Here is a 57,671-nt window from a genome sequence, read left to right on the forward strand (position 1 = left end):
TACCAACTTTTCAACGAATGAATCATAGACCGAATGATGAACCAAAATGCGGCTTCCCGCCTGACACACTTGCCCGGAATTATAAAAAACTCCAAACAGCGCACTTTTCGCTGCATCTTCGATATCGGCATCGTCGAATATAATGTTCGGTGACTTGCCGCCAAGTTCTAAAGATACGCGCTTAATATACGGAGCGGCCGCTTGTAAAATATGCCGGCCGGTCGCTGTTTCTCCGGTAAAGGCAATTTTCGGAATCCTCGGATGTTTGACGATCGCCTTTCCCGCCTCATCCTTCCCCGGGAGGACGTTCAGCACCCCTTCGGGAACGCCTGCTTTCTGACACAACTCGGCCAGTTTTAATGCCGTTAACGGGGTTTCCGGCGCCGGCTTCAAAATCATCGTACACCCTGCCGCAAGGGCTGGTGCCACCTTCCATGTTGGCATGAGCAGCGGGAAATTCCATGGGGTAATTAACCCGGCAACACCAATCGGTTCTTTCATCGTCCATGCCATATAATTCGGTGGTGCTCCGTTTAACGAAAACGGCAGCACGTCTCCTTGGGGCTGAATGACAAGTGAAGCAAAAAAGTCGAAACAATCGGCGGCCATCGGAATTTCCACGAACAACGCCATATTTAGCGGCATTCCGTTTTCGCGTGTCATTATGTGCGCCAACTCCATGTGGTGCTTACGGATTAAGTCAGCCACGTTCCGTAAAATTCTTCCCCGTTCAAGCGGAGGCATGGACAGCCACCTTCTGTCATGAAACGCCGCCTCAGCGCTTTTCACCGCCTCATCGACATCTCTCTCCCCCGCATTGGCGACACGCGCCGTGACTTTTCCTGTTGCCGGATCGATGACATCAAACGTTTCATCGGTCGCGGCCGGCCTCCATTCTCCATTCAAAAACACCCCGGCTTCTGTCGTTTCCATCGAAATCATTGCAATGTTCCACCCCCAATGATTAATTTCGTATGAACGAGCAACGCACTTTTCGCTTCCCATGGGATCAAATTTGTGCAGAGGACCTACCCTCATTTCGTTTTAGGCCAACAAGTCTTCCCGGCCTAATTTCTTTAAATACTCGCGGTATGCCGGATAAATCGCATCCAATTGCGGCAACACTCTCAACGCGTTGGCCAACGGGCCTTGCACTTTAATTTGTTGGCGAGCTAGAGCCTGCTGCAAATCCAACTTTCCTAGCCAAAATTTATGGCCGACATCGGCGGTTTGTTCAAAAACAAGCTCCGGACGTAAATCATGATCCCCGCAAATCACTTTCAATCGGCCGTTTTCTTCCGCCCACGTAATCTTGCCTTCCGGCTGGTGAAACACGTACTGGACAAAGGCGTCGTACCCTTCGGATATTTCGGTAGAGGAAATCATTTCCTTTGATTCTTCCCTTTCAGCAACCTCTTCAAAAAATCCTCCGAGTATGGCATACAATTCTTTTTCATCTTTAAATAACGGCATATGTTCAACCCCCATTTCATAACCGATCATTCAGCAAACCGAATGACGCCGCGGATGTTTTTTCCCGCCTTCAACGCTTCAAATCCTTCATTAATTTGATCCAATGAATAAATTTGGCTCACTAACGGTTCCAGTTGTAATTTTCCGGCCGCATATAAATCGAGCAGTTTTGGATAATCGACCGGAGGATTCCCTTGCCCAAGCCAAGATCCGGTCAATGTTTTCGATTGAGAAGGCAAGGAAAACGCATTGACGGCAACGTTTTCGTTTGGCGCGGCAATGCCGACGATCACCGTTGTTCCGGTTTTTCTCGTGATGTTATACGCTTCAGCCATCGTCTCTGGCCGACCGATGGCTTCAAACGCATAATCCACACCATGGCCATCCGTTAAATCTAGTACGGCGCTGACAACATCTTCTTCACCGGCATTGATCGTATGCGTCGCCCCAAACTTTTTCGTCATGGCTAACTTTTCTGGCACAATGTCAATGGCAATAATTTGCTTAGCCCCGGACAAGGCGGCTCCTTGAATGACATTAAATCCAACGCCGCCGGCACCGATCACCGCCACCGTGCTTCCCGGCTCCACTTTCGCCGTCTTGATGACCGCGCCGACACCAGTCATGACGCTACAGCCGACAAGCGCCGCCAATTCAAACGGAACGTCGGCTCGAATCGGGATCGCTGCTCGTTCAGGAACGACCGTATACTCACTGAACGTTCCTATGGAAAGGAATTGGTAGACCGGCTTCCCACCAAGCGAAAAACGCGTCGTTCCATCAGGCATCGTTCCCATTGCTGTTAATTTAGCCGCTTCATCACACATGTCGGGCCGCCCGATTTGACAATAGTAGCACGTCCCGCACGATGGCACCCAGTTTAGCACAACGTGATCGCCAGCTTTCACACTCATAACTCCTTCACCAACAGCATCGACCACTCCGGCCCCTTCATGGCCGAGAACGATCGGCACCGGCAATGGCAAATGTGCATTAACAACATGCAAATCGCTATGGCAAATGCCGGCCGCTTTCATTTTCACCCGAACTTCGCCTTTGCGGGGCGGTTCAAGTTCGACATGTTCAATTCGCAGTTGTTCACCATAATGGTGTAGGACAGCTGCTTTCAATCCTTTCCCCCCTTTTTTCCGTCATGAAAAACAATCGATTGCTTTCTCGTTGTCATCACGGTTGTTTTACAGTTTTTCTAACTCCTCCACTTTTCGTCTGTCCTCATGGCGCAAGGCGTTCAAATACGCTTCCCACTGTTCTTTCAAAGCCGCTCTCATTCTTAAAAGCCCGATAACAAGCGGCCGTGTCGAATGATCATTCAAAAATACTTCTCTCAACACATCGTTAATGTCTTCTTTCTTTCCCGGAATGCCGTGATCTCTGCCGTATAACAAATGCTCTTCTAAAATCCGTTGAATTTGCGGATTTCCAGGGCCGCCGCTTTGCCGATAAAACGCTGAAATTCGTTGCGACATCGTGGCCATTTTCCGGTCTTCTTTCAATGTCGCTCCACCTCCTTCTATGAAAAGATGGACGTTAAAACAACGATCGATGTTTTCTTGTACGGAACAAGCGCCAAATCAGGAAGATAACGAGAATGATTGAGACGGTCAATCCGACGTTGGCAATCGTTTCCTTACTCATCCATAGAAATGTCCCGTTCGGAATGCTCGAGATAATGAAACCGCTTGCAACAATAATGGCAAACGTGACAAGCGCCAATGCCAACCGATTCGCTATTTGGTTTAATATATTGCGGATCACCGGATCAGGTTGGATTTGCATATTGAGCCGCAATTTATTATCCGCCAAAATTTCCATCACTTTATTGAAGCGGCGTGGGAATGTCGCCACCATTTCAGACGACTCAGCTAACAAACTGGCGTTGGCTCGAAAATTAAATCGCTTGCTAAGTATACTTTTCAAAATAGGGATTTCATAAGCCTCGACGACTTGGCCGTAAGAGATTTCCGGGCAAATCCAGCGCGCTGTTCCTTCTGTCGCGGAAAACCCTTTTGCCCATAGCGCCAAACCATTCGGAATTTTGCAATAGTTTTTGATTCCGATGGATATCGCTTCGAGTACGAGACGGCCATAATTATAACGAGAGCTTCCTTGATGGGCGGAGACGTAATTCAAAACAAGTGTCCTTAATTCGTCTTTTACTTTGACGACATCGGTATAAATCGTCGGGGTCACGAGCTCCATAAACACTTCAGCGGCATCTTCGGCTTGGTTTAACTGGATATGCATAATCACCCGCATCAAAATTTGCGTCATAATGCTGTCTATGCGTCCGGTCATTCCCCAGTCAATGATGACCGCTTTTTTCGTATGTTTATTGATCATGATGTTCGATCCGTGGGCATCGGCATGGTAATGGCCGTCTAGCATCGTTTGAACGTAATGATGGACGAGGTCGATCATAATTTTTACCCGTTCTTCAAAGGTGAAAAAGTCAACCGGGAAATCTTTAATAAGCCATCCATCAATGTATTCCATGATTAGAACGTTTTTCGTCGCCTCATACACTTCAGGAACGTCAACATATTCTGATTTTTTCCCGTATTTTTTCTTCATCTCCCTCATTTTTCGGGCTTCTTCCATCATGTCCAACTCATCCATCGCACTGCTGTAATAGTCTTGAACCAATTCTCTGAAATCGAGCGCCGCTTGCAGTTCGGGCGGTAAACGTTTTTGCAGCCACGACGCCATCTTCTTAATGACAATAATGTCGGTTTGAAACAGTTTCTCTACAGTGGGGCGCACAACTTTCAACGCCACCATTGGCCCGCCTTTCAATTTGGCCTTATACACTTGGGCGAGCGAAGCCGAACCGAGAGGCTCTTCGTCAATCCATTCAAACGTGTTCGCCCCGTCGGGAAGTTCCTTCTCGATGATATATTGAATCTTGGAAAACTCGATTGGCGGCACTTTATCTAATAATTTCTCCAATTCAAGGGTAATCGGTTCGGGCAATAAATCTTGGCGGGTCACTAACACTTGGCCGAGCTTGATAAACGTTGGTCCTAACTCTTCAAAAGCCAACCTCAATCGTTTCCCGATTTTCCACAAGTATTCGTTTTCGTGTTGGCTGAGCTTTCGTTTCCCGGCCAATTTTTTGGCCATTACATCTTTGATGAGCATACCTAAGCCGTTTTTGGCAAAGACGGAAATAATTTTCCGACTCCGCTTTCCTATTGTAATCTCCGCAATTTCCTTCTCAATGGCTTCGCCGACTGCCGATAAGGCCGAGAGACACTCTGGACCTGTCTTTTCGACGGAAGCGTTCAAACCGTATCCCTCCCTTCCTGTCTATTCATGCGTCCTCGACCGTTACAATCTCTCAATGATCGTTGCCGTCGCCATGCCAAAACCGATGCACATCACTTGCAGCCCGTATTTCCCGTCCATATCTTCCAATTGATGAAGTAATGTCGTCTGAATGCGCGCCCCACTCGCGCCGAGCGGATGCCCAAGCGCAATAGCTCCGCCCCGCGGATTGACCTTTCTCATGTCTGGCTCAAGTTCACGTTCCCACGCTTTGACGACGGAAGCGAACGCTTCGTTCACTTCGATGACGTCCATTTGCTCCAAAGTGAGCCCCGCTTTATGTAATACTTTCCGTGTAGCGGGAATAATCCCCGTTAACATCATCACTGGATCTTCGCCGACCACCGCCCGGGCGACGATGCGCGCCCGCGGCTTAAGACCGAGCGCTTTTGCTTTTTCTTCTGACATGAGCAGCAGCCCCGCTGCCCCGTCGCTTACTTGGCTGGAATTTCCTGCTGTCACTACACCGCTGTTCGGCTGGAACGACGGCGTCAGTCCGGCTAATTTCTCCATTGACGTATCTCTGCGAATCCCTTCATCTTTATCAAAAATGAACGGTCCGTCTTCCCCTTTCACCTCGATCGGGATAATTTCCCGTTGAAACCACCCTTTATCGGTCGCCTCTGCCGCTTTTTGATGGCTTTGAAGCGAAAATTCATCCAATTCCTCGCGGGAGAGGTTCCATTTTTTCGCGATCATTTCAGCGGATATCCCTTGTGGGACAATGTTGTACTTACTCGTTAAGTTTTTGCTAAATCTTCCCATATCGCTTCCCATCGGTACTCTTGTCATGCTTTCCACACCGCAAGCGATTGCAATATCGATATCGCCAGCGAGAATGGCTTGTGCCGCTGTATGAATGGCTTGCTGGCTCGAGCCGCACATGCGATTTAGCGAAAAAGACGGCACTTCCACTGGAAACCCGGCTGCAAGTACGGCTTGCCGCCCAATGTTTCCGCCTTGCTCCCCCGTCATCGTGACACATCCGACGACTACATCTTCCACGGAACCCGCTTCAATTCCGTTTCGTTGTACGAGTGCCTGAAGAACTGGAACAAGCAAATCAACCGGATGCATGTTCGATAAGGAGCCTTTGCGGCGGCCGATGGCCGTACGTACAGCGTCGACAATCACGACTTCTGGCATCATATCCTCCTCCTTTCTCCTGTTAAAATGTAAACAGCTCGATGCCCCCAGACACATTCAATCCAATCCCCGTGATATATTTCGCTTTGTCGGAACAGAGGAAGGTGATGGCATTGGCAATATCCTCCGGTTCTCCGGGACGCTTAAACGCCGTCCGTTGAATCATTCGTTCGTTCATTTTTGGATTGCCCATGCGGAACGCTTCTGTATTAATGATCCCGGGGACAATGGCATTGACCGTAATCCCGTAGCGCGCTCCTTCCAACGCCATACTTTTCGTAAAGCTGAGCAACGCACCTTTTGTCGCGGAATAGCTGGCTTGGCCGAATCCGCCAAGCGTTCCGGCGACCGAAGACATATTGATAATCCGGCCCCACCCTTGTTCTTTCATGTACGGCCACACCGCTTTCGTACAGTTATACGCCCCGGTTAAATTTACCTTTAAATCGCGTTCCCATAAATCATCGTTTTGCTTTTCAATTTGGGAAATATGGTCGAGTGTCCCGGCATTGTTAACAAGAATATCAATCGATCCGAACTCTTCTTTCACTCTCGCAAATACTTCTTTCACTTGTTCGCGGTCCGTCACATCCATCTTGATCGCTAAGGAACGGCGGCCCATGGCTTGAATTTCTTTTGCAGTTTTCTCGGCATACACGACTTTCGTGCTGTGCATCACTTGCGACAACGGCCCGTATTTTTGTGCCATGGCTCGGCTTTCCTCATCAGATTCAATAAGTATGTCGGTAATGACGACATCGGCTCCCGCTTCGGCTAGCGCTAAGGCGTCCGCACGGCCGATCCCGCGGGAGGCTCCCGTCACTACCGCGACTTTTCCTTTCAATAACTCAGCCCAAGAAGACATCTTCATCCCACCTCTTTTCAATGATTAGCGGAGAAATTGAGGTTTTTTCTTTTGGAAAAACGCCGCCAGCCCAATAGCGGGTTCTCCCGTCTTGAATGTTTCGGCAAAGGCACGCGCTTCCACGCTAAACCCGTCCTCAGACAGCCCTTCTGCCGCATGAATGGCCCGTTTGGCGAACCCCATGGCTTTGACTGCTCCTTCAGCGAGCTGCTCCGCAAACGCCGTCGTTTCTTCCACGAGCTTCTCTGGAGTTGTCACCTTGTTAATTAATCCGATTTGCAACGCTTCTTCAGGATCCAACCTTTTCGCCGTAAAAATGAGTTCGGTGGCTTTCGCGCGTCCTAACAATCGCGTCATTCGCTGTGTACCACCCGCTCCCGGAATCAAACCGAGCGACACTTCTGTCAGGCCAATTTTCCCTTTTGACATGATGCGGAAATCGCAAGCTAATGCCAGTTCGCAGCCTCCGCCTAACGCATGGCCGTTGATCGCGGCAATAACCGGTTTCGGCAAGGTAGCCAAACGGTCGAAACATCGTTGCATGCGCGCACTTTGCTCGGCAATGCCAGCTTCATTCCCAGCGTATCGGCTACCGCTTTGGATCATCGCTTTTAAGTCCGCCCCAGCCACAAATGTCTTTTCGTGGGCAGATGTAATGACAACCACACGTACAGAAGGGTCCGCCTCAAGCTCATCTGCTGCACGTTCCAAATCGCGCATCAATTGTTCGCTGACGGCATTAGCCGGAGGATTGTCGATGACAACCCAGGCGACTCCTTTCTCTCTTCGATCAATGTGAATCGTTTCGTAAGACAACTTTTTTCCTCCTTTTCAAAATAACAGGTTCGAACAGCAAAAGCCCGGCCATCCTGCTTCAATGAATTGGTTCGCCTGCTCCCTCTACGTTTAAACGTGTACTCCATAAGGAGCATAAAGACGGCGTGCTGTCACTAAACGTTGGATTTGCTGCGTCCCTTCGAAAATATCGAATACTTTGACGTCCCGGTACAATTTTTCCACGAGATGCCCGTCGAGACCGATCGGGCCGAGTAATTCCAGACATTTCGAACAAACATCGAGCGCCATTTTGCCAGCTACCGCCTTGCATATCGCCGCTTCCATGGCGTTCGGCTGGCCGATATCCGCTTTCCAAGCCGCCTCCCAAGTGAGAAGGCGCGCCGCATCAATATCTTGCTCCGCTTCGGCCAACAGTTCCGCCGCTTCGTAATAGAGCCGTCCTTGCTTCGGATATTCTTTTCTGACTAAATCAACGGTATATTCATACGCGGCGCGGGCAATGCCAATCGCCATCGCAGCCACGATTGGACGCGTGCTGTCAAATGTTTTCATGGCCACTTGGAACCCGGACGGCTTATTGCCGCTTGTGCTGTACAGTTCTTCGCCACCGAGCAAGTTTTCCTGAGGGACAAAACAATTTTCAAACAACAATTCCGCCGTCTCATTCGCGCGCAAGCCCATTTTATGAACAAGACGGGTGCAGCTGAATCCAGGTGTGCCTTTTTCGACCACAAAGGCTCTATGTCCGGCACGTCCCATGTTGGGGTCGATCGTCGCAAACACCACGGTCCAAGAGGCACGGGCACCGTTTGTAATAAAAATTTTTTGACCGTTCAACACGTACCCCCCATCCACCTTTCGGGCGGTGGTACGGATCCCCGATACGTCGGAACCGGCTTCGGGTTCCGTCAGTGCGTAAGCTCCCCAGCGCGGCTCGTCTTTCGTAAATATGGACAGAAACCGCTCCTTTTGTTCGGGTGTACCGCTGCTTTGGATCGGGGGACCGCCAAGGCCTGCTCCCGGAAGAGATAATGTAATCGCCGGGCATCCCCACGCCAACTCCTCAGTGGCGATGACCGCCATCCGATTTGCTTCCTTTTCCGATTTCTTGCCGTTTTTTTCTCCCGTTTTCGCCGTTCTTCCCCCGCCGCTAAAGGAAGAAGTGTTGAGATGGATACCCATTTTGTTCACTTTATTCAACCACTCATCGGGCACTTTCCCTAACCGATCCGCTTCCATGGCGATCGGGCGAATTTCATGTTTGGCGAACCAGTGGACCAATTCTTTGATTTGCTTTTGCTGTGGCGACAGTTCGAATGAAATCATTGGGCGACCCTCTCTTTCTGTCTGTTCATGATTTGTTCACCGCGGCGGACTAACAAATCTCTTTCCCTACCATATAAAGCCACTTGCGCTTGTGCGTCCCTCATCCACTTTTCCACCGGATACTCTTGCACATACCCATGCCCGCCGAGCATTTGTACGGCACAATCGGTCACATGCCGAAGAGAACGATGAGCACGAGATAATGCTCGCAAGGCATGGCCTTCCGCGTCGCTTGCTTGTTCATCCACTTTGATCGCCGCCTGCCAGACGAGGTGCTTCGCCGCCTTAAATTCAAAAGCCATTTCGGCAATCGTGAAGGAAACCCCTTGAAATTTGGCAATTTCCTGGCCAAACGCTTGGCGTCCTGCGGTATATTCGATGGCGTAATTTAATGATGCTTCCATTAATCCAACTTCTTTGGCGGCTTCGAGTACACGAAGGCGCTGTTGAACGTTTGCAATCAGTTCGCTTGCTTCCTTTCCGCGAGCAATGACTTGTTCCGCGCCAACATGGACATCAGGAAAGTGCAACCGGCCAAGTCCAGCTGCGAGTAATCCTAAACGAAAGTCTCCTTTTAACACTTCCCAATGTTTATTTTCCAACCATAAAACAACGCATTCACCTTTCGAATCGACAGCAGCAATAAGGACGTATTCAGCGGATGTGGCCAAACGAACCGGCTGCGATGTCCCTTTGACAATGTATCCGCTGCCATTTGCACGAATGTCGAGTTCCGACGCCCAAGTGGCGTTCCTATCCGTTGCATCAATGAAAGCCACGCTCGGCCAACAACCGTTCCGACCGGATGATTTGTACGATTGAAGCAACGGATGATCCGGTTGAAGGCGGATAAATGACGCCGTATCTCCTGGTCCCGACAGTCCTTGAACAATCCCTAAATCCCCGTAACTCAATGCCTGTAAAATTTGCACTTGAGAAATTAACGGCAGTTCAAGTCCTCCCCAGCTTTCCGGAAGTTCAAGGGTCGAAAATCCTAATTCCCCAACCATTTTTATAATAGAAGCGCTTACAGAACGGTTCGCTTCACACTCTCTTGCCGCTGGACGAATATGTTCAACAGCGAAGTTTCTTGCTAAATCATAAAACGCTTGTTCTTCATCGGTAGGATGAAACGAGATCAAATCATTCTCCTCCTTAACTTCCGACGTTCCCGAATAATATTGTTAATATTCAGAAATTATCAGGCCAAAAATGCCTTTTTATGTTTGCGTAGCTGTCTCAAATTCCTTTGCCCATTCGCGAAGTTTCTTTTTATCGATTTTTCCGATTAAATTTTTCGGTAAGTATCCGACGATTTTGATGAATCGCGGACTTTTATGTTTCGCGACTTTCTTTTGGCAAAACTCAATTAATTCTTCTTTTGTCGTTTGTGCACCCTGGCGGAGCACGACATAAGCGGCCACTTCTTCGCCCATTCTAGGAGACGGTACGCCGACAACGCCGGCTTCGACGACGTCAGGATGAACCATGAGCAATTCCTCGAGATCGCGTGGATAAATATTAAATCCGCCGCGAATAATCACATCCTTTTTCCGGTCAACGATAAATACATAGCCTTCCTCGTCGATCCGGGCCATATCGCCGGTGTAAAGCCACCCATCCCGAAGAATTTCCCGGCTTTCTTCTTCCTTGCCGTAGTAACCTTTAAAAACATTCGGGCCGGAAACAATCAATTCCCCAACTTCATTGGGCGGAAGGCGATAGCCGTTTTCATCGACGACGGCGACTTCAATTCCCGGCAACGGCAATCCGACGGAACCTGGCTTTATCGGTTTCGATGGATCGGTGGCTGTAACGATCGGAGCTGCCTCGGACAGCCCGTATCCTTCTAAGATGATACAGCCGAATTTTCGTTGGAAATCGTAAGCCAGCTGTTTCGGAAGAGACGCCGAACCTGAAACACAGACAATAAAGCTCGACGTATCATACTCGTCGGCATCAGGATGATGATACAAGGCGTGAAACATCGCCGGCACCATCGCTGAATGCGTCACTTTATATTTTTCAATGGCTTCTAGCACTTTCACGGGATCAAAATAAGGCAAAAGTACAATTTTATCACCTAATAAAAGCGCGACATTCATCATCGTGAAACCGAAAGCGTGGGAAAACGGCAACACCCCAAGCGCCACACGTTCTTCTCTCAATTGTAAAATTTGCGCTGTTTTCGATGCCGCTTCTGCATTGGAATACAAGTTTTTATGCGTCAACACCACCCCTTTTGGATTCCCTGTTGTCCCTGCTGTATACAGCAAGGCCGCCTCATCTTCTTCACAGATAGGTACATTTGGCGCAGACGTCGAGGCATTTTCCATTCCCTTCCATAAAGAGTAGGGGGAATCGTGCCGATCCAATGTGAAGATTTTTGGCGGTGCCGATAAATTATAAACCGCCTCCTTCACCTTCGCCAAAAGCAGATCGGTGGTCAAAACAATTTTTGGCTGGCAATCTTGCAAAATATAATGAATTTCCTGCGCTTGCAAAAGAGGCATCACGGGAACGACTACGGCGCCTGCCTTAATAATCCCGCTAAACGCGATGACGACTTCAGGACAGTTCGGCATCGTGACAACCACGCGGTCCCCGCGTTCCACCCCTAACTCGATCAACGTATGCGCTAACTGGGAGGAAAGCTCATCGCAGTACGTATTCGTATATTCTTCACCCTCAAAAATGAGAACGGGATACATGCCGAATTTTTCGATATTATTAGACCAAATGTTTCTTAAATTCATTCCACGTCTCTCCTCAATGAGATTCATGTATAAGAAACCAGATGCCGGACATTTAATATGCTTTGAAGCTCAAGCCATCAGCTTCTTCCCGGCTTCTGGTTCTGCCCTTTCACCGTTTACTGTTTGGCGTGGTTGTAGGCTGACAACACTTCTTGAAGCCGTAAAGCAAGGCCCATGTCTCCGTCGATTTTGAGCTTTCCGCTCATAAAGGCTTCAGTCCCGTTCAATTCTCCTTCCACCAATTTTTTAAAATCACTCGAATCGATGGTGAGCGTACAATCGGACGCTTCCTGTTCGCCTTCGACGACAGAACCTGCATCAGGGCGAAGAATCACTTGGTAAACGCCAGCTTCTTCCCCGCTTAAGTTGAACTGATAGACAGCGACAATCCCATCAGCTCGAGAAGGATCCTCCTTGAGCTGCGAATCGATCATTTGAAAAATTTCTTTAACGGTTGTCATTGGATTCCCTCCTAAATTATTTAAATTATTTTCATGTTGGTTATAGTGTAAAATATTTAGAATAATACTAGTATTCCGAAAAAAGTCGGAGTTTTTTTTCGCAAACTCCCGTTTCCCCCCGATATTTATACGTATTTTTCCTTTGTGGCCATGTTATCTCTTCCGCGATGAAAACAAGAGGGAAAGCAGCCGTTGTTCGCCGATAAGTTCCAAGTAGCGGGGATATAAAGCAAAAGCGGGCATAATACTCTGCAGCATTTGTAACGCTTTCTTTTTCGACCCATTCACCTTTATTTTTCCCGTCATTAACGCTAGGGGGACATTTACATTTCCTCCCCAAAATTGATGCGCTATATCTCCCGTTGTTTTGACGGATACATCCAGTGATTTGATCGATTCACCAAGGTAAACCGTATAATTTCCCCCCTTTTTCGGCTGTCTGGCATCAATACAAATAAGAGCATTCGGTTGAGTAATTTCAAATTCAATGGCTATCCTAGATTTTCGAATTTTTTCGCCGATTTGATTCATTTGATCGACCTCATCACCATTTTCGTAATATGCTGGGCTATGTCCCCACCATTGCCTCAATTCCTGAATCGTTCTTGGACGGGAAGGGATCTTCATAAACTCGCCCACTACCCGATAAAAATGTTCCGCATCCTGAAAAACCGGCATGTCTTTTCCAACTCCTTCAATGGATTAAATCGTAATAGACAGTATGAAAGCATCTTTACGTACCTATTAAACTATTTTAAAAATGGTGCCTTTGCAACCCGTGGATTGAAGGGATTATCAAGATCAATTGGGATGATCCCCTCACTTTGGCGTAGTGAGACTGTGCTGCATTTGATATTTCGGTCACCGAAAATGAAGTGAGCACGTTTCGGATTGTAATCGTTTTTCTAATCTGTACGTACATACAATATTAGATTTAGAAAATAAAGCCTTCGTTTTCTTAACCTATTTCCTAAAACAACTAAATACGCAGCAAGGACAGCGGGTAGCTTTCGCTTTTACCCTATTGGCATGTTTTCGCTTTTTTAGTGGCAAAGAAAAAAGCAACCTTTTTTCATGTATTTAGAACATGAAAAAAGGTTGCTTTAAAAATTTAGGTTATCGTTAGATTTAGGTCACGTTTTTTAAATATATTCCATATCAAGAAATATTTGCTAATCTTACAACGTCCCGTGCGATCATGACTTCTTCGTTCGTTGGGATGACTAATACTTTGACCGGGGAGTGCGGATAGCTAATGAACGCTTCCTTGCCGCGCACTTTATTCAACACTGGATCCCAATATACGCCCATAAATTCGAGGCCTCGCAGCACTTTCGCACGGATGACCTCACTGTTTTCACCGATGCCGGCGGTGAAGATGATCGCATCGACGCCGCACATGCGCGCCGCATAAGAGCCGATATATTTATGAATGCGGTTAGCGAACACTTCGAGCGCCAGTTCCGCGCGTTCGTTTCCTTCGGCCGCCGCTTTTTCGAGGTCGCGCAAATCGCTCGACAGTCCGGAAATACCAAGCATGCCGCTCTTCTTATTTAACACTTCAATCACTTCTTCGGCAGTCATTCCTGTTTTTTCCATAATATATGGGATTAGGGCTGGGTCAATATTTCCGGAACGGGTACCCATCGCAACACCGGCAAGCGGCGTAAAGCCCATCGACGTATCGATCGATTTTCCGCCTTCGACCGCCGCGATGCTGGCGCCGTTGCCAAGATGGCAGGAAATGAGACGAAGCTGTTCAATCGGCCGGCCAAGCAATTCAGCGGCTCGTTGTGTTACATATTTATGAGACGTGCCGTGAAATCCATATTTGCGAATACCGAACTTTGTATAGTATTCGTACGGTAGACTATATAAAAATGATTGTTCTGGCATGGTTTGATGGAACGCCGTATCAAACACGGCCACAGCCGGCACATTTGGAAGCACTTCTTGAAACGCTTTAATGCCGACAATGTTTGCCGGATTATGAAGGGGAGCAAGCTCCGATACTTCTTCAATTTGCTTGAGCACTTCATCCGTAATCAGCACTGAATCGCTGAATTTCTCACCGCCGTGAACGACGCGGTGGCCGATTCCATCAATTTCATCAAACGAACGGATAATGCCATAGCGGATGAGCTTATCAAGCAGCATCTTCACCGCTACAGCGTGGTTTGGAATCGCTGTTACTTCCTGAATTTTCTCTCCGTTTACCGTAATCGTAAAAATCGCATCATCAAAGCCGATTCGTTCGACAATTCCTTTCGTTAACACCGTTTCACTCGGCATCTCAAACAATTGAAACTTTAATGACGAACTACCGGCGTTAATTGCTAACACCTTTGCCATTTTTTAACAGCTCCTTTTATACTTAACATGTTGTTACCATTAGTTTATTCGGTTTTGTATTATTTCACTATACCTTTTTCATTGTATGCTTGTTCGCCCTTTCTTTTCAAGCAAGTTCTTTGCTGTAATCGGTTGCAAATTTATGTTTTTATCTTTCGAAAATATAAATAGTTACTATCTTTCGAAAATAAAAACAGTTCCCGTCATGTACCGGGAACTGTTTTTATTTTCCTTTTTCTTCTGTAATCCATTCATCGATTTTTTTCATCATCGCCTGCATCGCCTGTTTATTGGAGAAACGAGGAAGTTCCACTAATAACGCTTTTTTCGGTGCTTTTACGTTTTCTCCTTTCTTTTGCAAAATAAAAATGCTTTTTGCTGCTTGTTCTGTTTTGAACATCGATAGCGGTAGTTGCAACAGCCCTTGAATCACCGCATGCTCTTTAATAAATTCATGCAATTTTGCCGCCTGGTCGCTTGAAAATAATGTATTTGGAATTAAGAAAAATAAGTAACCGCCTTCTTTGGTATAATACAAGCTTTGCTCAATGAACAAATGGTGGGCGTATGAATGCCCTTCTTCTGCTTTTAATACAAAGCGAGAAGAGTTTTCTTTATTCGGATAATAACCAACAGGCAAATCGCACACGACTACATCAGCAAGCTCTACAAATAGCGGCTGCAAACCATCTTGATTAAAAAGCTGAATCGCGTGTTTTTGCAAATTCGCGTTCACATATGCTAGCTTAATTAATACATCATCCACATCCACACCGTAACTTTTCGTTTGCTTTCCTTTAAGGTGGTTAAGCACCGTTGTCAGCAAATTTGCGGTGCCGACGGCAGGATCAAGAATAGTAAGGGCAAGATGTTTGCGGGTAAATTGATTGACTAAATAGCTCATAAATAAACTAACCGCATCCGGGGTCATCTGATGATGCGGTTGTGTATACTCTTTCATTCCTTTTAACACCGCTAGCTGAAAAGCTTTGCGAATTTCTTCATTTGTAAAACGCTCTAACTGTATGTCTGTATATTGTTTTTTTAGACGTTTCGCGTTTACTTCGCTCACTTCTTCTTGAAGAACATCGCCGTGAAACACGTTTTCTCCCGTTTCCGCCACTGCTTCTAAATAAGTGCATTGTAATTCATCTTGCAAGATTTTGGCCGTTTCGTCGAATAATGTAAACAAGCGCTCTACTGGAGTTGCCATTGTTCCTCCACCTTTCCGTAAGTGTCCAATATTTTATTGTACGATGCGCACAATCCAATAGCAAGAAGGATATACAAACATGCGCTGATAAAACACGAAAAGACCTCGAACGAGTCGAGGTCTTTTCTTTATTTTGCTGATTTTGCTGCTTCAATTGCTGCTTCGTAATTTGGATGGTTCGTTACTTCCGGCACATACTCGACGTAAGTGACGATGTCATTGCTGTCAATGACAAATACTGCGCGCGCCAATAAACGCAATTCTTTAATGAGTACGCCGTACGCTTGTCCAAACGAAACATCGCGATGGTCAGAAAGCACTTGCACGTTTTCCACCCCGGCTGCCCCGCACCAGCGTTTTTGCGCAAACGGCAAATCCACGCTAATCGTTAATACTTTTACGTTGTCTAATTTCGCTGCTTCTTCGTTAAACCGGCGTGTTTGCGTATCACAAACTCCTGTATCGAGCGACGGCACCACGCTGATCAAGCGAACATGCCCTTTCGTATCCGCAAGCGTCACTTCGGATAAATTTTGATCCAATACGGTAAAGTCAGGTGCTTTATCTCCCACTTTTACTTCATTGCCGACCAATGTTACCGGTTTTCCTTTAAATGTCACTTGTGCCATTGGCTTTCCCCCTTAAAATATTATGTACTACTGTCATCATAAAGGGGATACCAAAAAATTTCAATGATTTTGATTTATTTAAATGTCAAAATCATTAGTTGGCGATGATCTTTCTGCACCATTTTTATTTTTCTTTAACATTGCTTGAATTTTTTCAATCGCCTGCGGTGCGACATCAAGAATTTTTTCATATAAATGCGTGCTCTCGTCAAGATGAAGCAGCTTGACCCCGGATGAGTTTACCACTAAAAACGCAATCGGAGTAATAGACACACCGCCGCCGCTTCCGCCGCCAAACGGATGTTCATCTGTTTGATTTTGACTTGCTCCTTGTTGCGCTCTAGCGCCATTACTTTTTCCGTCGATCATAAATTCGCTTCCGCCTGCCGCAAATCCAAATCCTACTTTCGAAACGGTTAAAATAACGCTCCCGTCCGGTGTTTCCACAGGGTCGCCGATAATCGTATTGACGTCAATCATTTGTTTTAAGTTTTCCATTGCGGTTGTCATAAGCCCCTGAATCGGATGATTGCTCATGCCAAATTCCTCCTAGTATCCTTCATTTGTTTGCTAGTATCCTTCATTTGTTTGCTGGGTAGCAAACGCTTTTATTTCCGACAAACGGTTGCCACGCCAATGTTTGATCACTCGTATTCCTGCTAATATAGCATGCCCGATTCGAAAATGAATCATACATATAAATTTTGTTTCCGAAACTGCTTGGTGAAAAGATGGAATGATCGTGATCATAGGAGTTGTTTTTAATTTCATATATTTGCTGCATACCGCCAGCACGCTATATTTTAACGACCACCCTAACCCGACCATCATCCCTGTCGTTGCCGCGTCCCCTGTTCCGATTTTCGTCTGCCATTCAAATTTTGTAATCGATACATGACGGAAAAAGTTTTTCATAATGTCATTCAAGTGCACAACTCGTTCTGTAAATTCTCTTGCTTTGCGAAGAATATTCATGATTTCCTTTGGTGTATATTTGCTTCGTTTTTCCTTGCTGTTCGCTGTATTCTCCATACTTTTCTTATGGGCAATAACGATACCTGGAGACGTTGACGTTGTTTCTACTTTTACTAGAGGGATATGGACGGTATAGCGAACGATTCCGAACAATGTGCGAAACGTAATTTTCCATTCATCATCATCTTGAGCATGTTGAAAAAAAATAGTCACCGATAATTTCATCATCGCCAACATAAACAAGAATAATAACAAAACCACAATGGCCGCTGCTACGATTTTCAACCTTCGCACTCCCCTTCAACATACCATTGTCACCATGTACAAAAAAAAATAAACCTGCCGCAAAGGCAGATTTATTCATGAACGACAATCGTATCAGCAAACTGGTCATGCATTCCTTTTTTCTTTTCCGAAAATGCAACAAACAAAAAACCAATAAATAAAATTGTTTTCGCAATAAACTTCCCGATTACTTCGCGAAACAGCACCGTCGACCATGTCAACGGCTTCCCCGACTCATCGGCGACCTTTAGACCAAACACCATTTTTCCCAGCGTCTGCTGAAAAAACTTTGTCATAAGTACAAAATACGTATAAAATACCACTGTCGTCACAATCGTCGCCGGCGCAAACATATTCGTTCTCTCCGTTGGAATGCCGAGCAGATGAAAAAGTGGAAACACCAAGAGCCGATTAAGGCTTCCGACAACGAGCAAATCAAGCAAATACGCCCAGAGGCGCATCCAAAACCCGGCATACCTTATATGGGAATGCGTGTTCGTGCATGCCTCTTTTCTGATTTCTACAGGAACAGGCAAATATTCTCCAGTCATTTTTCCACTTCCTTTACTCCGCATATAAGTACATCAAACGCGGCGAAGACGGCTTTGAAAGCAACCGAATTAATTCACTTGCCTCATGCTTCGGCATCGCATTTCGATTTAGCGCCATTTGAAACAGGGAACCAAATGAAAAATCATCCGTATACTTCACCACTTGCGCATCCTCTAAATGATGGTCTTTTTTCAGCGCAGCGATAGTATCATCCAAATAACCAAACTCGTCAATCAAACGCAGTTGCTTGGCCTGTCTTCCGTCGTAAATACGCCCATCGGCAATTTTCCGCACTTCGCTTTCCGGGAGATGTCGACCTTCGGAAATCACTTTCACAAATCCCTCATAAGAATTTTGAATTAGTCGCTGCAATATTTTCTTTTCTGCTTCCGTCATTTTTCTTGCCGGATTCATTATATCTTTATACGGCCCGCTTTTTATCGTAACGAGCTCGACGCCGTATTTTTTGGCAAGCCCTTCGTAGTTTAAGCTTTGCATAATGACGCCGAGCGATCCGGTAATCGTTTCCGGGCTCGCAAAAATTTTATCTCCTGCCGTTGAAATATAATATCCTCCCGAAGCAGCCATCGCTCCCATGGAAACATAAATCGGCTTTTTTGTTTCTTTTTTCAGCTTTACCAGCTGGTCGTGTATCTCCGCACTTTCGACCACACCGCCGCCCGGAGAATTCACCCTTAGAACAATCGCTTTGACCGTATCATCCTTTTTCGCTTGCTCAATCATTCGCAAAAAAGATGGATGGTTATATCCCGATGCGGAAAATAGCGTTTCGGTATCCCCTGTATCTTGAATCACCCCGTTCACTTCAAGAACGACAATTTTTTGCAATGCATCTCCGTCTTCGATGACTTCTTCGCCAAATTCCTGCTCTGCCAGCGCCAGACAGTTTTCCGACCATTTTTCCGCATCATTGGTTAATAGTGTAGTGATGACATTAACAAGCACAGAAATGACAAATAATGCAGCGGCGATTGCCAGAGCGATCCATCGCTTTCGGTTCATTCTTTTTCCCCCTACGAAAACAACGATATTTTTAGATTGACTGCAAAAGTGTTACACTAAATAATGTATACTCCCTTTATTGTACCATAATTACATATTCACTAAAATACACCAACAGGAGGTCTCCGCCATGGCAGACGGACAAAATCATCTTTATTTTTTTTATAAGCGGGATGAACAGCTAATCAAGCGGGTAGAGCCGCTCATTGCACTCGCCAAACAAGGTCCGTTCATCGTTGTCGACAATCATCAGGAAGCGAATATTATCATCAGCATTGGGGACGACGGCGCGTTTTTGCAGGCGGTGCGGCAGACAGGGTTTCGCAGTGATTGTTTATACGTCGGCATTTCTACGCTTCCTTCACGTGGATTTTACTGCGATTTTCAAATTGATGACATCGATCATATGGTAGAAGCAACGAAAAACTTGCAGCTCGAAGTAAGAAAATATCCGACGATTGAAGTCACCATTGACGATGCGGCCTCGTTTTTCTGTTTAAATGAATGTTCGATCCGTTCGCAAATTATCAAAACAATGGCGATGGAAGTATTTATTGATGATTTGCATTTTGAAACGTTCCGAGGCGACGGAATCATCGTTTCGACTCCGACAGGAAGTACAGCATATAATAAATCGGTAAATGGAGCGGTCGTTGATCCGCTTCTTCCCTGCTTTCAAGTAAGCGAGTTGGCGTCGCTGAACAACAACCGCTACCGGACGCTCGGCTCATCGTTTATTTTAAGTGGGTCGAGAAAGTTAACATTAAAAATTTTGGAAGAAACCAGCCACTTTCCAATTATCGGCCTTGATAACGAAGCATTAAGCATTCAACATATAGAGAAAATCGATATTAAACTAAGCGACCGAGTAATCAAGACCGTCCGCCTGAAAGACAATTCATTCTGGGACAAAGTCAAACGAATGTTTTTATAAGAGATTCATGCTAAGCGCGAAAAATGTGCTGCCTAAATATAAAAAGACTGTTTCGTGCACGAAACAGTCTTTTTTGTTTGATTATTGCTGCGCAAGGCGCAATTCCCGCTCGCGCAGTTCGACGCGGCGGATTTTTCCCGACGGTGTTTTTGGCAAATCGTCGACAAATTCAATTTTACGCGGGTATTTATACGGTGCGGTCAGCTGCTTGACATGCTCCTGCAGCTTTGGAATCAGCGTCGGATCATTTTTGTCGACTCCTTCGCGGAGAACGACAAATGCCTTCACGACGTGACCGCGAATTTCATCTGGGCTCGCTACCACCGCACATTCTTTGACAGCCGGATGCTTGATAAGGGCATCCTCTACTTCAAACGGTCCGATCGTATAGCCGGAGCTGATGATAATATCATCCCCACGCCCTTCAAACCAGAAGTAGCCGTCTTCATCCTTTCTCGCTTTATCCCCTGTAATGTAATAATCTCCGCGGAACTGCATCGCCGTTCTTTCCGGATCTTTATAGTAACACTTAAACAGTGTTGGTGTGTCGACATGGACGGCGATATCGCCAACTTCACCGACCGCACATGGCTCTCCGTTTTCGTTGATAATCTCAACGATGTTTCCTGGCGTCGGTTTGCCCATGGAGCCTGGCTTTATCTTCATTCCTTTCATCACACCGACAAGCAATGTATTTTCCGTTTGTCCATACCCATCGCGGACTTGAATGTTGAAATATTTCTCAAACGTATCAATCACTTCTCGGTTAAGCGGCTCTCCGGCTGATACGGCGCTGCGGAGATGAGGAAGCTGATAATCGCCGATGTTTGGCACTTTTGCCATCAGCCGATACTCCGTCGGCGTGCAGCAAAGCACATTTACTTCGTATTTGCTTAACAGCTGCAAATATTTTTCCGGGTCAAACCGGCCATAATAGACGAATCCCGTGGCACCTGAACCGAGCGTCGATAAAAACGGGCTCCAAATCCATTTTTGCCAGCCTGGGCCGGCAGTCGCCCAAACAAGATCATTTTCTTCAATACATAACCAGTTTTTCGCAGCAATGCGCAAATGCGCATACCCCCACCCGTGCGAATGAACGACCCCTTTCGGATTTCCGGTCGTTCCCGACGTATATGATAAAAACGCCATATCATCGCGGAATGTGTCGGCTGCCGCAAGCACATCGCTTTCCGCCTGCATCGCTTTCTCTAAATTGATCCAGCCGTTTGGCTCTGTTTGTCCCACGACGAATTTCACGATATGATCGATGTTTTCGATCGGTTCAAATTGATCGACATACGGCTCATAAGTGATAATCGCTTTGACCTCGCCGTGAGAAATGCGGTATTGCAAATCTTTGGTGCGAAGCATTTCCGAACTCGGAATGACTACCAGCCCCGCTTTTAACGTTCCTAAATATACTGCATATGCTTCGATTAAGCGCGGCATCATAATGAGCACTTTGTCGCCTTTTTCAAGGCCGCGGTTTAATAAAGCGCTTCCAATTTGATTGGCGCGTTTGATTAAATCGCCATATGTAATTTCTCGTGTTTCCCCTTGCTCATTTTCCCACTTTAAAGCAAGCTTATTCGGATTAGCCACCGCATGTTTTTCGATCTCGGACGTTAAATTATAACGTTCCGGAGCGATGAAATCTTCCCGCTTCATGCGCTTTCCCCACTCCCTTTGCCATAATCGTTCAGCAATGAACAGGCGCCATCTCATTGCTTGCTATTCCAATTATACAAAATAATTATTATATTTTGAATATTTTTTTAAAATAATAAAAGGCGGGGAAAACCCGCCTCTGTAGCCATGATATTCAATTAGAATGTTTGTTGAGTACCGCCTAATTGTTGTTGTGCCATCGCAACAAGGCGTTTTGTAATTTCACCACCAACAGAACCGTTAGCGCGAGAAGTAGTGTCAGCGCCTAATTTGACGCCAAATTCTTGGGCAATTTCATATTTCATTTGTTCAAGAGCTTGTTGCGCACCTGGAACAAGTAATTGATTCGAATTGTTGCTGCGTGCCATATGCTTTCACCTCCTTGTACCTATAGAATGTGTGAAAACATATGGCTTCATGCATCCATCATTTTGGTAAATTTTGAGATTTAGAATAACTGCTCAAACTCGTCTTCCGCTTCGAAATCTTCATCAATGACTATCGTTTCCGTATTGGCAATCGCCTTTTCTATCAATGGATCTAAGTCGACAGCACTTTCATAACGAAGCACTTTCTCTTTTTTCGGTTTGGTTTTTGGCGATTTTGGCGTAAAAATGGTGCAGCAATCTTCATATGGAAGAATGGAAATATCGTGTGTATCAATTTTTTTCGCGATCTCGATAATTTCAACTTTATCCATCGACACAAGCGGGCGGAGAATCGGAGTTGTTGTCACCTCATTGATGACAAACATGCTTTCCAGCGTTTGGCTTGCCACTTGGCCAAGGCTTTCCCCTGTGACAATCGCTAGCGCTCGCTGGCGCCGGCGCAAAGCATCCGTAATTTTTAACATCGCCCTTCTTGTCGAAATAAGTGAATATTCATCTGGCACTTGTTTGTAAATTTCCTGCTGCACTTCGGTAAATGGGACGATATGAAGTTTGATTTTCCCGCCGTACGTCGTTAATTTTTTTACCAAATCAATCACTTTTTGTTTTGCCCGCTCGCTTGTAAACGGAGGGCTGAAAAAGTGAACCGCTTCAATCTCGAGGCCGCGCTTCATCGCCAAGTATCCGGCAACAGGGCTATCAATTCCGCCGGAAAGCATCAGCATCGCCTTGCCGCTTGTCCCGACCGGCAGACCGCCGGCGCCGAAAATATCGCGGCATGTCACATAAGTACCATCTTGGCGAACCTCGACGCGGACGTTAATATCAGGATCATGGACATCAACGGTTAATCCATCTGTATTACGTAAAATATAAGCGCCGATTTCATGATTTAATTCGTCACTTCCATATGGAAATCGTTTGTCTACTCTTCGCGCGCTTACTTTAAACGTTTTTCCTTCGTATGGAAGCTGTTTCACTGCTGCCAGCGCTGTTTCTTTTATTTCGTTTAATTCATTATGGCACTTCATCGCCAAACTAAAGGAATGAATGCCAAATACAGTTTTTAGCTTTTCAATAATTGGTTCGTGCGGTTCTCCGTTTAATAAAATGTACATGCGATCTCGCATGTATTCGATTTGAATATTAGGAAACATATGAAGTTTTTTGGAAACATTATTTTTTAGACGGCGAACAAACACGTTGCGATTTCGGCCTTTTGTCGTCATTTCACCATAGCGGATTAAAATGCGGTCATATTTCATAGCAATTACCTCGTTACCTCACTTAATTTTTCAATAGCTTTTTTCATCGCAGCAACGGCAATCGGAATTTCCTCGAGCGTATTTTCAAAAGAAAGGCTGATGCGAATTCCGCTTTCTGCCCGTTCTTCCCCCACTCCCATCGCCAACAACGTTTTGCTTGGCGCTTTCTTTTTTGAGGAACATGCCGATGTCGTCGAAACAAAAATATCGCTTTTCGCTAACTCATGGACAAACACTTCCGGCTTCATGCCGTGTTTTAATGAAAAATTAATGATATGAGGAGCGGAGTGCTCCACCGGGGTATTGATTTGAATCTCTGGAATTGCTTTTAGTTCATTCAGCCATGCTTGCTTTACTTCATGTAGATAATCGATTTGTTTATCGTATTTTTCCAGCGCGATTCGCAGCGCTTTTGCCATGGCCACGATAGCCGGGACATTTTCCGTTCCAGAGCGGAGCTGCATTTCCTGCCCCCCGCCGGCGAGCAGCGGCGAGAGCCGAATGCCTTGACGAACGTATAAAATGCCTGCCCCACGCAATCCATGAAACTTATGGGCTGACATCGTGCACAGATCAATCCGTGCTTTTTTCATATCAAGCGGCACTTTGCTAATGCCTTGCACACGGTCGACATGGAAAATTGTTTTCGGATAATGCGCCAGCAATGCTCCGATTTCCTCGACAGGCTGAATCGCGCCAACCTCGTTGTTGACATGCATGACGGAAACGAGAATCGTATCTTCGCGAAGCGCCTTTTTCACTTGCTCGGCCGTGACCATCCCATGTTCGTTTACCGGCAAATACGTCACTTCAAATCCTAGTTGTTCCAGCTGCTGACAAGGCTCCGATACGGATGGGTGCTCTATGGCCGTCGTGATAATATGCTTGCCGCGATGGCGATATTGAAACGCCACCCCTTTGATTGCAAAGTTATTCGCTTCTGTTCCTCCAGATGTAAAAACGATTTCACTAGGCTTTACCTTTAAAGCGGCGGCAATTTGTTCGCGCGCCTGCGTTAAGAGACGCTCCGACTTCATCCCTAACTCATGCAGCGAGGACGGATTGCCAAAATATTTTGTTGCGACAGTGACAAACGAATCGATCACCTCAGGAAACGGTTTTGTTGTTGCGCTATTATCTAAATAAATCATCACGTCCATCCTCCGATTATCGTCCACCATGATACATTAGTAAATATAATAAAGAAAGCAATGAAACATCAACCAAAATATATTTTATTTACATTATTCACAAAAAAACCGATAAATATCTATTTGCATACAGCGATATTCATCGGTTCTCTTTACTATTTCTCACTCGAGCGCTCTTCCTGAAACATTTGCTGAACACGTTGAAATGCGCCAGGCTCCACCTTTTCTAAAGTGGCTACCGCTTGCTCTAACGCCTGCTCATAATCGTAATGGCGAAATAAAGATTCTGCTTCCTCCAGCCCCTCCTGCACAGCCGGGTAACGGCGGCGATAACGATTTCCGTACTGAATTACTTTTTCCACGAGCGAAGCTTGCTCAATCATTTCCTCCGTCCATTCGTATAGGCGCTGAACGGTTGTTTTTGCCTCTTCGAGCGCTTCGTTGACAGCAGGCATATTGAGCGGTTTCTCTTCAAGCCGCAACATCACTTCTTCCAAACGGCCTTTTGCCTCGGACAACTGCAGCGTATACGACTCCGGAAGCCCTGGCAATCGGCTTTTTTGCACAAGCCGCAGCGCCTCGGACAATTTTTTCTTCATTTCCTCTAATTTTTCGCGGGCAACCAACTCATCTTTGCGCAACGCTTGCAACGTTTCACGAAACTGTTCATGCTCCTCTTTCATTATTTCTATTTGCGCTACAAGCTGTTCCAGTTCTTCTTTTAAAAGCGAATATGCCGTTTTCGCTTCGAAAATGCGGGTCTGAATGATGTCAAACCGCTTTCTTAACTGGTGTATTTGCTTTTCAATGCTGCGATATTTTTCTATATCTTTTGCAGGTAAACAGTAGCTTTGCTGCACAAATAACGTTTCTTCACTCGTTTCCTTCGCTTCTTCATTCAGCATATGTAACATTTCTTCGATACGGGGCACTTCTGTCTTTATATATTGATGAGCAAGCACTTCTTTTTCCAGCAAATCATATAAAGCATCAATTTCTTCTTTTAATTCAGTAATCCCTTGTTTTGCTTCTTCAATCCGCAAATCGCGAATCATCTGTACGTATTGTTCGATTTTTTCCCGCTTTTCCTTGATTTGTTGCTCCATTTGTAAATGGTCAAGAATATAGCCTCCTTGCTCCATTTCCTGATATCCGTCAAAAAGCTCTTCCAGCTGTGCCGGAATCGTTGTCTGGCACTCTGTCAGCAATTCTGGAATCTCGTTCATCATCGCTTTCATTTCACTTAGCTCTTTTTTTAAGGAATGAACCACTTCCCTTGCAGCCAAATAGTTTCCCGTTGCGGTTAATTCTTCAAATTTTTTAAATAAAGTCTCCGCTTCTTCCAATTTTTCATCGAGCTTTGCTGCTGCAACGCCAAACGTATACCGGTAAGCGAGCAGCGTTTTCTTCGCCTCCCGATACATCGCACGCAATTCTTCTATTTCAACGCGGTTTTGTTCTTTACTGCCAATTAATTCATGTACTTCATCAATCATTAATTGCACTTCTTCTTCGATCTGACGCAGCCATTGGTCGATGTCACGCAGCAGCGCTTTCGCCTGCGTATAGCGGTATTTATCAAGCAGCGTCTCCGCATCGAATAATTTTTCTTCCACATCCGGCAGTTGAACAGCGACAATATCATCCCATTTTTGCCGCCACTGTTCAAACAGACGCTCTGTTTCCCCTGTCATGTTCAACTGCTTCACTTTCGAAAGTTCATCGGGCACCGGCCGGTTCATCAGCGCTATTTTCCATGCGTCCAAGCGGTCAATTTCGCGATACATTTTTTTCCGGTACATATGGTTATATATTATTGCTCCCGCAAGAAAGAGCAAAACAATAACTATAATTTTCATCAAATCACTAGCCTCCTTGCACTCGAGTTACTCATAAACGAAAAATGAGATGAATCGAGCAGGCAAACATATTTACATAATGTTTTTTCAATGTTTTTATGATACCATGTTATCGACATTTTTTTGACCAAAATTTTTATTTTTTTTACAGAAATCCTCATTTTTCTTTCTATTATACAATTTAGGAGGGAGCCGTTGTGCGCGACGGACACATTCATACCCCATTTTGTCCGCATGGAAGCAGCGATCCATTAGAACGCTATGTGGAAAGGGCCATTGCGCTTGGTTACAAAGAAATTTCCTTTACCGAACATGCACCGCTTCCAGAAGGATTTACCGATCCGACGCCATATCAAGATAGCGCGATGCGCCGCGAACAGCTCGATCAATATTTCACAGCACTTGACGATATAAAAGCCCGTTATCGAAATGATATTATCATTCATACCGGACTTGAAGTCGACTTTATCCCTGGATTTGAAGAAAAAACAGCACGGTTTTTAGAAGAGGTCGGTTCTTTCTTAGATGACAGCATTTTGTCTGTCCATTTTCTTTACTGTAAAGGTCAGTATGTCTGCATCGATTACAGTCCGGAAATGTTTGGCGATATCGTCCAGTTATTTAGCACCATCGACAACGTATATAAAACATATTACCATACCGTTTTACAGTCCATCCGCGCCAATCTTGGCCGATATAAGCCGAAACGCATTGGCCATCTTACACTCGTCCGCAAGTTCCAAAGACAGTTTCCATGCCCGGTTTCGATGGACGGGCTAGTGTTGCAGATCCTCGATGAAATAAAAGAACGCGGCTATGAAATCGACTACAACGGTGCGGGAGTCACAAAGCCGCTCTGTTTACAGCCTTATCCGCCAAATGAATTTATTCGTGAGGCAATGAAGCGAAACATCCGCATCATTTATGGTTCAGACGCGCACCGTGCGGATGATTTGCACCAGGGTGCAGACGAGATGATCAAAGAAGCGTTTTCGTTTGACAAGTTTTCATCATCGCCATAAAATTAACTCCATAAAATAAAGGAGGCGGAACAATATTGTTTCACGTTACTGCTTACAACGGAACCCGGGAAGAAAATTATGAGTTGGTTATTCAGCAGCTGCGCTCATTAATCGACGGAGAAACAAACTTCATCGCCAATTTGGCCAATGCTGCGGCCTTATTGAATCATTTTTTGCACGAAATTAATTGGGTCGGCTTTTATTTGACCGAAGGCGACGAGCTTGTGCTAGGACCGTTCCAAGGACTTCCCGCCTGCGTGCGCATTCCGTTCGGCAAAGGTGTATGCGGCACTGCTGCCAAAAACAAAAAAACCATCATCGTTCCAGATGTTCACCTTTTTCCGGGGCATATCGCGTGTGACGCCGCATCCCAGTCAGAGATCGTCGTACCAATGACGAAAGATGGAAACGTCATCGGCGTTCTGGATATTGACAGCCCGATCAAAAACCGCTTTGATGAAACAGATGGGCAATATTTAGAGAAATTCGTTGAGACAATTATTTCCACGTTATAGACGAGGAAACAACAAGTGTGAAGAAAGGAATCCGCCTATTCGGATTCCTTTCTATGCTCTATATTGATGGACATAATCCTTGACGAAGATGCAGTTTTTTCCTGTCCTTTTTGCCATATAAAGCGCCTCATCCGCCCGTTTAAATAAATCGTCTACTTCTTCCAGGCGATTTTTTTTCCAATAGGAAATACCGCACGAAATCGTTACGGGAGGATGTGTCCCCGTCCTTACCTTTTCGGCAAGACGATGGGCGACTGAAATGCCGGTAGCCAATGACACTTTCGGCAAATAAACGGCGAGCTCTTCCCCGCCCCAGCGGGCGCCGATGTCGCTCGAACGAATATTGGTGCGAATAATATTGGCCACTTGCACGAGCACCTCATCTCCCGCTTGATGCCCGTATGTGTCATTAATTTGCTTAAAATTGTCAATATCCACTAAAATAAGCGTGCCAAATGTATGATGGCGCATCGATTGTTTTAGTTGTTCATCTAAGTACCGCCGTGTATATAACTTCGTCAAATAATCGGTGACCACCAGCTTTTCCAGCTCTTCTCTTAAAATCGCATTCATAAATGCAAGGGTAGAATGTTGAATAAGGGACTGCAGCAATTTAAACATTTCAAATGTAAAATGGTACGGTTTATGATGCAACACAATACAAATCCCTTTCATCGCCCCATTTTGCACCATCGGCACAGCCATTAAAGAGCGATAAACAGGAACAGCCGGAGAAGCTTGAACATCCGCATCCCCAACAAAAATAATATCCATTTCTGCTTTCAGTTTTCTTTCGACAAATTCCACATACTTCTTCGCTTGCCGAGACTGAAAAAATGGAGTGCTTCCAGGCAGCAGTTTCCGCTTTTTTCCCTCAAACAAGAAAAAACCGACTTCATCGGCGCAAAAAGACTGCTTAATTTGCTTTACCATAAATTCAATTGCATCTTGCAGACGCAAATTCGTATTAAGCTGATGCATCGATTCGTTAATCAGTTGCAAATCAGCAACAAGACGGCGTGACTGTTCATACAGCCTGGCATTTTCGAGAGCGCTCCCAGCTGTATTCGCTAACAGCGAAATAAAATTAATTTCCTTTTTTGGAAATTTCATAATGTACGGAGCCGTAATTTGAATCACACCGTAAACACCTTGTCCTCCTTTAATTGGTGCATATAAAATGGAGCGACGCAGCGAAATGGAGTCTTCAAGCTGAATTCTTCCTGTCAAAAATGCTTGCAATGCCGCCATATTTTCCGCACTTTCATCAAATTCAAGTGTTTTGATCGGCAAATAATCGCAGTGCTGATTATCGTGCGACAAAAGCAAGCGGTATGTAAAAGATGGATATACTTGCTTAAGCGTATTAACAATTTCTTCTAATACGTTATCAATTTGCATGGAAGAATGAATTTTTGCCGCAAACTGATGCAACCGTTCATAACGTTTTTCATTACTAAGCCCTTGGGAGATGATGCGAAGTTTTTGGAACAGCATAGAAAAATCTTGCCTGATTTTCTTTAATAGTTGCTCGCTTATAGGTAAGTGGCGAGGATACACAAATTGCAACATTCCGATTGTTTCTTCCGAAAGGTGAAGAAAAATGCGCGCGGTGGTATATTCTCCATCCTCACAAAATTGAATCGCTCGTTGTTCATCATCTGCGATCGCCGCTATATCAACCGGCAAGTCAGAGGGAACGAAAGGAGAGCGGCTTGTTTCCAGCTCTGTCATCGCTTCCGGATAAAATGTTTTGCTTAAAGGATCAAACATAAAAAAAGAGACTTGTTCCATCATAAGTTCTCGTTTCAGCAGCAGCAGCAACTCTTTTATCACGCTGGAAAAATTATCATAACCCTCATATGTTAAAAACCAATGAAAAAATTTTTGCTTAAAGGCCTCATATACTTTCTCTTCTTCTAGTTTCATCGCCCTTTTCACCTAGACTGACGTTCTCATTCCAGTTAGAATGGAGTGATAACAAGATTTTTCTAAAAATTACATCTTTTATTATAGCATATTATCTCGAAATAAGGGAAATAAAATGTTGACTTTATCTGATAAAAATCATATAATACCCTTTGTGTAAAATATAGCAGCCTTAGTGCTCACCTTTATGGTTCCATTTTGTTCCTCGAATATCGAGGTGTATCGTGTAACTCTTAGCTGCTAGAGCGAGGATACATGAAAACAAAATGGCCATAATTGTTGACGCACGTCTGCTTTTATTTTACCCGAATAAAAGCAAAAGGAGGAGCAATAAATGGCTCGTTATACAGGTCCAACGTGGAAAATTTCCCGCCGCCTTGGAATCTCGTTAAGCGGTACAGGTAAAGAGTTGCAAAAACGTCCTTATCCGCCAGGCCAGCATGGCCCAGGTCAACGCAGAAAGCTTTCCGAATATGGTCTGCAATTGCAAGAAAAACAAAAACTTCGTCATATGTATGGCGTAAACGAACGCCAATTCCGCAAAACGTTTGAGGAAGCTGGCAAAATGCCTGGTAAACACGGGGAAAACTTTATGATTTTGTTAGAGTCCCGCTTAGATAACCTCGTTTACCGTTTAGGCTTTGCGCGCACTCGCCGTCAAGCACGCCAGCTTGTCACGCACGGTCACATTTTAGTCGATGGAAATCGTGTTGACATCCCGTCCTATCGCGTAAAACCTGGCCAAACGATTGCGATTCGTGAAAAATCGCGCAACCTTCAAGTCATTAAAGAAGCATTGGAAGCAAACAACTTTGTTCCTGATTATTTAACATTAGATGCAGACAAAATGGAAGGCACGTATACTCGTTTACCTGAACGCTCCGAATTACCGGCGGAAATTAACGAAGCATTAATCGTTGAGTTCTACTCTCGTTAATGAACGATATCCCTTCAGAGAAGGCTCTGAAGGGATATTTTTTCATAAATAAATCCTGGCATTGCCAGGATTTATTTGTAACGGATTAAGTAATATTTTTTCTTCCCGCGGCGAATGACCGTAAAGCGCCCTTCGATGCGGTTTTCTTTGGCGATGACGGCATTGATGTCTTGCACGCGCTTGCCGTTGACATAAATCGCGCCATTGGCAATGTCTTCCCGCGCTTGCCGTTTCGATGGCACAATTTTCGCCATGACAAGCAGTTCTACTAACGGAACTTCTTCCCCTTCATATTCAAAAGAAGGGACATCTTTAAACCCTTGTTCAATTTCCTCTGCGGACAACTCCGACACACTGCCGCTAAAGAGCGCCTCGGAAATACGAATCGCTTGCTTGAGCGCATCTTCGCCATGGACCAGTTTTGTCATTTCTTCCGCGAGCGCTTTTTGCGCTGCCCGCTGTTCAGGAGCTTCCTGCAGTTTTCGCTCAAGTTCCTCGATTTCGTCTTTGGATAAGAAAGTAAAATACTTCAAGTATTTAATGACATCGCGGTCATCGGTGTTAATCCAAAATTGGTAAAACTCATATGGGGATGTTTTTTCTTTATCAAGCCAAATCGTTCCGCTCTCTGTTTTTCCGAATTTCGTCCCGTCGGCTTTCGTCACGAGCGGAATTGTCAATCCGAACGCTTTTGCCTCTCCTTCGGTTTTGCGAATCAATTCCAACCCGGCCGTAATATTTCCCCATTGGTCACTGCCGCCGATTTGCAAGCGGCAATTTTCTGTTTGATACAATTTAAGAAAATCAAAAGCTTGTAAAATCATATAGCTAAATTCGGTGAACGAAATACCAGTTTCGATGCGCGATTGTACTGATTCTTTGGCCAGCATGTAGTTTAGCCCGAAGTTCTTTCCAACATCGCGCAAAAAAGTAATCACATCGAGCGAGCCAATCCAGTCATAGTTGTTGGCGATTTTCGCCGGATTTTCTTTCGCATCAAAATCTAAAAATCTTGCCAATTGCTCTTTAATCCGATTGCTCCACTGTTGCACCGTTTCTTTTGGATTTAATGTACGCTCGCTTTTTTTTCCGCTTGGGTCTCCAATTAATCCCGTTGCACCGCCGACAAGCGCAATTGGACGATGGCCGGCTAGCTGAAATCGCCGCAGCGTCAAAATCGGTAATAAACTCCCGATATGCAAACTGTCAGCCGTTGGATCAAATCCACAATATAATGTTACCTTTCCCTCATTTAACAGCTGGCGCAGCCCTTCCATATCGGTAGCTTGGTTAATGAGTCCGCGCCACTCAAGCTCTTGCAGTAAATCCATCTTTACCCCACCTCTTTTTTATAAAATAAAAAACTCGCCCCAAAGTGAAGGGACGAGTGACAACCGCGGTACCACCCTACTTAGAAAGCTTCGCGCTTTCTCACCTCATTTGGATAACGGCGCACGCCGTCTTTTGCTACTTGGCTACTGCCGTTCGCAAAAGCTGCTCGAGGAGGTAATTCGCGTTTATCTATGTGCTAGTTCGCACCGACCACTAGCTCTCTGAAACAGGGAGATAAACACTACTTGTTCCTGTCATCGCTTTGTCCTATGTCATTTATGCTATACACTTTTTTACCACAACTTTTCTTGGTTTGTCAAATCGAGTTTTTCTCGTATACAAAATAGGTGGAAAAATGACAAAATGCCGCAATATTCAACAAAAATATGATATAATTATTTATATTATTCGTTGTATAGGGGGGTGCTCATGGAGCATAAAAAGCAAACATTTTCCCTAGAGAAGGCATGGCGCTATTTTTTTATTACATATGAAGTCGTTTGGAATCTTTTTCTTATTTTTTTCATTCTTATTCTTTGCCTCATATGCTTTGCCGTCGGTCTTGGCGCTGGGTATTTCGCTTCTTTGGTAAAAGACATGCCCATCCCTTCCTATAAGGAGATGAAAAGGGATATTTACGACTACGAAGAAACGTCGCATATTTACTTTGCCAATAACGTTTATCTCGGCAATTTCCGCTCTGATCTAGAAAGGGAGGAAGTCAAATTACAAGATGTTTCTCCGTATGTAATTAAAGCGATTACAGCAACGGAAGACGAATACTTTTACGAACATCGCGGGGTTGTTCCAAAAGCGATCATTCGCGCGCTGTTTCAGGAAGCGACGAACTCGCCGCTACAAACAGGCGGAAGCACGCTGACACAGCAGCTTGTCAAAAATCAAATATTGACGAATGAAGTATCATTTGAACGAAAGGCAAAAGAAATATTGCTCGCCCTTCGCCTTGAAAAGTTTTTTAGTAAAAATGAAATTTTAGAAGCCTATTTAAATGTCGTCCCATTCGGCCGAAACGCATCAGGACGCAATATCGCCGGCATCCAGGCGGCTGCTCAGGGAGTATTTGGCGTAGACGCCAAAGATTTAAATCTAGCCCAAGCAGCATTCTTAGCCGGCCTCCCGCAAAGCCCGTTTGTGTATACTCCGTTTACAAGCGACGGCAATGTGAAAAAAGACTTATCTCCGGCGCTGCACCGGATGAAGACGGTATTGAATCGAATGAAGCAGGCGGGATATATTTCCGAAAAACAATATCAAGAAGCGTTGCAATACGATGTCGCCAAACATTTTGCACCGCCAAAACCGTCACCGTTTGAAAAATATCCGTGGCTGACGATGGAAATCGAAAAACGCGCTAAAGAAGTATTGGCCGAGGTATTAGCCAAAAAAGATGGGTATACAAAAGAGCAGCTGTTGCAAAATGCATCCCTTCACGAACGATATGTAGCAAAAGCGGAAAAACAGCTGCGCCAAAACGGATACAATATTTACACAACGATCGACAAAACGATTTACGACCGCATGCAAAAAGTAGTGGCCGATTACCGCTATTACGGCGATGACAAAATTCAATATGTAAAAGACAAAGAGACGGGAAAAATGGTTGCCAAGCGCGAGCCTGTCGAAGTCGGTGCGATTTTGATTGAAAATTCAACTGGAAAAATCATTAGCTTTGTCGGCGGCAGAGATTACAAACGGGAGCAACTCAATCACGCGACACAAGCATATCGGTCGAACGGCTCGACGATGAAGCCGCTGCTTGTATACGCACCGGCAATGGAGATGGGCATCGTCCAGCCCGGTTCCGTCATTCCAGATATGCCATTGAGGGTTAATGGTTATACACCAAAAAATGCAGATGGAAAAACGCACGGCCTCGTTTCGGCGCGGCGCGCTTTACAGTATTCCTATAACATCCCTGCGATCCGCACTTATATGAAGATCATGAACCAACATCCAGTAGAATATCTGCATAAAATGGGCATTACCAGCGTGGCAAAAACAGAGGAAAACCACATCGCCTTAGCGATTGGCGGAACTTCCACAGGGGTAACCGTCGAGGAAAATGTCAACGCCTATGTCACTTTTGCTAATTACGGAACGTTTGTAGACGCTTATTTAATCGAAAAAATCGTATCAAATGATGGACAAGTCATTTATGAACATCAGAGCGATCCCGTTCCTGTTTTTTCTCCGCAGACGTCCTATTTAATGATTGATATGATGAGGGATGTCATTCGCGGCGGTACAGCATCTTCTCTCCGGTCTTATTTAAAATTCCAAGCGGATTGGGCTGGAAAAACAGGGACAAGCGAAAATCAACAAGACTCATGGTTTGTGGCAACAAACCCAAACGTGACATTTGGAGTGTGGATGGGATACGATACACCTGCACCATTGCAATCTACGTACAGAGGACTATCTTATAGCAAACGAACTCAGCTGTTATGGGCGCAATTAATGAATTCCGCCTACGATGTTAATCCGCAGCTCATCGCGCCAAACAATCGCTTCAACATGCCCGGCGGCATCGTGCGGAGAGCCTATTGTACCGTTTCAGGACTTACTCCGTCCAATGCGTGTCAAAAAGCCGGATTAGTTAGCTATGACTTGTACAACACAAAATTTACGCCAAAACAAGGAAAAGAACAGTATTTGATTGAAGGACGCTTCGTTGAAGTAAACGGCAAGCGGTACGCCGCGCTTGATACAACACCGAGCGAGTTTGTTTCCAGTGGAGTTATTTTAAATAGGGAAGTATTGAAAAGATGGGGAATGAATCGTTCAAGCGCTAGTGAATGGAATGGGATGCTGTTTGTTAATGAGTTAAAAGAAAATGGAAAAATCCCGGCACCGCCGGCCATCCATCTAGCAAATGGAACCACCATCACTTGGCAGCCGCATTCGGAACACGATGTGATTGGCTATCGCGTATATCGCACTGGACAAGGCGGCGCGCCGCCCCAAGTTGCCGCGGTCGTCAAAGCTGGAAAAACACTGTCCTTTGCCAAGCTGCAGCCTGGAGCGACCTATTACGTCACAGCTGTGGATATCAGCGGCAAGGAGTCGGCGCCGTCCAATACGGTTGCAGCTCCATTGCCTGGCGCCGCGAACCAAGCCAAAGAAAAAACACAAACGCCTGAAAAACAAAAAGATTAAAATAGCGAAAAAGCTGATCGAAACCGATCAGCTTTTTCTTAATCTTCCATCGTCGATAAATCGCCTGTCGGCAAGTTAAGCTCCCACGCTTTTAAGACGCGGCGCATAATTTTCCCGCTTCGCGTTTTTGGAAGTTTGTCGCGGAATTCAATTTCCCGCGGCGCTGCATGTGCCGCCAATCCTTTTTTGACAAACTGGCGAATGTCTTCTTTCAATTCCTCGGATGGTTCATATCCTTCCCGAAGCGAAATAAATGCTTTAATGATTTCCCCGCGCACTGGATCCGGCTTACCGATGACACCTGCTTCCGCTACCGCTGGATGTTCGACTAGCTTGCTTTCGACTTCAAACGGACCGACGCGTTCCCCTGACGTATTAATAACGTCATCGACACGTCCTTGGAACCAGAAGTAGCCGTCTTCGTCCATATAAGCGGAGTCGCCGGAAACATACCAGTCGCCGATGAAATACGATTCATATTTTTGCGGGTTGTTCCAAATCGTTTTCATCATCGACGGCCAGCCTTTTTTGATCGCTAAGTTCCCCATCCGGTATGGCGGCAGTTCGTTTCCTTGATCATCAATGATAGCTGCTTTGACACCAGGAATCGGTTTGCCCATCGAACCTGGCTTGATTTCCATACATGGATAGTTACAGATAAGATGCGCGCCCGTTTCCGTCATCCACCATGTATCATGAATGCGGCGCTGGAATACTTTCATTCCCCAGCGAATCACCTCTGGGTTTAACGGCTCGCCAACGCTAAGGATGTGGCGAAGAGAGCTTAAATCATATTTTTTAACAATTTCATCCCCCGCTCCCATTAACATGCGAAACGCCGTCGGTGCACTATACCATACTGTCACGCCGAAATCTTGAATCGTCTGATACCAGGCATCCGGACTGAAACGGCCGCCGACAATCACATTCGATGCTCCGCATAACCATGGACCGAAAATACCGTAAGAAGTGCCTGTCACCCATCCTGGATCTGCTGTGCACCAATAAATATCGTCTTCTTTTAAATCCAGCACCCATTTTGCCGTTTGATAGTGCTGAATCATCGCGTTATGAACGTGCAAAACTCCTTTTGGCTTTCCGGTAGAGCCGGAAGTATAATGCAAAATCAAGCCGTCTTGGCGGTCGACCCATTCGATATCAAAGTGCTTGCTCGCCTCATTCATCCGTTTCTTTAAGTCGATATACGGACCTTCTTCAACAATGTTATCCCCGACGAGGAAAACATATTTTAATTCCGGAAGATCGTTGACTGGAACGCGCGGCAGCAGTTCCGGCGTCGTGACGATCGCCTTTGCCCCGCTATCTTCGAGGCGGTCGCGCACCGCTCCTTCCATAAACGCCTCAAACAGCGGACCGACAATGGCTCCTGTCTTAATGATTCCGAGTACGGCGAAGTACAATTCCGGAGAACGCGGCATAAATACAAATACACGGTCTCCTTTTTCAATTTCCGCCACTTGTTTCAGCACGTTGGCCACTTTATTGGACATTTCCTTCATTTCTTTAAAGGTATATTTTTCGTTTCTCGATGCATCGCGGTAATAAAGCGCTACTTTATTTTTGCGGAACGATTCCGCATGGCGGTCAATCGCTTCATACGCCATATTGACTCTGCCGGTTTCAAACCAGGAAAACTCTTTCTCTACTTCTTTCCAATCAAAATGTTTATATGTGTCCTCGTAACTTTTTAAATTATAATCCCCTTGTACGACCGGTAGCACTTCTGTTTTCATTCTCCTAATCCCCCTTATGTAAGTGGTTACAATTCTATTATAGTATACAAAAGTTGAATTCTCAATTTTTTAAATATTTGCATGACATTTTTTTTGAAATTTTTTTGAAATCCGTTTATCTATTTACTTTTTATGTATAATGAAAGAAGAAAGACCTATCCAGGTGGTGACCGAATGGAACATAAAAAAACGTATAATGCCAAAGAATTAAAAACACCAAAAGGAACGCTGATTATCGAAGGCCCGATATCGGCTGAGAAACTAGCAAGTTATGAATTTCACCATGACCTGACATCCTTCCGCCAGCCTCCTCAGCAGCATCAAGCATTGATCGAAATTGCGAAGCTGCCAGAAGGAAGAATCATTATCGCCCGTCATCATCACACGATTATTGGCTACGTAACGTTTCTGTACCCCGATCCGCTTGAACGTTGGTCAGAAGGAAACATGGAAAATTTAATCGAGCTGGGCGCGATTGAAGTCATTCCGGAGTTCCGCGGTTATGGAGTAGGGAAAAATTTACTGATTGTATCGATGATGGATGACGCAATGGAAGATTATATTATCATTACTACCGAATATTACTGGCATTGGGATTTAAAAGGGACAGGGCTAACCGTATGGGAATACCGGAAAGTGATGGAGAAAATGATGAACGCCGGCGGGCTTGTTTGGTATGCTACCGATGATCCAGAAATTTGTTCCCATCCGGCCAACTGCTTAATGGCCCGCATCGGCAAACGGGTCGATCAAGAGTCTATTCAAAAATTCGACCGCCTTCGTTTTATGAATCGGTATATGTATTAAAAATCGTTCTTGACAACAAAGGGGAGAGGAATAAATGATTGTCGAACAAATTATGAAAACGCCTGTCATCACTCTGCAGCCGACTAATACGATTGCCGAAGCGATTCAGTTAGTACGGCAACTCCGCATTCGTCATATTCCGATTGTGGATGCCGAAAACCATGTTGTCGGCATTGTGACCGATCGCGATATCCGCGATGTAAGCCCTTCCATTTTCCGAATTCATGAACACCTCGAAGACTTACAAAAACCAGTCAGCATGATTATGAAAACAGACGTTATCGTCGGACATCCTCTCGATTTTGTCGAGGAAGTGGCGGCGCTGTTTTACGAGCATAAAATCAGCTGTCTGCCGATCGTCAAAGACCGCAAACTCGTCGGCATCGTGACGGAAACCGATTTATTATACACTCTCATTCAGCTCACGGGCGCGCATCAGCCGGGCTCGCACATTGAAATTAAAGTGCCCAATGAAAGCGGGATGTTAAGCAAAGCAGCAGCGATTATCGCCAAGCGGCATATCAATATCGCCAGCGTTCTTTTATATCCCGATCAAGATGAAAATTACAAAATCCTTGTGTTTCGCGTGCAAACAATGAACCCAATCGGAATTATCAACGATTTAAGAAATGCCGGCTACACCGTATTATGGCCGAACTTGCCGGGGGTTTCATCATGAAAAAAGACTGTGTATTTGTTTACAGCGACGATTTTCTTCAATATAAATTTCATGACGAGCACCCATTTAACCAGCTGCGGGTTAAACTTACGTACGATTTGTTGCGCGCGATGAACGCTTTAGACGATGAACAAATTGTAGCGCCTAGAATCGCAATGGACGAAGAACTCGCTTTAATTCATGACCACTCCTATATCGAAGCAGTCAAGGCTGCCGGCAGAGGAGAACTTTCGGAACAAATCGCCCTAAACTATGGGCTAGGGACAGAAGATACCCCCATTTTTCCGAATATGCATGAAGCAAGCGCTCTATTAGTCGGGAGCACCTTAACGGCGGTCGACTTTGTGCTATCAGGAAAAGCAACACATGCGCTAAGCCTCGGCGGCGGGCTTCACCACGGCTTCCGCGGCAAAGCATCGGGCTTTTGCATTTACAATGACAGCGCTGTCGCAATCAAATACATTCAAGAAAAATATGGGCTGCGTGTGCTGTATGTTGACACCGATGCCCATCATGGAGACGGTGTTCAATGGGCTTTTTATGACGACCCAAATGTGTGTACATTTTCGATTCATGAAACGGGGCGCTACTTATTTCCAGGGACGGGAAATGTAAATGAGCGCGGACACGGGGCAGGATATGGGTATTCGTTTAACATTCCTGTTGACGCATTCACCGAAGATGAATCTTGGATTGACGCCTATACGCAAGCGTTGCGGGAAATTGCCGACTTTTTCCGTCCTGATGTCATTTTGACGCAAAATGGCGCGGACGCCCATTATTACGATCCACTTACTCATTTATCCGTAACGATGAAAACGTACCGCGTGATTCCGAAGCTTGCTCACCAAATCGCCCATGAATATTGCGACGGGCGTTGGATTGCAGTTGGCGGCGGCGGTTATGATATTTGGCGCGTCGTTCCGCGGGCATGGGCGCTTATTTGGCTGGAAATGACAGAACAATCAAACGTTTCCGACAACTTGCCAAAATCATGGCTTGACAAATGGCAAGCGCTTTCGCCAGTCCCACTGCCGCAACAATGGGATGATCCAGAATCCCTATACCCGCCAATTCCGCGCAAAGCAGAAATTACGGAAAAAAATGCACAAACGGTGGAAAAGGCATTATATCCGATTCGAAGCCAGAGGCAAAAAGCGAATCAGTCCACATAAAGAAAAGGGGCTTGACCAATTTGGTTGAGCCCCTTTTCTTTATTTTGTGGATTCACGATATTCGATGCGATGCGGCAACACGACAATATGGTTTTCCACCTGTTCTTTGTTCATATATTTGGTCAATAACCGCATCGCTACTGCACCGATATCATACATCGGCTGCACTACCGTTGTTAAACGAGGGCGCACCATCGTCGCCAGCCGCGTATTGTCAAAACCAACTACCTCTAATTGATCAGGAACGCGCACGCCATGGTCTTGTGCGCTATGGATAATGCCAAGCGCCATCTCGTCGGTTCCGGCGAACACAGCGGTTGGCTTCTCCGCTAACTCGGCGATTTTTTCATACGCTTCAATGCCGGAATCATAAGAGTTATCGCCTTCAATTACAAGCTCTTCGTCATAGGCTATTCCATGCGTTTCTAGAGCGCGCCGGTATCCTGCCAGTTTCTTTTGGTTAATCGGATCATCCGTCGGTCCTGTCACATAGGCGACCCGTTTGTTACCTTTTTCTACAAGATAAGTAACCGCTTCAAAGGCAGCTTGTTCATAATCGATGTTCACTGATGGAATCGTATTGTTCGATTCAATCGTAGCCGCCAGCACGATTGGCACCGGCGATTTTTGAAATTCATTGACATGCTCTTCCGTAATCGTTCCGCCCATAAACAAAATGCCATCGACTTGTTTGGCCAACATCGTATTAAGCAAATGCAGCTCTTTTTCCTTATTTTGATCGGAGTTGCTTAAAATGATGTTGTATTTGTACATCGTTGCAATATCTTCGATGCCGCGCGCCAGTTCAGCAAAAAAGATGCTAGAAATATCAGGAATAATCACTCCGACTGTTGTCGTTTTTTTGCTGGCCAGCCCGCGCGCCACCGCATTTGGACGATAGCCTAAACGTTCGATCGCTTCCAATACCTTTTTTCTTGTGGATGGCTTTACGTTTGGGTTTCCGTTTACGACACGGGAAACCGTCGCCATCGATACGTTTGCTTCCCGTGCCACATCGTAAATCGTTACGTTCATTGGCTTCACTCCTCTTTTTTATAAATCAACATCCACATCGATTGGTATTTTCCCACCGTATGTAAAAATATCATACGATACATTATCGCTAAATCGCAACGAATTGGCAACTATTTTGCTACTGTGTTCACAAACAATTCATGAATGATACTATGTATATGTTACCCTCTGCCTGCTTTCTATTTTCATATGTAGCTCAATTTTTTCTGAAAGCAAAAAACTTCCCCCTCCGGCAGATTGCCGGAGGGGGGACCAATATTACGCTCTTACCATTTGCCGCTGGAACGCTCTTACCTCTTCCATAAATTCGTTAAATTGGGCAATATCCATTTGCTGCGCCGAGTCGGACAGCGCCACCGCCGGATCTGGATGCACTTCGGCCATCACCCCGTCGGCTCCGATCGCCAATGCAGCTTTAGCACAAGGGATGAGCAAGTCGCGGCGTCCCGTCGAATGTGTAACATCGACAAATACAGGCAAGTGGGTTTCTTTCTTCAAGATCGGCACCGCCGAAATGTCCAGCGTATTTCTTGTTGCCCGTTCATACGTGCGAATGCCGCGCTCACATAGGATAATTTGCCCGTTTCCTTGCGACATAATGTATTCCGCCGCATTAATGAACTCTTCGATGGTCGCTGCCAGCCCGCGTTTTAATAAAATCGGCTTATTCACTTGACCGGCCGCTTTTAACAGTTCAAAGTTTTGCATGTTGCGCGCGCCGATTTGAATGACATCAATATAGTCAAGCGCGATTTCGATATCGGCAGGGGTGACAATTTCGCTGATCACTGCCAAGTCAAACTCATCGGCAATACGTTTTAAAATTTTTAGTCCTTCGACGCCTAGCCCTTGGAAATCATATGGCGATGTTCTCGGTTTGTAGGCGCCGCCACGGAGCAGTTTTAGTCCTTGTTTTTTCACCGCTTCTGCAACCGCCGCAACTTGTTCATAGCTTTCCACCGCGCACGGTCCCATAACAAAATATTGTTTGCCGTCGCCGATTCTTTCTCCTTTTACCTCGACAATCGTGTTTTCCGGATGTTTTTTGCGCGATACAAGCAAGGCTTTACGGTGATCATCTTCTTGCAGTTCAAGGCCGGCTTTAAAAATTTCTTTAAAAATATGCTGCAGCGTTGATGTTTCAAACGGTCCGTCGTTATGCTCGGAAATTAAATCAAGCATCTTCCGTTCACGCACAGGATCGTAGCGATAGGTCCCTTGCGTTTCCTTGATTTTTCCAATCTCTTGAACAAGTCTCCCGCGTTCATTAATTAATTTTAAAATTTGTAAGTTAATCTCATCTACCTTTGCCCGTAGCTCATCTAATCTCTCATTGCTCATGCTTTCTCATCCTTTCGTCAAATGTAGTACAGTTTTTGTAATTAGTCATTATTATAATAGATAGAGGAGCAATTGTCACCAAAAATCGCTTTATTTATTAAACGCTTTTAAGCAATAAAGCATTTTATGAGAAACGCTGTAGGAACGTGAAAGCGACCGGGGAATGGATGTCCAATCGCGCGGAAACACATGAAAAAAGACATGAACATCCTTAAGAAAATGTGAGGAGGTCCATGTCCTTTTTATTATTCGCATCCGGTTCATTAAATGTACATGCATGTAAATCAATGCTCCACCGAAAATAATAACAAATGCGAAAGAATACAAACGCCGCAATCGCTGCTGCCGAACCAGTAACTTTCCTCAATAAAAGAAGCATTTTTCGTTGATGTTACTACAGTTCTTTCCAATCTCCCAACATTCCAGGAAATGAAAGGAACAACATGGCGATGCCAACCACTATTAACGATATTCCTAACTCCACCATCGCTCTTTCCTTTTCGTTTACCGAAAACTACTATAAAGCAGGCATCCCGCCATGGAATGCCTGCTTATGATGCTTGAATTACTTGTTCTTTCAATGCATCATACGTAATATTCCAGTGTGATGTGTGCCATACGACAGTTCCATTTTCAAACAATAGCGCTTGTGGCGATTCGTGTTTGACGCCAAACGTTTCGGCAATATAGTTCGAAAGTGGGCGCGCTTCTTGCACATACAAATAATAGGTATCCACTTCTGGATGATTGGAAACAAACTTCTCATATTCCCGAAACGCCGCCTGGCTGATTGGACAGGTGAGGCTATGCTTGATGAATAGAAACCGTTTCCCCGCTTTCATCACTTTTTCGAATTGCTCAATCGTCTCCAGTTTCTCCATTCCCATGGCCATCACTCCGCATCGTTTTGTTTTTGCATTTTTTGTTCGGCATCATTAAAGGCTTCCTCTGCCTCTTTCAGCAGCTTCTCGATATTTTCTTTATCCTTTTCACTTGCCGATGGCGGAATTGGAATTGACGGTGCTTCCGTCGTCGTTTCTGCGGTTGTCGAAGACATCTTTTCGTCCGTTTTTCCAAGCGGAATAAATTTTGTTACCTCTTTGGTTTTTTCTTTTGCTACTTCGAGCCACTCCGTCGCCGTCGTTTTCACCGGCTCCAGTTTTCCTGTTTCATTCATTTCCGCAAGCCATTGCTTTCCTTTTTCACTTGTTAAAAACATCGCCGTCATCGCACCGGCAATCCCGCCGACAATTGCACCTAACCAAAATCCTCCATTATTTTTTGCCATCCAGTACAACCTCCTTCGTCTTTTTTTGTTTCCTTTCTCTCCATTTTTCCCATATTTCGATAAAAGCATTTCCCCACTGCATAACTTTTACCATTTTTTCGCGATGGGTTTCTACTTTCGTCGTCACCGCGGACGAAAATTGCCGCAGGGAACGGTTGAACGACTGGACGGTGGCACCGACATCACTGACGGCATGGACGAGCGAATTCAATCCCTCTACTTTTTTCTGCACATCATCAGCAAGTGCGTTCGTTTTCTTCAAAAGCTGCGTTGTCTCCGTCGTAATGCCCTGCACTTCCTTGTCTAAATGGTCGATGGTTGCCGTCAAACGGCGGATTGTTTCTTGCAATACCGTCAATGTTCTGGCAATATAAATGACTAATATGAAAAAAGAGACGGCAATAAGCGCGATGCTGGCGTATAAAATAATTTTCACCAAACTTCCTCCTTGCTAGTTTCGCTTTATCTCCCTACATCTGCATTCTTTTCAAACGTTCGACGCTAATGCGGTAAATTCCTGCAAATTCGACATCAATGTGGACAAAAAACGAGCCGGCCGATAGAATGCCTAGCTCGCTTGTTCTTTTTCCAGTCATCCTTGCCATATTATAAATGAACCGTGCGCTCATACGCTTCCTGAAACTTTTGAATATCGCCCGCACCCATAAAAATAAGTACAGCGTTGGCATGTTGCTTTAATACGGATGTATCATCCTCTTGAAGGAGGCGGGAGTTTGGAATTTGCGCCTGCAAGTCGTGAATCGACAGTTTGCCGTGATGCTCACGCGCTGAGCCGAATATGTCGCATAAATACACTTGATCGGCCCGTTGCAAGCTTTCGGCAAACTCTCGCAAAAACGCTTGCGTCCGCGTGTACGTATGCGGTTGAAAAATCGCCACGATTTCGCGACCTGGATATTTTTGTCTTGCCGCCTCAATCGTTGCAATAATTTCCCGCGGGTGATGGGCGTAGTCATCGATTAAAATTTGGTCGCCAAACACCTTTTCAGTAAAACGCCGCTTTACTCCTTGAAACGTTTTTAGCTTTTCTTGAATAATGCGGACGTCTATCTCTTCATAATGGCAAAGGGCAATGACGGCAAGCGCGTTTAAGACGTTATGGTCGCCAAAACGCGGAATTTCGAACGAAGCAAAAAACGTATTGCGGACAAACACGTCAAACGATGTACCTTCTGTCGTTTTCACCACGTTACGCGCTTGGAAATCATTATCATCGCCAAATCCGTAAAACAGAACAGGCACTTTCGCTTGGATTTTTTGTAAGTATTCATCATCCCCACAGGCGATAATTCCTTTTTTTACTTGCAGGGCCATTTCTTGAAACGCTGAAAATACATCGTCGATATTGGCAAAATAGTCGGGATGATCAAAATCAATGTTTGTCATAATTGCATAATCTGGAAAGTAGGATAAGAAATGGCGGCGATATTCGCACGCCTCAAATACAAAATATTTGCTTCCTTCTATCCCTTTTCCCGTTCCATCCCCAATTAAATACGACGTTGGATGCGCACCTTGCATCACATGGGCAAGTAAACCGGTCGTTGTTGTTTTTCCGTGTGAACCGGTAACTGCAACGCTGGTAAACTTGCGAATAAATTCTCCTAAAAAACGATGGTACCGGATGACAGGCACCCCTAATTCATGCGCAGCTTGTATTTCCTCATGTGTATCCGGAAAGGCGTTGCCTGCAATCACCGTATAGCCTGGCTTAATATTTTCCTTGCTAAAGGGCAAAATAGGAATTCCCCGCTCCTCTAATGCTTTTTGCGTAAAAAAGCGCTTCTCAACATCCGAACCTTGTACCGTATAATTCATATCGTGAAGAATTTGCGCCAACGCGCTCATTCCCGTTCCTTTAATGCCAACAAAATGATAAACTGTCATCGCTAAGCCCTCCAACAATCGTCTATCTGTAAGACAGTATATGATATTCATCTAGTTTTGCCATTTATTTCATTTTACGATATGCATGCTCACATTACACCATTATAACATGGCCCGTTCCTAAAAACTATCGCGTATCGGAAGCGAGGCGAAACTTTCCTTCTATATTGTACACAATAGGATCAATCCATTAATGATCATATCATACTATTTTCTTGCCAATTCGCCAATTCGTCTTCACTAATTAACACCTCTCGCGGTTTGCTGCCGCGCGCTTCGGAAATAATGCCTTGCTGCTCCATCATTTCAATTAAACGGGCGGCGCGGTTGTAGCCGATGCGGAAATGCCGCTGCAAACTGGACGTGGAAGCTCCACCTTGCTGAACGACAAATTGGCATGCTTCATAAAAAAGTTCGTCTTCTTCCTGTCCGATCGCCGTCTTTTTTACAAAATCGTCCTGTTGAAACAAATAGGAAGGCCCCATCTGCGCTTTTACATGGGCGACGACCCGTTCAATTTCCTCATCTGATACGAAACTTCCTTGCAGCCGAACTGCTTTGGATGAGCCGTTTTCCAAAAACAGCATATCGCCGCGCCCAAGCAATTTTTCCGCGCCGTTTGTGTCAATAATCGTACGCGAATCCACTTGCGAAGAAACAGAAAAAGCGATTCGCGTCGGAATATTTGCTTTAATTAAACCAGTAATCACATCGACGGACGGACGCTGGGTGGCGACGATTAAATGAATGCCGCACGCCCTTGCTTTTTGAGCGAGGCGGCAAATCGCCTCCTCGACATCAGCCGGGGCCACCATCATTAAATCAGCCAGTTCATCGATGATAATGACGATATACGGAAGATGGTGCTCTAGGCTGCCTTTTTGTTTCACGAGCTCGTTGTATTTTTCAATATCCCTGACGCCTGCATGAGCAAACAGCTCATAGCGCCGCTCCATTTCTTCCACTGCCCATTTTAATGCTCCTGTCGCCGCTTTGGCATCGGTAATGACCGGGCTGACAAGATGTGGAATGCCGTTATACGGGGCAAGCTCGACCATTTTCGGATCAATCAGCAGCAATTTCACTTCATGTGGGACGGCTTTGTACAGCAAACTGACAATGATCGCATTGATGCACACACTTTTCCCTGAACCGGTCGCTCCGGCAATTAATCCGTGCGGCATCTTTTTTAAATCGGTGACTGCCGGCGCCCCTGATATATCGAGTCCAAGCGCAACCGTCAGCGGCGATGGATTATTGCGGAACGCCCCGCTTTCTAAAATCTCGCGAATCAGAACGGGACGGCTTTTTACGTTTGGAACTTCAATGCCGATCGTACGCTTTCCCGGAATTGGCGCTTCGATGCGAATATCTTTTGCCGCCAAGTTCAATTTAATATCATCGGCTAAATTTGTAATTTTGCTCACTTTCACTCCTAAATCGGGCTGCACTTCAAAGCGCGTCACCGTCGGCCCTTGTGTCGTATTGACGACTTTCGCGCCGATATGAAAACTGGCAAACGTCCGGTTCAGCCGCTCACATTGCTCGCGAATCCATTGCTCATCGCTTTCGTGGCGCTGTTGTGGACTCTCTAGCAACGATAAAGACGGAAACTGATATCCGCTGCTAACAGATTTCCTTTTTTCTTCCCGCTTTTTCCGGTCTTGCTTTAGCATGATGACATTGTAAGGAATGCGGGAACGCGACGGAGAAGGTCGCTGTTTTGTTTCATCGCCGTGTTTTGGCTCAGTTTCTTCCTCTGCCTTTTTAGGCTGCTCTGCTTCTTGGATAGAAGCCTCTTTTTCCCCATCTATCGTTTCTTGTTGTTCGTCGCCGCTGTTTGGCAAATCCGTTTCTTCTTTCTCTTCTTGAACCGCACCAGCGCTTATCTCCTTTTCATTGTTTAAGCATTCCGGCGACAGCAAATGCTCACCTGTTTCCGCTTTTTCCGATACAGATGAATCTACTAGATCCATCGCATCATCTTTGGAATGAGATGGCAGCTCCCATTCAACGACAGGATCGTTCTTTTTCGCTGTTTTTCTATTATACCCATAAACAGGCGACAACACCTCGGAAGGACGGAATGGTTTTTTGTCATTGTCCTGCTCGCTTTGGTCGTATTTCGGTACATTGCGGCGGCGCGAAACAGCTTGACCGTTTTCCTCATATTCCTGCTCAAATGATGAAAAACATCGTCTTGCTGGTCGCTCATCCGGAATAAGCGGAAAACGAAAGTTTCCTTTTGGGTATTGATACACTACTTTCGCATTCAGTTGTGAAGCCGCCGGCCGGTCACGGTGCTGCTGACCGGAGGAAGCTGTTGGTTCTTCGTCTGAATCCAGCCAGTAGCGGATCATCCGTTTAAGCCATTTCATTGTTAAATCACTCTTTCTGTTCCATTCGTTTTCGGAAAAAAAGTCACTAGAAACCAGTCTAGTGACTATCGTATTATTGCCAAGTAAATGGTTGTCCTACTTCGTACTCATCGGATAATACTAAAATGCCTTTTTCTTGTGGAGCGTTTGGCAATTCCAATTCCCTCGCCGAACAAATCATTCCGTATGACGGGACTCCGCGCAATTCCGTTTCCTGAATGATCAGCCCGCTCGGCATGACGGCGCCGATTTTGGCGACCACAACTTTTTGCCCTTCTGCCACATTTGGCGCCCCGCATACAATTTGCAATACTTCTGTTCCGACATCCACTTGGCATACACTCAGTTTATCGGCATTTGGATGTTTCTTTTTCTCTTTGACATAACCGACGACAAACTTTGGCGAAAGATCGGCTTCGATCGTTTCGTCCCATCCATTTTTTTTCAATATCTCGTTAATGACAGCAACAAGCTCTTCATTCAGCTCCAACAAGCCGTTGCCGGCAAAAGGATGATAGGTGGAAGCCCGGAAGATATTATAGCCTGCCGTTTCTCCCGTTTGTTCATCAAAGATGCGGACAACATCACCCTTTTTTTCAAACGCCCTCTGCTCCGGCTGAGTCGGTTTTACAGAAACAAGCAATACATCGCCAACACCTTCTCGATTGTAAAATACATTCACTGTAAGCCACCCTCTTTCTATTATTTTTTGCGATAATTTTTCCCTAAAATAAAAATCGGCTCTAATTTTCCTTCTTCATATAGAAATGATAATGCAGTAATCGGCACTCGCCCGTTGGCAAAAAAGCTCATCGTCATTTGCGCCAGCACATCATATCCGACTTCATTTTGCAAATCGGCAATAATGAGCACATCTTGATGAGGCACAGCGAGCACCATTGTTCCTGTAATTTTCTTGCTCATTTTCGCCAAAAAAGCATCATTCAAAATCCGGCTTGCGTCATAGCCGTCATTGGTATTTACAAAATAAAACGTGTTTCCGGCAACTTTGTCTTCTTTGACGCTTACATCGAGCGAACGAACGTTAAAACGGGCGATTTGTTTTATTTGTTCCTTGTCCCATTGTTCCTGTTCCACCATCTTTTCATCAATGAGACGATACGTATTGCCTAAATCGAGCGCATAATAAATGCGCGTTTCCGCCGTATGGTCGTCATAAAGAAGGGAAATTCCTTCTTTCGTTTTCGTCGGAAACGAGGTGGAACGAATCACCGGATAAATATCTTTTTCTTTGCCGGAAAGCGAATGCTCCTCATGCATCGTATTTAACGTTTGTTCTACATAATATACCATTTCGTTAATCGCTTCCTCTTTTTGTTCGTGCCATTTCGCAATGACGCCGGGAAGCGAAATGGTGACTCCTTTTTTCGTTTCTTTTGCTTCAATGCGGAGCGTATCGTTTTTCCGGTCCAATTGGAAAACCCAATCGTGATGATGGGCAAGCCGTTTTTTGATTTCCTCATACATTTGTTTGCTGTCCATCGCTGCGCCCCCTAGCTATGACAGGCTGCGGATAAACTGCTCGACTTCCTCTTTCGTTTTGCGGTCTTTGCTGACAAATCTGCCGAGTTCTTTTCCATGGTCATAGGCAATAAAGCTTGGAATACCAAATACATTTTCTTGCTGGCATACTTCGAGCAATTGGTCACGATCGACATAATAAAACTCATAATCGGAAAACGTTTTTTCGATTTCCGGTAGAAACGGCTGAATAAAGCGGCAATCCGGACACCAATCCGCCGAAAATACAAAAATCGCTTTCGCTGTATTTTTCACCTTTTCATATTGTGTTGCTGTTTCAATGGTTTTCATCCGTGAAACCCCCTTCTGTACCCTTTTATCATATCGCGAATCAGCGGTTTTGACAAAAAAATTCATATTGGCCGGCAAGAAGCTGGACAATGTGGCGAAACATGCTGGCTCTGTCGACATGGCCATTCGTAAACACGCCGATGGCTCCTTCCTGATGGCGAATGTTGCATTTTCCTGTATATTCCGCCATGACGTCGCCAAGCTCTCTGCCGCTGCGAATTCCTTCTGCCACTTCGGCAGGGAGGAGAATGCGTGCCCCGCTGGCGGCAATGACTGCACCGTCCCGGTCGACAAGCGCTCCCCAATTGCACAGCCATAGCTCTCCATCGATCTCCATTACACCGCCCTCCAACCCGATGCCGATATCGGCCTGCTCTTTTTCGAGCGCATGTTTGGCGCGATTGATCGCACCTTGACGCGTTTCCTCATCGGAAAGCGGTTGGGCGGAAACACCCGATGGCACATTCGTTGGGATGAGCGTATAACGATCTGGACCAAAAACTTCTCGAACCGCTGCTACTTTCGCTTGATTGGTTGTGCCGATTGCAATGGCTTGCAACGCATTTCACTCCTTTGCACGGAAAAAGAGAAGTCTTGTCGCGCAAGACTTCTCACCATGTTTAGCTATTTTTCTTAATCGCATTCACCGTTGCCCGATCGCAGCGCTTGACCAGTTCGACCAGCAGTTTTTTTGCGGCTGCATAGTCATCCACATGAATAATGGACGCATGTGTATGAATATAGCGGGAACAAATGCCGATAACAGCCGATGGCACGCCGCTGTTTGCGATATGTACGCGTCCGGCGTCCGTTCCGCCTCCTGGTGAAACGAAAAATTGATATGGAATGCCATGTGTTTCTGCCGTATCTAGCACAAATTCGCGCATGCCGCGATGGGTGACCATCGAGCGGTCATAAATGCGGACAAGCGCCCCTTTGCCAAGGTGGCCAAATCCCTTTTCATCACCCGTCATATCGTTGGCAGGGCTTGCATCCAGCGCAAAAAAGATATCTGGCTGAATCATTGCCGCTGCCGTCTGCGCCCCGCGAAGTCCGACTTCTTCCTGAACCGTAGCCCCGGAGTATAATACGTTTGGCAGCTTCTCGTTTTTTAGCTCTTTCAGCAATTCAATGGCCAGCCCGCATCCGTAGCGGTTGTCCCACGCTTTGGCCAAAATTTTTTTTGGATTGGCCATTGGGGTGAAAGGACAAATCGGCACGATTTGCTGTCCTGGTTTAATGCCCATTTTTTTCGCGTCTTCGCGATCGTCGGCGCCGACGTCAATCAGCATGTTTTTGATCTCCATCGGTTTGTTGCGCTGTTCTTCGTTTAGCAAATGCGGCGGAATCGAACTGATGACACCGATGACCGGGCCGTGGTCGGTAATAATTTGTACACGCTGCGCCAATAATACTTGATTCCACCAGCCGCCGAGCGGTTGAAAGCGGATCATGCCATTATCGGTAATGGCGGTGACCATAAATCCGACTTCATCCATATGCCCCGCCACCATCACGGTAGGGCCGTTTTCATCGCCGCGCTTAACGCCAAAAATGCTGCCAAGCCGGTCCTGCACCACTTCATCAGCGTATTTTTCCAGTTCCTTCCTCATAAAGTGGCGCACGGCATGTTCATTTCCCGACGCTCCCGGCAATTCCGTTAGTGTTTGAAACAATTGAAGTGTCTCCACATTCATCTCCACTAACCCCTTTTTCTTCTTGATTTTATTGTAGCGAATCGTGAAATGGTTTTCCACTTTTCTTACATTTTCCGCCAAAATACGATATACTAAACGGTATCAAATGCACAGAGGAGGTTTTACGTCATGAGTTGGAAAAAGTTTATCACCGGCGCCGCTCTTGGATTTGCCGCCGCCTACGCCATCAAGGCACAATTGGACCGGCAGATGATTTCTGCAAAAAAAGCACTTTCTTTAGCAAAGGCGGCATTTGGGCAATCTGCGCCGATCAGCGGCTCCTGGATTCAAATCACACCAGAAACGTACGAAAAAAACAACATCCGCTATACTATTTATAAAGGCGGTATTTGCCGCGATGGCGCGCAGTATGAATTTGTCATCGACGCCTATACAGGAACGATGATCGACGTAAAACAGCTGTAGATGAGCGGATGCTTTTGGCAAGGCATCCGCCTACACAAGCCTTACGGACCGGTTACGCTTTACATGTTCGACGATGTTCCCGTTTTCATCCCATTTTAAGGCGCGATAGTACGCATCATGATAAAACGTAAACCAAGCCTGCTTTTCAATAGCATATGGAATCCATTTTTGTTTGGCAAAAATAGATGTCATCGGATAATCGTCGTATGCCATCACCCATAGTACGTTTTGGTGGGCGTGTGTCCCTAACAAATCAGCCATATGAATTGCCATTTCCCCGTCCGACTCCATCACGATAATCGAATGTCCGTCGCTATGCCCGCCTGTATGTATCATTTTGACGCCACCAACGACTTCCTTTTCTTTTTCAAACGGAACAACTTGCTCGGCAATCGGCTCCCAGTTTTCCTTCCAATATGTATTGCGTGAGCGGATGTTTGGCTGTCTCATTTCATCCCATTCTACTTGCGACGTAATAATTTGCGCGCGCGGAAACGTCGAAACGAGCCGGTCTCCTTCCCATTTGGTCAAACCGCATGCGTGGTCAAAATGCATGTGCGTCATCATCACGATATCAATATCATCGGTTGTTAAACCGAGCTGGTCAAGTGATTGCTCGAGCGATGATTCTTCCGTAACGCCGAAATTGCGCTTTTGTTTATCCGACAATTTGCCATTGCCGATGCCGGACTCAATCAGCATATTTTTTCCATCCGCCTGCACAAGAATAGGATCGGTGCGCAATTCAATTTGATTGTTGTCGTTGCACGGATATTTTTTCGACCAAAGTGGCTTGGGAACGACCCCGAACATCGCGCCGCCATCTAAATGAGTTACCCCTCCGTTTAACCATGTCAATGTGATTTTTCCTACTTTTAATTGCTCCATTTCCCATCACCTCACCATTTAGTGTAACACTTCCGCAAATATTTCGAAAACAAAAAATAAAAGGCTTAGACAGCCTTTTACGCAAAGCGATGTTTCGGCGGATATTTTGCCTCACACCGATAAATCCGGTTCCCTTTTGCCGCAAATTTTTCCTCGTATTCGGTCATCACATTTCCGGCAAAATCGCTATGATGTAAATCTAAACTGACATACGTCAGCACTAAGCCGTATTGGGAAAAGCTTACAAGCGAATATTCAAAAAAGCCTTGATTGTCCGTTTTTAAATGAATTTCGCCCTCGTCCACCAATACTTTTTCATACAGTTCCAAAAAAGCCCGATAAGTCAGGCGTCGTTTCTCATGCCGTTTTTTCGGCCACGGATCGGAAAAGTTTAAATAAATGCGCTCGATTTCCCCTTCGGCAAAAAAATTGGTCAGATCTTTCGCATTGACATTTAATAACCGTACATTCGGCAGTTCATTTTCAATGAGTTTATCGAGTGCGGAGACAAGCACGCTCGGATATAGTTCAATGCCGATGTAATTAATATGGGGATGTAATTTGGCCATTTCAGTGATAAACTTCCCTTTGCCAGTACCAATTTCAATATGGATGGGATGATCATTTCCAAATACTTCTTTCCATCTTCCTTTATATTGTTCTGGATGAGGAATCACATAATGTGGATAAGAAGCAATTTTTTCTTTGGCCCATGGTTTGTTACGTAGACGCATACTGACACCTCTGTTTTTTGTTCATCGTTGTCAACAATACCACGAATACACATTCCTATGCAAGTCAATAATCGGAAAGCATAAAAAAACACAGCCGCACATACGACTGCAAAAGGTGGCAATCATAAACTCTGCTGTATAAGTGCATATTATAAAATGTACCGCATATTTTTTAAAGGATGGTGGTACCAATTGCCACTAGATCATCATCATCAAATCACCATATTAAAAGACATTTTATCGGAACACCAAGCCGACTGCTGCGGCACCGTTTCCGAATGCGAACAAATTGAGCGGCTTGTCAAATCATTGCTGGGAAATGAACAAGTGCATCCGCAAGTCAAAAGCATCCTTCCCGATATCTACGCATATGGGCAGAACGGGAAATACAGCGCTGATTTAAACTCGCACATTTTATCCCACCAGCAGCAATTATCAAACTGGGTCAACCAGCTTACGTAGGAAATGCAGCGATTGTTGCATTTCCTTTTTTGCATTTTTTTTCTTTTGCCATACAAGCGAATAAAGCGTTTGCGCGATCGTATACCATTTCATGCGCAGACGTAGGCTGTCGGTTAGTTCCAACCCGTAAAGTTCCAGCCATTCTTCCCATTTTTCTTCCGGAATATAGGAGTAAAGAAGCATGCCTATATCAATGGCGGGATCGGCAATCATTGCACCGTCCCAATCAATTAAATACAGTTTGCCGTCTTCAGCAAGCAACCAATTGTTATGGTTAATATCGCAGTGACAGACAACATGCTCATCACATTGCAAGGAAGATAGGTGCTGTTCGAGCCAGTGGAACGCTTGATCGATGAATGGACTGGCCAACGCATAACGAGCAAAGGATCCTTTGAGTGTTTGCAACATCATTTCTGGCCGCAACGGAGTTTTGCCGAGCCGCTTCAGCATGATCACTAATTCTTTGGAACGGTGAATTTTGCTCAGTAAACTCGCCACTTGTTCACTTCCCATCTCATGCGGCTTTAATTCTCTCCCGTTCAGCCACTGTTGAGCGGTAAATACATCCCCATTTTCCAATCGTTTCGTCCAAACTAATTTCGGGACGATTCCCTCCGCTGACAAAACCGCAAGAAATGGGGAAGAATTCCGTTTTAAAAACAACTTTCTCCCTTCATATTCCGCAAAATATGCATCTCCTGTTGCACCGCCAGCCGGAGTGATGTCCCACTCCTTCCCTAGTAACTGTTCCAAAGCATGTTCACCTTCGACTTAAAAAAATAAGAGACAGCGATCACCTGATTCCGTATTTCAGACAATAGCTGTCCTACTAGTTTTCATACAGTTTCTGTAAATAAAAAGGACGGCTGAATCACGTCCTTATCCGTTCATTTTACTTGTATTATACTGAAATATGGTCACTTCTTGCAAATATTTTATGTCAATTGTAAAAAACAGGAAAGTCACATTTGTTTCACAAGCACCCACGTTCCGATTCCATCGACTCTTATTTTTTTCTGCACAGAAAACAGCGGCGCCGTTCCGCTGCGAACCTCGTCGCAAAGCACATACCATTTATCTTCATCGGGAAGAAACACATCTTGCTTTTCCTCTTGATTATGGTAAATGACGACAATATCACGCCACGGCCCATATTGCTCCACACCGCGAAGATGATAAGCGATTATAGATGAAGGCATTGGTTCAAGAAAAAAAAGGTAATGATTTATTTCCTCGTCAGTAGAAAATCGAAAAGCGCGATGGGATTTCCGCAGTTCAATCAGCCCTTGAATGTAGCGGATATCATCTTCATGCTCGCTCTTTCGGACCCAGTCAATTTGATTAATCGAATCAGGAGCATTATAGCTGTTGTCTATTCCTTGTTTTGTTCGGTAAAACTCCTGCCCGCTATGCAAAAATGGAATTCCTTGCGAGAGCAGAACGATCGCGGTTGCCAATTTTTGCCGTTTCTTCCGCGTTTGTTCATTTTCATGACCGTTTGCTGCCTCCATTTTATCCCAAAATGTATGGTTATCATGACATTCGACATAATTAACGGTTTGCAGCGGATGAAGAAACATTCCTCCTTTTTTGCGGGTGCTTCCGCTAATTGCCACTTTCACCTTTTCCCGATGATCGCAATTGCCAAGGGCGAATCCTCTGTCAAGCAGCTGAAATGTGCTCCCTTTGACACTATCGCGAAAATAATCGTTAAAATAGCCGATGCGCGGCAGCTGTTCGGCATTATGCATTGTTGCTTTTTGCTTGGACGGAAGCGGTGTCGGCAAATCCCATCCTTCTCCAAATACAAGAATGAACGGGTCTAGCGCATCGAGCGTTTCGCGAACTGCTTTCATTGTTTCTATATCTAAAATTCCCATTAAATCAAAACGGAATCCATCTACATGGTACTCCTCTGCCCAAAAACGAACCGAGTCCACGATCCATTTTCGCACCATTTTCCGTTCGGAAGCAATATCATTTCCAACTCCAGTGCCATTAGCGGGATTGCCGTACTCATCATAACGGAAGTAATATCCTGGAACAATTTTCTCGAAGGAAGACTGTTCCCGTATATAAACATGGTTGTAGACCACATCCATAATGACGCGGATGCCGTATTCCTGCAGCGTATGAATCGCGCGTTTCAACTCGCAAATGCGCGCATAAGGGTCCGTTGGATCGGTCGCATAGCTTCCTTCTGGTGCATTATAATGAACCGGATTGTAGCCCCAGTTATATTGCCGTAGCGGGTCGCGTTCGTCGATTCCGGCAAAATCGTTAAATGGAAGCAGTTCGACATGTGTGATACCCAACTCTTTTAAATAAGAAAGCCCGGTTGTCGTATGATTTGGCCCCTTTGTATTGAGTTCGGTCAATCCTAAATATTTTCCTTTATGGACTACGCCGCTGTCCGGATGAATCGTAAAATCGCGGATATGCATTTCGTAAATAATCGCGTCAGTCGGTGAAGAAAGCGGAGGGAGAGGCGGCTTTTCCGTTCGTGTCTTCGCTAAATCGACAATCACTCCATACCCCCCGTTGACAGAGACGGCCACCGCATACGGATCCACCGCTTCGCGCCAAATTTTGTTTACACATACGACATAAGTGTAATACATTCCTTCCAAATCGCCGCATACAGTTGCCGTCCATACCCCTTTTTCCAGCCGTTTTAGCGGTATATAATCCACTTCGTTCGTTTGCGGTTGAACCAGCTTTACTTTTGCCTCTGTCGCCGTCGGCGCCCAAACGCGAAAAGTCGTTTCCTTCTTTGTATACACGACGCCTAAATCGCCGTCATAAAAAAATTGCTCATCAAATGCCGCTGTCCGCACGACCGCGCCAATTTGCAAATCGGTCGCTTCTCCTTGATGATCATAAAGAAGATATTCCCTTCCTATTTCAATCGGAATCGGACATAAACATTCGTATTTCACGCTTTCCCCTAAATCCGTTTTTCGCTCTATGGTTAAAGGATGTCGCTCCCCGTATGGCATTCCTAGCGTAAATGTTTGCATTTCTCCATTGAAATACGACTTCGGCACTAACACCGTCACCACATTCATCGCATCTAAATATGCAGCAAAATTCCGATTTATCTGAAGCAACTCTGCTCACCTCTCTTTTGGTGCAGGCTGTGTTATTATCATACGTGAAAGAAGAAATGCGGTGCCAAGGAAACGGATGACAACTGTAGCCATCTTGTATATCGGAGAAATTGATATGTAAGCAAAATATAAACAATAAATAAAAAAAGGTGTAATTAGCTTTACACCTTCTCCTCATCCGTATTCCAAGCGGTTCGGATATCATAATGGCTATAGCAGTGACTCAACAGCGAAGAAGCTGCTTTTAACTGGACATGCTTTAGCGGGAGTGTTAATTCCCTTAATGCTGAAAACCAGCGCGCATAATTTCGTTTATCAATGTATTGGACACCGCTAAGAGAATGGCGGGCATCGATATAGCCGTAGCGATTGATTACCGCTTTCCTCACAGGGAAATCGATATGATACCGCTTATATATATCAACAACAATTTTCTCCATTCGTTGCAGTGCAATAACCGGATTGATTCTCCTTCTTTCTCCCCGCTTCGTCATCTCCGTCCAAAAGCGGTCGGAAGAAGCGATAATAATATTATCTTTTTCTCCCTCGACAAAAGTGATGCACCATGTTGTGGTCGGGCTCAGCAAAAGGATATCTAATTCGACTCGGGCGTTTTTTACTAAAAATACTGGCTTATATAAACATAGGTACGTATCGGGAAAACGCTGCAAAAAATACTTTAATGTTTCATCGTAGTAAAATTTTGATTCTACATTGGATTCATACCAAGCGGTAGAACTTGCCCACTTTAGCTGCATATGAAATAGTTCTTC

55 protein-coding genes and 1 other annotated feature (2 of these 56 cut by a window edge) are annotated in these 57,671 nt (G+C 45.3%); of the genes, 10 read left to right on the forward strand and 45 right to left on the reverse strand.

What is annotated here, in order from left to right:
• From GCA01S_RS04650 to sppA, 20 genes are all read right to left on the reverse strand, one after another.
• Positions 1–942: the 5' portion of an aldehyde dehydrogenase family protein gene (locus GCA01S_RS04650; protein WP_042407615.1), read on the reverse strand. Its footprint begins 549 nt before the window's first position; the window shows 942 of its 1,491 coding nt (coding positions 1–942); its start codon is at positions 940–942; its stop codon lies off the left edge, out of view.
• Between the two features lie 102 nt (positions 943–1,044).
• Complete coding sequence (locus tag GCA01S_RS04655) at positions 1,045–1,473, reverse strand: hypothetical protein (RefSeq protein WP_042407617.1); 429 nt, start codon at positions 1,471–1,473, stop codon at positions 1,045–1,047.
• A gap of 26 nt (positions 1,474–1,499) precedes the next feature.
• Entirely contained in the window at positions 1,500–2,603 is a 1,104-nt protein-coding gene (locus GCA01S_RS04660) for a Zn-dependent alcohol dehydrogenase (RefSeq protein WP_017434969.1), read from the reverse strand.
• Positions 2,604–2,669: 66 nt separating this feature from the next.
• Positions 2,670–2,987 carry a hypothetical protein gene (locus GCA01S_RS04665; RefSeq protein ID WP_017434968.1) on the reverse strand — a complete coding sequence of 106 codons (318 nt, stop codon included), beginning with the start codon at positions 2,985–2,987 and terminating at the stop codon, positions 2,670–2,672.
• A 34-nt stretch (positions 2,988–3,021) separates the two neighbouring features.
• Positions 3,022–4,779: an ABC1 kinase family protein gene (locus tag GCA01S_RS04670; protein WP_017434967.1), complete on the reverse strand. Its 1,758-nt coding sequence runs from the start codon at positions 4,777–4,779 to the stop codon at positions 3,022–3,024.
• 42 nt (positions 4,780–4,821) lie between these two features.
• Entirely contained in the window at positions 4,822–5,964 is a 1,143-nt protein-coding gene (locus tag GCA01S_RS04675; RefSeq protein WP_017434966.1) for a thiolase family protein, read from the reverse strand.
• Between the two features lie 22 nt (positions 5,965–5,986).
• Positions 5,987–6,829, reverse strand: coding sequence for an SDR family NAD(P)-dependent oxidoreductase (locus GCA01S_RS04680; protein WP_017434965.1), 843 nt, complete (start codon positions 6,827–6,829; stop codon positions 5,987–5,989).
• A 24-nt stretch (positions 6,830–6,853) separates the two neighbouring features.
• Positions 6,854–7,645 (reverse strand): enoyl-CoA hydratase/isomerase family protein, encoded by a 792-nt coding sequence (locus GCA01S_RS04685; RefSeq protein WP_017434964.1) that lies wholly within the window; start codon positions 7,643–7,645, stop codon positions 6,854–6,856.
• 90 nt (positions 7,646–7,735) lie between these two features.
• Positions 7,736–8,953 carry an acyl-CoA dehydrogenase family protein gene (locus GCA01S_RS04690; protein ID WP_017434963.1) on the reverse strand — a complete coding sequence of 406 codons (1,218 nt, stop codon included), beginning with the start codon at positions 8,951–8,953 and terminating at the stop codon, positions 7,736–7,738.
• Positions 8,950–10,095, reverse strand: a complete 1,146-nt coding sequence (locus tag GCA01S_RS04695; protein ID WP_017434962.1) for an acyl-CoA dehydrogenase family protein — start codon at positions 10,093–10,095, stop codon at positions 8,950–8,952. Before GCA01S_RS04695 ends, GCA01S_RS04690 begins: the two co-directional genes overlap by 4 nt.
• Positions 10,096–10,173: 78 nt before the next feature.
• Complete coding sequence (locus GCA01S_RS04700) at positions 10,174–11,709, reverse strand: class I adenylate-forming enzyme family protein (protein ID WP_017434961.1); 1,536 nt, start codon at positions 11,707–11,709, stop codon at positions 10,174–10,176.
• A gap of 116 nt (positions 11,710–11,825) precedes the next feature.
• Entirely contained in the window at positions 11,826–12,170 is a 345-nt protein-coding gene (locus tag GCA01S_RS04705) for an SCP2 sterol-binding domain-containing protein (protein WP_017434960.1), read from the reverse strand.
• 153 nt (positions 12,171–12,323) lie between these two features.
• Positions 12,324–12,848 (reverse strand): hypothetical protein, encoded by a 525-nt coding sequence (locus GCA01S_RS04710; protein WP_017434959.1) that lies wholly within the window; start codon positions 12,846–12,848, stop codon positions 12,324–12,326.
• A 480-nt stretch (positions 12,849–13,328) separates the two neighbouring features.
• Positions 13,329–14,522, reverse strand: coding sequence for an acetate kinase (locus GCA01S_RS04715; RefSeq protein ID WP_017434958.1), 1,194 nt, complete (start codon positions 14,520–14,522; stop codon positions 13,329–13,331).
• A 223-nt stretch (positions 14,523–14,745) separates the two neighbouring features.
• The gene (locus GCA01S_RS04720) at positions 14,746–15,735 is read right to left on the reverse strand and encodes a class I SAM-dependent methyltransferase (protein ID WP_017434957.1); all 990 of its coding nucleotides are present in this window, start codon (positions 15,733–15,735) and stop codon (positions 14,746–14,748) included.
• A 128-nt stretch (positions 15,736–15,863) separates the two neighbouring features.
• Positions 15,864–16,364, reverse strand: coding sequence for a thiol peroxidase (gene tpx / locus GCA01S_RS04725; RefSeq protein ID WP_042407624.1), 501 nt, complete (start codon positions 16,362–16,364; stop codon positions 15,864–15,866).
• Between the two features lie 78 nt (positions 16,365–16,442).
• Entirely contained in the window at positions 16,443–16,901 is a 459-nt protein-coding gene (gene ytfJ / locus GCA01S_RS04730) for a GerW family sporulation protein (RefSeq protein WP_042407626.1), read from the reverse strand.
• A gap of 33 nt (positions 16,902–16,934) precedes the next feature.
• Complete coding sequence (locus tag GCA01S_RS04735; protein WP_042407630.1) at positions 16,935–17,624, reverse strand: DUF2953 domain-containing protein; 690 nt, start codon at positions 17,622–17,624, stop codon at positions 16,935–16,937.
• A 71-nt stretch (positions 17,625–17,695) separates the two neighbouring features.
• Complete coding sequence (locus GCA01S_RS04740) at positions 17,696–18,175, reverse strand: RDD family protein (protein ID WP_042407631.1); 480 nt, start codon at positions 18,173–18,175, stop codon at positions 17,696–17,698.
• Positions 18,176–18,188: 13 nt separating this feature from the next.
• Positions 18,189–19,199 carry a signal peptide peptidase SppA gene (sppA, locus tag GCA01S_RS04745; RefSeq protein ID WP_042407633.1) on the reverse strand — a complete coding sequence of 337 codons (1,011 nt, stop codon included), beginning with the start codon at positions 19,197–19,199 and terminating at the stop codon, positions 18,189–18,191.
• A gap of 130 nt (positions 19,200–19,329) precedes the next feature.
• Between sppA and GCA01S_RS04750 the strand changes: the two genes are divergently transcribed.
• Positions 19,330–20,133, forward strand: coding sequence for an NAD kinase (locus GCA01S_RS04750; RefSeq protein ID WP_042407635.1), 804 nt, complete (start codon positions 19,330–19,332; stop codon positions 20,131–20,133).
• A gap of 81 nt (positions 20,134–20,214) precedes the next feature.
• Here the strand turns inward: GCA01S_RS04750 and mbcS are convergent, their stop codons facing one another.
• The 5 genes from mbcS to ezrA all read right to left on the reverse strand — a co-directional run bounded on the left by mbcS (position 20,215) and on the right by ezrA (position 26,468).
• Complete coding sequence (mbcS, locus tag GCA01S_RS04755) at positions 20,215–21,804, reverse strand: acyl-CoA synthetase MbcS (protein ID WP_042407638.1); 1,590 nt, start codon at positions 21,802–21,804, stop codon at positions 20,215–20,217.
• A 158-nt stretch (positions 21,805–21,962) separates the two neighbouring features.
• Positions 21,963–22,172 (reverse strand): alpha/beta-type small acid-soluble spore protein, encoded by a 210-nt coding sequence (locus tag GCA01S_RS04760; protein ID WP_042407640.1) that lies wholly within the window; start codon positions 22,170–22,172, stop codon positions 21,963–21,965.
• Between the two features lie 80 nt (positions 22,173–22,252).
• Positions 22,253–23,458: a tRNA uracil 4-sulfurtransferase ThiI gene (gene thiI, locus GCA01S_RS04765; RefSeq protein WP_017434948.1), complete on the reverse strand. Its 1,206-nt coding sequence runs from the start codon at positions 23,456–23,458 to the stop codon at positions 22,253–22,255.
• A gap of 5 nt (positions 23,459–23,463) precedes the next feature.
• Positions 23,464–24,609 (reverse strand): cysteine desulfurase family protein, encoded by a 1,146-nt coding sequence (locus tag GCA01S_RS04770; protein ID WP_042407644.1) that lies wholly within the window; start codon positions 24,607–24,609, stop codon positions 23,464–23,466.
• 155 nt (positions 24,610–24,764) lie between these two features.
• Positions 24,765–26,468 (reverse strand): septation ring formation regulator EzrA, encoded by a 1,704-nt coding sequence (gene ezrA, locus GCA01S_RS04775; protein WP_042407648.1) that lies wholly within the window; start codon positions 26,466–26,468, stop codon positions 24,765–24,767.
• Between the two features lie 197 nt (positions 26,469–26,665).
• Between ezrA and hisJ the strand changes: the two genes are divergently transcribed.
• Positions 26,666–27,490, forward strand: coding sequence for a histidinol-phosphatase HisJ (hisJ, locus tag GCA01S_RS04780; RefSeq protein WP_017434945.1), 825 nt, complete (start codon positions 26,666–26,668; stop codon positions 27,488–27,490).
• 35 nt (positions 27,491–27,525) lie between these two features.
• Positions 27,526–28,005: a GAF domain-containing protein gene (locus tag GCA01S_RS04785; protein ID WP_017434944.1), complete on the forward strand. Its 480-nt coding sequence runs from the start codon at positions 27,526–27,528 to the stop codon at positions 28,003–28,005.
• Positions 28,006–28,056: 51 nt separating this feature from the next.
• On the opposite strand, the gene GCA01S_RS04790 is transcribed toward GCA01S_RS04785, so the two are convergent.
• Entirely contained in the window at positions 28,057–29,934 is a 1,878-nt protein-coding gene (locus GCA01S_RS04790) for a sensor domain-containing diguanylate cyclase (RefSeq protein ID WP_042407652.1), read from the reverse strand.
• Positions 29,935–30,268: 334 nt separating this feature from the next.
• On the opposite strand from GCA01S_RS04790, the gene rpsD reads away from it, so the two are divergent.
• Positions 30,269–30,871, forward strand: coding sequence for a 30S ribosomal protein S4 (gene rpsD / locus GCA01S_RS04795; RefSeq protein ID WP_042407654.1), 603 nt, complete (start codon positions 30,269–30,271; stop codon positions 30,869–30,871).
• A gap of 71 nt (positions 30,872–30,942) precedes the next feature.
• Here the strand turns inward: rpsD and tyrS are convergent, their stop codons facing one another.
• Complete coding sequence (gene tyrS / locus GCA01S_RS04800) at positions 30,943–32,202, reverse strand: tyrosine--tRNA ligase (protein WP_042407658.1); 1,260 nt, start codon at positions 32,200–32,202, stop codon at positions 30,943–30,945.
• A gap of 45 nt (positions 32,203–32,247) precedes the next feature.
• Positions 32,248–32,470 (reverse strand) — a binding site (T-box leader).
• Between the two features lie 162 nt (positions 32,471–32,632).
• On the opposite strand from tyrS, the gene GCA01S_RS04805 reads away from it, so the two are divergent.
• The gene (locus GCA01S_RS04805; RefSeq protein ID WP_042407660.1) at positions 32,633–35,380 is read left to right on the forward strand and encodes a transglycosylase domain-containing protein; all 2,748 of its coding nucleotides are present in this window, start codon (positions 32,633–32,635) and stop codon (positions 35,378–35,380) included.
• A gap of 38 nt (positions 35,381–35,418) precedes the next feature.
• On the opposite strand, the gene acsA is transcribed toward GCA01S_RS04805, so the two are convergent.
• Positions 35,419–37,134 (reverse strand): acetate--CoA ligase, encoded by a 1,716-nt coding sequence (acsA, locus tag GCA01S_RS04810; protein WP_017434939.1) that lies wholly within the window; start codon positions 37,132–37,134, stop codon positions 35,419–35,421.
• A gap of 174 nt (positions 37,135–37,308) precedes the next feature.
• Between acsA and GCA01S_RS04815 the strand changes: the two genes are divergently transcribed.
• From GCA01S_RS04815 to GCA01S_RS04825, 3 genes are read left to right on the forward strand one after another with little or no spacing between them, the layout of a single operon-like run.
• The gene (locus GCA01S_RS04815) at positions 37,309–37,941 is read left to right on the forward strand and encodes a GNAT family N-acetyltransferase (RefSeq protein ID WP_017434938.1); all 633 of its coding nucleotides are present in this window, start codon (positions 37,309–37,311) and stop codon (positions 37,939–37,941) included.
• Positions 37,942–37,975: 34 nt separating this feature from the next.
• Complete coding sequence (locus tag GCA01S_RS04820; protein WP_017434937.1) at positions 37,976–38,620, forward strand: acetoin utilization AcuB family protein; 645 nt, start codon at positions 37,976–37,978, stop codon at positions 38,618–38,620.
• Positions 38,617–39,795 carry an acetoin utilization protein AcuC gene (locus GCA01S_RS04825; RefSeq protein WP_042407665.1) on the forward strand — a complete coding sequence of 393 codons (1,179 nt, stop codon included), beginning with the start codon at positions 38,617–38,619 and terminating at the stop codon, positions 39,793–39,795. Before GCA01S_RS04820 ends, GCA01S_RS04825 begins: the two co-directional genes overlap by 4 nt.
• 39 nt (positions 39,796–39,834) lie before the next feature.
• Here GCA01S_RS04825 and ccpA read toward each other — a convergent pair whose 3' ends face one another.
• The 12 genes from ccpA to GCA01S_RS04885 all read right to left on the reverse strand — a co-directional run bounded on the left by ccpA (position 39,835) and on the right by GCA01S_RS04885 (position 51,275).
• Positions 39,835–40,830, reverse strand: coding sequence for a catabolite control protein A (ccpA, locus tag GCA01S_RS04830; protein WP_017434935.1), 996 nt, complete (start codon positions 40,828–40,830; stop codon positions 39,835–39,837).
• A gap of 258 nt (positions 40,831–41,088) precedes the next feature.
• On the reverse strand, positions 41,089–42,171 hold the full coding sequence (locus GCA01S_RS04835; protein ID WP_017434934.1) for a bifunctional 3-deoxy-7-phosphoheptulonate synthase/chorismate mutase: 1,083 nt from the start codon (positions 42,169–42,171) through the stop codon (positions 41,089–41,091).
• A 551-nt stretch (positions 42,172–42,722) separates the two neighbouring features.
• Positions 42,723–43,058, reverse strand: a complete 336-nt coding sequence (gene ytxJ, locus GCA01S_RS04840) for a bacillithiol system redox-active protein YtxJ (RefSeq protein ID WP_017434932.1) — start codon at positions 43,056–43,058, stop codon at positions 42,723–42,725.
• A gap of 5 nt (positions 43,059–43,063) precedes the next feature.
• Positions 43,064–43,459 carry a YtxH domain-containing protein gene (locus tag GCA01S_RS04845; protein WP_017434931.1) on the reverse strand — a complete coding sequence of 132 codons (396 nt, stop codon included), beginning with the start codon at positions 43,457–43,459 and terminating at the stop codon, positions 43,064–43,066.
• Positions 43,446–43,895, reverse strand: coding sequence for a DUF948 domain-containing protein (locus GCA01S_RS04850; RefSeq protein ID WP_017434930.1), 450 nt, complete (start codon positions 43,893–43,895; stop codon positions 43,446–43,448). Before GCA01S_RS04850 ends, GCA01S_RS04845 begins: the two co-directional genes overlap by 14 nt.
• Before the next feature lie 170 nt (positions 43,896–44,065).
• Complete coding sequence (murC, locus tag GCA01S_RS04855) at positions 44,066–45,367, reverse strand: UDP-N-acetylmuramate--L-alanine ligase (RefSeq protein WP_017434928.1); 1,302 nt, start codon at positions 45,365–45,367, stop codon at positions 44,066–44,068.
• Positions 45,368–45,564: 197 nt separating this feature from the next.
• Complete coding sequence (locus tag GCA01S_RS04860; protein ID WP_042407669.1) at positions 45,565–47,745, reverse strand: DNA translocase FtsK; 2,181 nt, start codon at positions 47,743–47,745, stop codon at positions 45,565–45,567.
• 73 nt (positions 47,746–47,818) lie between these two features.
• Positions 47,819–48,427 (reverse strand): YtpR family tRNA-binding protein, encoded by a 609-nt coding sequence (ytpR, locus tag GCA01S_RS04865; protein ID WP_042407670.1) that lies wholly within the window; start codon positions 48,425–48,427, stop codon positions 47,819–47,821.
• A 20-nt stretch (positions 48,428–48,447) separates the two neighbouring features.
• Complete coding sequence (locus GCA01S_RS04870) at positions 48,448–49,248, reverse strand: DUF1444 domain-containing protein (RefSeq protein ID WP_042407672.1); 801 nt, start codon at positions 49,246–49,248, stop codon at positions 48,448–48,450.
• 15 nt (positions 49,249–49,263) lie between these two features.
• Positions 49,264–49,704, reverse strand: coding sequence for a thioredoxin family protein (locus GCA01S_RS04875; RefSeq protein ID WP_338117439.1), 441 nt, complete (start codon positions 49,702–49,704; stop codon positions 49,264–49,266).
• Positions 49,619–50,137, reverse strand: coding sequence for a DUF84 family protein (locus GCA01S_RS04880; RefSeq protein WP_042407675.1), 519 nt, complete (start codon positions 50,135–50,137; stop codon positions 49,619–49,621). Before GCA01S_RS04880 ends, GCA01S_RS04875 begins: the two co-directional genes overlap by 86 nt.
• A 61-nt stretch (positions 50,138–50,198) precedes the next feature.
• A complete protein-coding gene (locus tag GCA01S_RS04885) occupies positions 50,199–51,275 on the reverse strand; it encodes a M42 family metallopeptidase (protein WP_042407676.1) in 1,077 nt (358 codons plus the stop codon).
• A 129-nt stretch (positions 51,276–51,404) separates the two neighbouring features.
• Here GCA01S_RS04885 and GCA01S_RS04890 point away from each other — a divergent pair, with 129 nt between their 5' ends.
• On the forward strand, positions 51,405–51,701 hold the full coding sequence (locus GCA01S_RS04890) for a PepSY domain-containing protein (RefSeq protein WP_042407688.1): 297 nt from the start codon (positions 51,405–51,407) through the stop codon (positions 51,699–51,701).
• A 30-nt stretch (positions 51,702–51,731) separates the two neighbouring features.
• On the opposite strand, the gene GCA01S_RS04895 is transcribed toward GCA01S_RS04890, so the two are convergent.
• Together GCA01S_RS04895 and trmB are read right to left on the reverse strand one after the other, a co-directional pair.
• A complete protein-coding gene (locus tag GCA01S_RS04895) occupies positions 51,732–52,589 on the reverse strand; it encodes a YtnP family quorum-quenching lactonase (protein WP_042407691.1) in 858 nt (285 codons plus the stop codon).
• Between the two features lie 77 nt (positions 52,590–52,666).
• Positions 52,667–53,323: a tRNA (guanosine(46)-N7)-methyltransferase TrmB gene (gene trmB / locus GCA01S_RS04900; protein ID WP_017434919.1), complete on the reverse strand. Its 657-nt coding sequence runs from the start codon at positions 53,321–53,323 to the stop codon at positions 52,667–52,669.
• Between the two features lie 192 nt (positions 53,324–53,515).
• Here trmB and GCA01S_RS04905 point away from each other — a divergent pair, with 192 nt between their 5' ends.
• Complete coding sequence (locus GCA01S_RS04905) at positions 53,516–53,785, forward strand: YtzH-like family protein (protein ID WP_042407693.1); 270 nt, start codon at positions 53,516–53,518, stop codon at positions 53,783–53,785.
• On the opposite strand, the gene GCA01S_RS04910 is transcribed toward GCA01S_RS04905, so the two are convergent.
• The 3 genes from GCA01S_RS04910 to GCA01S_RS04920 all read right to left on the reverse strand — a co-directional run.
• Positions 53,759–54,541, reverse strand: coding sequence for a phosphotransferase family protein (locus GCA01S_RS04910; protein WP_042407696.1), 783 nt, complete (start codon positions 54,539–54,541; stop codon positions 53,759–53,761). The two genes, GCA01S_RS04905 and GCA01S_RS04910, sit on opposite strands and share 27 nt — an antisense overlap.
• 209 nt (positions 54,542–54,750) lie before the next feature.
• Positions 54,751–56,898, reverse strand: coding sequence for a type I pullulanase (gene pulA, locus GCA01S_RS04915; RefSeq protein ID WP_042407698.1), 2,148 nt, complete (start codon positions 56,896–56,898; stop codon positions 54,751–54,753).
• A 161-nt stretch (positions 56,899–57,059) separates the two neighbouring features.
• A protein-coding gene (locus GCA01S_RS04920; protein WP_042407700.1) for an NERD domain-containing protein crosses the window boundary here: on the reverse strand, positions 57,060–57,671 show its 3' portion. Its footprint extends 324 nt past the window's final position; only the last 612 of its 936 coding nucleotides appear in the window; its start codon lies beyond the right edge, outside the window; it ends in the stop codon at positions 57,060–57,062.

This window comes from Parageobacillus caldoxylosilyticus NBRC 107762 (assembly GCF_000632715.1).
Classification (GTDB): Bacteria; Bacillota; Bacilli; order Bacillales; family Anoxybacillaceae; genus Saccharococcus; species Saccharococcus caldoxylosilyticus.

What these genes read in the sequence shown, in the direction of transcription:
- GCA01S_RS04895 (WP_042407691.1), bottom strand. Translation starts at nt 52,589, where the DNA reads ATGGAGCAATTAAAAGTAGGAAAAATCACATTGACATGGTTAAACGGA.
- murC (WP_017434928.1), bottom strand. Translation starts at nt 45,367, where the DNA reads ATGACAGTTTATCATTTTGTTGGCATTAAAGGAACGGGAATGAGCGCG.
- GCA01S_RS04845 (WP_017434931.1), bottom strand. Translation starts at nt 43,459, where the DNA reads ATGGCAAAAAATAATGGAGGATTTTGGTTAGGTGCAATTGTCGGCGGG.
- GCA01S_RS04680 (WP_017434965.1), bottom strand. Translation starts at nt 6,829, where the DNA reads ATGTCTTCTTGGGCTGAGTTATTGAAAGGAAAAGTCGCGGTAGTGACG.
- GCA01S_RS04675 (WP_017434966.1), bottom strand. Translation starts at nt 5,964, where the DNA reads ATGCCAGAAGTCGTGATTGTCGACGCTGTACGTACGGCCATCGGCCGC.
- GCA01S_RS04750 (WP_042407635.1), top strand. Translation starts at nt 19,330, where the DNA reads ATGGCAGACGGACAAAATCATCTTTATTTTTTTTATAAGCGGGATGAA.
- GCA01S_RS04870 (WP_042407672.1), bottom strand. Translation starts at nt 49,248, where the DNA reads ATGGACAGCAAACAAATGTATGAGGAAATCAAAAAACGGCTTGCCCAT.
- ezrA (WP_042407648.1), bottom strand. Translation starts at nt 26,468, where the DNA reads ATGAAAATTATAGTTATTGTTTTGCTCTTTCTTGCGGGAGCAATAATA.
- GCA01S_RS04690 (WP_017434963.1), bottom strand. Translation starts at nt 8,953, where the DNA reads ATGATTTCATTCGAACTGTCGCCACAGCAAAAGCAAATCAAAGAATTG.
- GCA01S_RS04815 (WP_017434938.1), top strand. Translation starts at nt 37,309, where the DNA reads ATGGAACATAAAAAAACGTATAATGCCAAAGAATTAAAAACACCAAAA.
- GCA01S_RS04710 (WP_017434959.1), bottom strand. Translation starts at nt 12,848, where the DNA reads ATGCCGGTTTTTCAGGATGCGGAACATTTTTATCGGGTAGTGGGCGAG.
- sppA (WP_042407633.1), bottom strand. Translation starts at nt 19,199, where the DNA reads ATGAACCGAAAGCGATGGATCGCTCTGGCAATCGCCGCTGCATTATTT.
- ytfJ (WP_042407626.1), bottom strand. Translation starts at nt 16,901, where the DNA reads ATGAGCAATCATCCGATTCAGGGGCTTATGACAACCGCAATGGAAAAC.
- GCA01S_RS04835 (WP_017434934.1), bottom strand. Translation starts at nt 42,171, where the DNA reads ATGAGCAATGAGAGATTAGATGAGCTACGGGCAAAGGTAGATGAGATT.
- rpsD (WP_042407654.1), top strand. Translation starts at nt 30,269, where the DNA reads ATGGCTCGTTATACAGGTCCAACGTGGAAAATTTCCCGCCGCCTTGGA.
- acsA (WP_017434939.1), bottom strand. Translation starts at nt 37,134, where the DNA reads ATGAAAACAGAAGTGCTACCGGTCGTACAAGGGGATTATAATTTAAAA.
- GCA01S_RS04805 (WP_042407660.1), top strand. Translation starts at nt 32,633, where the DNA reads ATGGAGCATAAAAAGCAAACATTTTCCCTAGAGAAGGCATGGCGCTAT.
- GCA01S_RS04715 (WP_017434958.1), bottom strand. Translation starts at nt 14,522, where the DNA reads ATGGCAAAGGTGTTAGCAATTAACGCCGGTAGTTCGTCATTAAAGTTT.
- GCA01S_RS04705 (WP_017434960.1), bottom strand. Translation starts at nt 12,170, where the DNA reads ATGACAACCGTTAAAGAAATTTTTCAAATGATCGATTCGCAGCTCAAG.
- GCA01S_RS04825 (WP_042407665.1), top strand. Translation starts at nt 38,617, where the DNA reads ATGAAAAAAGACTGTGTATTTGTTTACAGCGACGATTTTCTTCAATAT.
- GCA01S_RS04885 (WP_042407676.1), bottom strand. Translation starts at nt 51,275, where the DNA reads ATGAATGTGGAGACACTTCAATTGTTTCAAACACTAACGGAATTGCCG.
- GCA01S_RS04655 (WP_042407617.1), bottom strand. Translation starts at nt 1,473, where the DNA reads ATGCCGTTATTTAAAGATGAAAAAGAATTGTATGCCATACTCGGAGGA.
- GCA01S_RS04820 (WP_017434937.1), top strand. Translation starts at nt 37,976, where the DNA reads ATGATTGTCGAACAAATTATGAAAACGCCTGTCATCACTCTGCAGCCG.
- GCA01S_RS04890 (WP_042407688.1), top strand. Translation starts at nt 51,405, where the DNA reads ATGAGTTGGAAAAAGTTTATCACCGGCGCCGCTCTTGGATTTGCCGCC.
- mbcS (WP_042407638.1), bottom strand. Translation starts at nt 21,804, where the DNA reads ATGAAGCGGGAAGATTTCATCGCTCCGGAACGTTATAATTTAACGTCC.
- GCA01S_RS04760 (WP_042407640.1), bottom strand. Translation starts at nt 22,172, where the DNA reads ATGGCACGCAGCAACAATTCGAATCAATTACTTGTTCCAGGTGCGCAA.
- ytxJ (WP_017434932.1), bottom strand. Translation starts at nt 43,058, where the DNA reads ATGGGAATGGAGAAACTGGAGACGATTGAGCAATTCGAAAAAGTGATG.
- GCA01S_RS04720 (WP_017434957.1), bottom strand. Translation starts at nt 15,735, where the DNA reads ATGGCAACTCCAGTAGAGCGCTTGTTTACATTATTCGACGAAACGGCC.
- tpx (WP_042407624.1), bottom strand. Translation starts at nt 16,364, where the DNA reads ATGGCACAAGTGACATTTAAAGGAAAACCGGTAACATTGGTCGGCAAT.
- tyrS (WP_042407658.1), bottom strand. Translation starts at nt 32,202, where the DNA reads ATGGATTTACTGCAAGAGCTTGAGTGGCGCGGACTCATTAACCAAGCT.
- trmB (WP_017434919.1), bottom strand. Translation starts at nt 53,323, where the DNA reads ATGCGTCTACGTAACAAACCATGGGCCAAAGAAAAAATTGCTTCTTAT.
- ccpA (WP_017434935.1), bottom strand. Translation starts at nt 40,830, where the DNA reads ATGAACGTAACGATTTACGATGTGGCACGGGAAGCAAACGTATCGATG.
- GCA01S_RS04700 (WP_017434961.1), bottom strand. Translation starts at nt 11,709, where the DNA reads ATGAATTTAAGAAACATTTGGTCTAATAATATCGAAAAATTCGGCATG.
- GCA01S_RS04790 (WP_042407652.1), bottom strand. Translation starts at nt 29,934, where the DNA reads ATGAAACTAGAAGAAGAGAAAGTATATGAGGCCTTTAAGCAAAAATTT.
- GCA01S_RS04740 (WP_042407631.1), bottom strand. Translation starts at nt 18,175, where the DNA reads ATGACTGGAGAATATTTGCCTGTTCCTGTAGAAATCAGAAAAGAGGCA.
- GCA01S_RS04860 (WP_042407669.1), bottom strand. Translation starts at nt 47,745, where the DNA reads ATGAAATGGCTTAAACGGATGATCCGCTACTGGCTGGATTCAGACGAA.
- GCA01S_RS04770 (WP_042407644.1), bottom strand. Translation starts at nt 24,609, where the DNA reads ATGATTTATTTAGATAATAGCGCAACAACAAAACCGTTTCCTGAGGTG.
- thiI (WP_017434948.1), bottom strand. Translation starts at nt 23,458, where the DNA reads ATGAAATATGACCGCATTTTAATCCGCTATGGTGAAATGACGACAAAA.
- GCA01S_RS04875 (WP_338117439.1), bottom strand. Translation starts at nt 49,704, where the DNA reads ATGGCCATGTCGACAGAGCCAGCATGTTTCGCCACATTGTCCAGCTTC.